34 protein-coding genes are annotated in these 41,540 nt (G+C 63.2%); 14 read left to right on the top strand and 20 right to left on the bottom strand.

Annotated elements, in window-relative coordinates; translation table 11 throughout:
• Positions 1-195: 195 nt before the first annotated feature.
• Positions 196-768 (top strand): hypothetical protein, encoded by a 573-nt coding sequence (locus tag RT551_RS13865; protein WP_313459679.1) that lies wholly within the window; start codon positions 196-198, stop codon positions 766-768.
• Complete coding sequence (locus tag RT551_RS13860) at positions 769-1,908, top strand: acyltransferase (protein WP_313459676.1); 1,140 nt, start codon at positions 769-771, stop codon at positions 1,906-1,908.
• 61 nt (positions 1,909-1,969) lie between these two features.
• Here RT551_RS13860 and cml read toward each other — a convergent pair whose 3' ends face one another.
• Entirely contained in the window at positions 1,970-3,166 is a 1,197-nt protein-coding gene (gene cml, locus RT551_RS13855) for a CmlA/FloR family chloramphenicol efflux MFS transporter (RefSeq protein ID WP_313459673.1), read from the bottom strand.
• A gap of 20 nt (positions 3,167-3,186) precedes the next feature.
• Positions 3,187-3,693 (bottom strand): hypothetical protein, encoded by a 507-nt coding sequence (locus RT551_RS13850; RefSeq protein ID WP_313459670.1) that lies wholly within the window; start codon positions 3,691-3,693, stop codon positions 3,187-3,189.
• Between the two features lie 390 nt (positions 3,694-4,083).
• On the opposite strand from RT551_RS13850, the gene RT551_RS13845 reads away from it, so the two are divergent.
• Entirely contained in the window at positions 4,084-4,524 is a 441-nt protein-coding gene (locus RT551_RS13845) for a hypothetical protein (protein ID WP_313459667.1), read from the top strand.
• 60 nt (positions 4,525-4,584) lie between these two features.
• Here RT551_RS13845 and RT551_RS13840 read toward each other — a convergent pair whose 3' ends face one another.
• Positions 4,585-6,165 carry an MASE1 domain-containing protein gene (locus RT551_RS13840; RefSeq protein ID WP_313459664.1) on the bottom strand — a complete coding sequence of 527 codons (1,581 nt, stop codon included), beginning with the start codon at positions 6,163-6,165 and terminating at the stop codon, positions 4,585-4,587.
• Between the two features lie 384 nt (positions 6,166-6,549).
• Here RT551_RS13840 and RT551_RS13835 point away from each other — a divergent pair, with 384 nt between their 5' ends.
• Positions 6,550-7,389: a PhzF family phenazine biosynthesis protein gene (locus tag RT551_RS13835; protein ID WP_313459661.1), complete on the top strand. Its 840-nt coding sequence runs from the start codon at positions 6,550-6,552 to the stop codon at positions 7,387-7,389.
• Positions 7,390-7,523: 134 nt separating this feature from the next.
• Here RT551_RS13835 and RT551_RS13830 read toward each other — a convergent pair whose 3' ends face one another.
• Both RT551_RS13830 and RT551_RS13825 read right to left on the bottom strand, forming a co-directional pair.
• Positions 7,524-11,324: a LamG-like jellyroll fold domain-containing protein gene (locus tag RT551_RS13830; protein ID WP_313459657.1), complete on the bottom strand. Its 3,801-nt coding sequence runs from the start codon at positions 11,322-11,324 to the stop codon at positions 7,524-7,526.
• A 181-nt stretch (positions 11,325-11,505) separates the two neighbouring features.
• Complete coding sequence (locus RT551_RS13825; protein ID WP_313459654.1) at positions 11,506-14,265, bottom strand: TonB-dependent receptor; 2,760 nt, start codon at positions 14,263-14,265, stop codon at positions 11,506-11,508.
• 265 nt (positions 14,266-14,530) lie between these two features.
• Here RT551_RS13825 and RT551_RS13820 point away from each other — a divergent pair, with 265 nt between their 5' ends.
• The 4 genes from RT551_RS13820 (at position 14,531) to RT551_RS13805 (ending at position 17,832) form a co-directional block, all read left to right on the top strand.
• A complete protein-coding gene (locus RT551_RS13820; protein ID WP_313459687.1) occupies positions 14,531-15,553 on the top strand; it encodes a sugar kinase in 1,023 nt (340 codons plus the stop codon).
• A complete protein-coding gene (gene eda / locus RT551_RS13815) occupies positions 15,540-16,178 on the top strand; it encodes a bifunctional 4-hydroxy-2-oxoglutarate aldolase/2-dehydro-3-deoxy-phosphogluconate aldolase (RefSeq protein ID WP_313459652.1) in 639 nt (212 codons plus the stop codon). The genes RT551_RS13820 and eda overlap by 14 nt, the downstream gene beginning before the upstream one ends.
• A gap of 170 nt (positions 16,179-16,348) precedes the next feature.
• Positions 16,349-17,377, top strand: coding sequence for an alcohol dehydrogenase AdhP (gene adhP, locus RT551_RS13810; protein ID WP_313459649.1), 1,029 nt, complete (start codon positions 16,349-16,351; stop codon positions 17,375-17,377).
• A gap of 68 nt (positions 17,378-17,445) precedes the next feature.
• The gene (locus RT551_RS13805; RefSeq protein ID WP_313459646.1) at positions 17,446-17,832 is read left to right on the top strand and encodes a hypothetical protein; all 387 of its coding nucleotides are present in this window, start codon (positions 17,446-17,448) and stop codon (positions 17,830-17,832) included.
• Positions 17,833-17,837: 5 nt separating this feature from the next.
• Here the strand turns inward: RT551_RS13805 and RT551_RS13800 are convergent, their stop codons facing one another.
• Positions 17,838-18,236 (bottom strand): hypothetical protein, encoded by a 399-nt coding sequence (locus RT551_RS13800; protein ID WP_313459644.1) that lies wholly within the window; start codon positions 18,234-18,236, stop codon positions 17,838-17,840.
• A gap of 146 nt (positions 18,237-18,382) precedes the next feature.
• Between RT551_RS13800 and RT551_RS13795 the strand changes: the two genes are divergently transcribed.
• On the top strand, positions 18,383-18,676 hold the full coding sequence (locus RT551_RS13795) for a hypothetical protein (RefSeq protein ID WP_313459690.1): 294 nt from the start codon (positions 18,383-18,385) through the stop codon (positions 18,674-18,676).
• Between the two features lie 50 nt (positions 18,677-18,726).
• Here RT551_RS13795 and RT551_RS13790 read toward each other — a convergent pair whose 3' ends face one another.
• Entirely contained in the window at positions 18,727-20,856 is a 2,130-nt protein-coding gene (locus RT551_RS13790; RefSeq protein ID WP_313459643.1) for a TonB-dependent receptor, read from the bottom strand.
• 174 nt (positions 20,857-21,030) lie between these two features.
• Between RT551_RS13790 and RT551_RS13785 the strand changes: the two genes are divergently transcribed.
• From RT551_RS13785 to RT551_RS13765, 5 genes are all read left to right on the top strand, one after another.
• Positions 21,031-22,233, top strand: coding sequence for an amino acid aminotransferase (locus tag RT551_RS13785; RefSeq protein WP_282298093.1), 1,203 nt, complete (start codon positions 21,031-21,033; stop codon positions 22,231-22,233).
• Positions 22,234-22,355: 122 nt separating this feature from the next.
• Positions 22,356-23,045 carry a 2'-5' RNA ligase family protein gene (locus tag RT551_RS13780; protein ID WP_313459640.1) on the top strand — a complete coding sequence of 230 codons (690 nt, stop codon included), beginning with the start codon at positions 22,356-22,358 and terminating at the stop codon, positions 23,043-23,045.
• A gap of 96 nt (positions 23,046-23,141) precedes the next feature.
• A complete protein-coding gene (locus RT551_RS13775; protein WP_313459637.1) occupies positions 23,142-24,152 on the top strand; it encodes a class 1 fructose-bisphosphatase in 1,011 nt (336 codons plus the stop codon).
• A 106-nt stretch (positions 24,153-24,258) separates the two neighbouring features.
• Positions 24,259-24,969, top strand: a complete 711-nt coding sequence (locus RT551_RS13770; RefSeq protein WP_313459635.1) for a 2OG-Fe(II) oxygenase — start codon at positions 24,259-24,261, stop codon at positions 24,967-24,969.
• Positions 24,970-25,445: 476 nt separating this feature from the next.
• Positions 25,446-25,736, top strand: a complete 291-nt coding sequence (locus RT551_RS13765) for a SymE family type I addiction module toxin (RefSeq protein WP_313459632.1) — start codon at positions 25,446-25,448, stop codon at positions 25,734-25,736.
• A gap of 511 nt (positions 25,737-26,247) precedes the next feature.
• On the opposite strand, the gene RT551_RS13760 is transcribed toward RT551_RS13765, so the two are convergent.
• The 13 genes from RT551_RS13760 to RT551_RS13700 all read right to left on the bottom strand — a co-directional run bounded on the left by RT551_RS13760 (position 26,248) and on the right by RT551_RS13700 (position 41,529).
• Positions 26,248-28,467, bottom strand: coding sequence for an RHS repeat-associated core domain-containing protein (locus tag RT551_RS13760; RefSeq protein WP_313459630.1), 2,220 nt, complete (start codon positions 28,465-28,467; stop codon positions 26,248-26,250).
• A 46-nt stretch (positions 28,468-28,513) separates the two neighbouring features.
• A complete protein-coding gene (locus RT551_RS13755; RefSeq protein ID WP_313459627.1) occupies positions 28,514-31,711 on the bottom strand; it encodes a DUF6531 domain-containing protein in 3,198 nt (1,065 codons plus the stop codon).
• A gap of 263 nt (positions 31,712-31,974) precedes the next feature.
• Positions 31,975-33,066 (bottom strand): PA0069 family radical SAM protein, encoded by a 1,092-nt coding sequence (locus RT551_RS13750; RefSeq protein ID WP_313459625.1) that lies wholly within the window; start codon positions 33,064-33,066, stop codon positions 31,975-31,977.
• Between the two features lie 231 nt (positions 33,067-33,297).
• Complete coding sequence (locus RT551_RS13745) at positions 33,298-34,041, bottom strand: pyridoxine 5'-phosphate synthase (RefSeq protein WP_313459624.1); 744 nt, start codon at positions 34,039-34,041, stop codon at positions 33,298-33,300.
• Positions 34,038-34,304 carry a hypothetical protein gene (locus RT551_RS13740; RefSeq protein WP_313459622.1) on the bottom strand — a complete coding sequence of 89 codons (267 nt, stop codon included), beginning with the start codon at positions 34,302-34,304 and terminating at the stop codon, positions 34,038-34,040. The genes RT551_RS13745 and RT551_RS13740 overlap by 4 nt, the downstream gene beginning before the upstream one ends.
• Positions 34,305-34,370: 66 nt before the next feature.
• The gene (gene cls, locus RT551_RS13735) at positions 34,371-35,840 is read right to left on the bottom strand and encodes a cardiolipin synthase (protein ID WP_313459620.1); all 1,470 of its coding nucleotides are present in this window, start codon (positions 35,838-35,840) and stop codon (positions 34,371-34,373) included.
• Positions 35,841-35,946: 106 nt separating this feature from the next.
• Entirely contained in the window at positions 35,947-36,360 is a 414-nt protein-coding gene (locus tag RT551_RS13730; RefSeq protein ID WP_313459618.1) for a biopolymer transporter ExbD, read from the bottom strand.
• Between the two features lie 3 nt (positions 36,361-36,363).
• A complete protein-coding gene (locus tag RT551_RS13725; RefSeq protein WP_313459616.1) occupies positions 36,364-36,789 on the bottom strand; it encodes a biopolymer transporter ExbD in 426 nt (141 codons plus the stop codon).
• A 57-nt stretch (positions 36,790-36,846) separates the two neighbouring features.
• The gene (gene exbB / locus RT551_RS13720; RefSeq protein ID WP_282296447.1) at positions 36,847-37,608 is read right to left on the bottom strand and encodes a TonB-system energizer ExbB; all 762 of its coding nucleotides are present in this window, start codon (positions 37,606-37,608) and stop codon (positions 36,847-36,849) included.
• 86 nt (positions 37,609-37,694) lie between these two features.
• Entirely contained in the window at positions 37,695-38,252 is a 558-nt protein-coding gene (locus tag RT551_RS13715; RefSeq protein WP_313459684.1) for an energy transducer TonB, read from the bottom strand.
• A 255-nt stretch (positions 38,253-38,507) separates the two neighbouring features.
• The gene (locus RT551_RS13710; protein WP_313459614.1) at positions 38,508-39,716 is read right to left on the bottom strand and encodes a hypothetical protein; all 1,209 of its coding nucleotides are present in this window, start codon (positions 39,714-39,716) and stop codon (positions 38,508-38,510) included.
• 132 nt (positions 39,717-39,848) lie between these two features.
• Positions 39,849-40,655, bottom strand: a complete 807-nt coding sequence (locus RT551_RS13705) for a M48 family metallopeptidase (protein WP_311193170.1) — start codon at positions 40,653-40,655, stop codon at positions 39,849-39,851.
• 70 nt (positions 40,656-40,725) lie between these two features.
• Positions 40,726-41,529, bottom strand: coding sequence for a CPBP family intramembrane glutamic endopeptidase (locus RT551_RS13700; protein ID WP_313459681.1), 804 nt, complete (start codon positions 41,527-41,529; stop codon positions 40,726-40,728).
• Between the last annotated feature and the right edge of the window lie 11 nt (positions 41,530-41,540).

Below are 41,540 nucleotides of genomic sequence, written 5' to 3'. Positions count from 1 at the left end.
AAATTGGACAGGTGTCCAAGTTCTGGGGGTCACCTCAAGGGCGTGGCTCTACGTCCGAAAATGCTGTCAGAGTTCCTGAGACTTCTGCGCGGATTTCTCTGATTTTAGAAAACTACAACAATCTTCAGCGCCACCGCCCACCTTCACACCTAGGATGCGCCAGCGGGTAAATGACTCGCCCACCAAGGAAGATCTGTGAAGTACAAAGGCATAGCGTCAGCCTGTTTTGCAATCGCATTCAGCACCATCACTCTCGCTTCAACCTCTGCATCCGAACGCGTCCCCTCCGCGGAACCCACTGCAAATGAAGGACATGCGCGTACGTCGGCAGACTTCTCCACGCTTTCTCTCCCCAACGGGGTAAACCTCCGCGAGATATTCCGCCACTACAACGGTAAGCGCGAAAGGCATGCCACCCTCTACTTCTTCCCTCAATTCTGGAACGAGTGGGGCTGGCGCACAGAAGGATCCATGGGGTTCATATCCTCGACTCCCTTTGAGCACTCACGGCCGCTCTACGCGTGCCAGCTGAACGGAATCAGGGATGCGTTCTTTACATCCCTGGATTCGGGATGCGAGGGCCAGTTCCTCAGCTCGTTCGGGATGATCGGCTACATCAGCGGCGTACCGCTCCCGAATACCCGGCCCCTGTACCGTTGCTACTACAACTTCAAGGGTCGCACCAGCCACTTCGACACTTTCGATGCAAAGTGCGAGAACGTCCCGCGGTCTTCGCTTGACAGCGTCCTCGGCTACGTCTTCCTCTGAATGTTGGATCGCAAATCGCCGGCCCTCCAGGCCGGCACCTCCACGCGCTTCGACTCGCTGCAAGTGCTTCGCGGTATCGCTGCGCTCGCGGTACTGATCTTCCATCTTCGCGCCGTCGAGTCGAAGTACATTCCAGGCGAAGCACTACTGGGAACTGTAGCGGCCCACGCAGACGCCGGGGTCGATCTGTTCTTCGTTATCTCGGGGTTCGTAATGGCTCATGTGGGCAGAGGCCGCTTCTCTGGTTTCCGCGCCGCAGGCTTGTTCCTCATGAAGCGGGCATGGCGCGTGCTGCCGCTGTACTGGCTGTTTACGACACTCACCATCATCATGATGATGACGTTTCCAGCCATCGTGAACAGCTCCTACCCTGATCAGAGCGTCATCAAGTCATACCTGCTGATTCCGCATACACAGCTGCCTGTACTGGCCGTCGGGTGGACGCTGATCCATGAGGCTTACTTCTACGTTGTCTTTGCAATCGCAATAGCCATCATTGCGGAACGCGCGCTTACCGTCTGCCTGATCGGCTGGGCAGCCGTCATTGCCTATGCGCACCTCGACGGGTCCCAGGAGATGACACCTCTTCGTCAACTGCTCATCAGCCCGCTAACGTTCGAGTTCATTGTTGGCGTGCTTGCCGGACTGCATTGGCGAAAGCTTCCTCGACAACTGGCTTCCGCCATGATTGTCGCCGGCATTGCGCTCTACCTGACCGGTGCCGTCGGCTTCGCCGACGCATCAATCTCGGCACCGGACCCGTGGCTCCGCACCGCGACCTTTGGGACGGCCAGCGTGCTTCTGGTGCTTGGATGGGTCATGCGCGAGTCCCGAGGTGAGAGGAGTGCCCCTTCTGTGCTTGTCGCCCTGGGCAACTCCTCGTACTCACTCTATCTGTCACACGTCTTCGTGATCTCGGCCGTAGGCAGGCTCTGGGCGGCTGTTATACCGGGACAGTCCTGGGGTCATCACTTTCTGTTTGTGCTTGTTGCGACTGCGTCTGCCTGCATCGCGGGACACGTCATCCACCGATGCTTTGAGCTGCCGCTACTGAACCTCGCCCACCGCAGCGCCTGGCGTCGAGGTAGGGTCGGTCGAAAGACGACCGCCGTCAGCGATGCAGCACCCGGTAACGCATGACCACGGAACGAAATGGCGCTCTTCGCGCGCATTGAGGGGCGTAGCCACGCAGGGCGTGGCTCTACGTCCGGGGTTGCCGTGACAACCACCAGAGCCCGGCCACATTCACGCCACACATCACGCCGCAGAACCCGACCAACGCCCAGGGTGTTCCTACGCCAAACACCACCGTGGCCAATGTCCCGAAGCCACTAACCACCACGCCCTGGATGGCGTAATACAGCGCAACTGCCGTCCCGGCCTTGTCATCGAAGGATGCCAAGGCCCCGCTTGCAGACACTGACACCACCAACACAATGCCAGTGGCGATGATCCACATTGGCATGATAAACGCCACGAAGCCCGGCTTGCCCTGGTCAGTGCACAGCGCCAGGATCATCGCGCCCAATGCCATGAGGACGGTCCCCGTGGCGAAGCATCGCCGCGTACCCCAGGCTACCACCCACCTACGCGAGCTCCGAGCTGCCACGATCATCACTACCGCCACAGTTGCAAATGCCAAGCTGAATGCCATCTGCGAATAGCCAGCAACGCCCATCAACACTCGCGGGGAGATCGAGAAGAACACGAAGAATGCGCCCATCGCAGAGCTGAAGCCGAGCGTGTAGACCCAGAACGATCCACTTGAGAGCATCGACCGGAAGCCGGAACGGCTCGTCCTTTCAACCTCCGGCAAGGTTTCATGCCATCTGAAAAGCGCATGTAGGAAAGCTACGGCTGCCAGCGCGCCCAAGGCGATGAAGATGGACCTCCAACCCCATACATCGGAGAGCAATGCGCCGAGCATCGGACCAAGTGCTGGAACAATCGCCAGCATTGAGCTCAGCAGCCCATACACTGTCGCGCTCTCCGGTCGCCCTCCGAACACGTCCCTGACCGTGGCGAAGGTCGCCACGAGCGCTGCGGATGCGCCGACAGCCTGGATCGCCCTCAGGGCGAGAAACGCTTCGCCATCGCTGGTCATGGCCAGCGAGAACGATGCCACTGCATAGGCGGCCGATCCGCCCAGGACCACGGGCCTTCTTCCGATCCGATCTGACAATGGGCCGAATACCAGCTGGCCGAGACCCAGGATCAACAAATACGCGCTCAATGTCAGCTGGACCACAAATGCTGATGTGCCTAGTGCCTCCGGCATCTGCGGGATCACGGGGAGATAGACATCCATTGCAAGTGACGCAAGGAAGTCAAACGGGGCCATCAGCAGCAGGGCTACTGAGACGCTTTGGGACCAGACACGTCCTTGTGGTTGTTGCATGACTTGCTCGCGACAGTCGCTTACAGCGCGCGAGGCACGATGATACCTGGGAGCTCAGGGTCCATAGAGAACAGAAACCGGCGTTCGTGAAGACCTGCTGTCCGATCTGTCGCATCGACAAAACCGTAGACCTTGATCACCCCATGATCCAGGAAGGGGTGCGCCCAGGTGTCATCAAATGCGGAGCCCCTCTGCACCGAACCCATGCATATGCTCAGGCCGCAGGATAGGCTGTGGACCGTCATGTCCTCACCCAAAGCCTGCAGCATGACGGTGCGGACATGTCGCGTCGTGTCCTGCGCCTCCAGGTTGCGGATTCCCCCCTCATCAAGGGCCTGCACTGCGCTTGAGAATGCGTCGCGCGACTGCAAAAACTGCTCTACCTCATCGGCCTCGATGCCACCCTGCCCGATGTACTTCACTTCTGCTTTCAGGTAGCCGTTTTCCATCGAATCAGAAGGTGACGGACCATGAACGGGTGAATGAGGTGTTACGGCGCGCATCACCTTCGGCTGTGCGCGATGCACGGTGATGCTTTCCTCGCCGGCCTGCGCGGCCGGGGCCTCGCTTGGTGCATCTCTAGCGGCTGGGCTTCGCGGGTCCTGAGAGGAACATGCCGGTTGGAGGGCGACAGTCATTATTGCGAGGGCGAGCATCGGGCTTCTGTTGGTCACGGAACTTCGTAAAGGGTTGGCAGCGGTCGATTAGCCTCGCACTTCGTATGGCAGTTGCATCTCATACGATTCTTAATTTTTCCTGGCGCGAATCATATCTTCTCCACAAGCTGTGCCGGATTCGGTTCGACCTCGCATGCATAGACGACCGGACCATCTCAGATTTTCATCAATGCCTGGGTGGCTCGCCTCTACTAGCATGGGACGACCTTCGCCACAGATTCCCCGATCTTGGAGACTAGATTGAAAAAACTTCAACACATCTGCGCAATCGCAGCACTGTCGTCCTTCGCACCCTCTGCGCTCGCCCAAAAAGGAACCGACAATCACGGCATTGAGCGCCAAGCCTACGAGTTCAGTGCATACGACGACTGTACAGATCTAAGCCTGGACGCCCACTGGACTGTCCATAGCCTCCTCAACCATGGAGCAGCTGGTATCCAGATTAGCGACGCCTCGGGCCAGGTCAAGCTGACCGTAGGCATCGATGAAGGGGGAGTATGGGCAGTTCCAGCAGCCAATCTGGATGGAAGCATATCGCTCCCCAGTGCGACGCGGTCCGTCCCGCAAGATGCGATTGTATCGGTGGTCTATTTCGATGAGGAGATCACGGTTTCGCGGTTTGAAAGTGCTGATCAGGTCATCTGGTACGTTCAACTAACCGAGTCCTCCGATCGGCGCTAGCGATGAGTATTGCGTAGCGGCTGCGAATCAGCGACGCCGAGCCCGGCGTCGCTTCTTCTTTCACATCAGTCGTGTGTCGTCCAAATCGTGTGCGAAGGGGTCGGTGTTGAGATCATGCTCGATTGATGTGCGAGTGGTCGCCCGCTCCATCAGGACGATTCGCACCTTTCCATTCCTGCAACTGATGCTCCCCCTATATGCAAGGGTTCTTCCGGTCAATCGTGCCATCAACCTGACAGTTGTGACCTGACTTAGTTGCTGGGTTACATCCGCAGCAGACGCCAGCACCAGTATTCCCTGATAGCCTGAGATTCGCCCACAGCGAGCCTTCACAATGATCTTGCCCTTCTCACCAGACAGAAGCAGAGATACGGCTTCGGTCAGAAGTCGATAAGCCGCCAACTGTAAGCCGACCGTCAGCTTGCACGGGTCCCCAGACAATCGCGGAGGGAGCACACGTTCAGTTCTGCTCCACTCATTGGCGATTCCGCTTATCTGTAGGGTCAAGTACAGCCCAACGTGTTCAAGTGCCGTGGGATATACCATGCTCGTTTCCTCCCGGAATGCTCGAGAGTTCGCAACCGCGATTCGCATTAGATCATCGGCTAGCCCATGGTGACCCTTCTCATTCAACCAGTGCGCTATTTCGCTTAGGGAATGATCAATTCCATCTCCGACCTTCTTCATGCTTATCACCCGCCTCCTCAGCTCCATCTCGGCTGAGACATGTGCGGTTTTGGCATGTGCGATGGCCAATCTTTCCCTGCGTGAACCGGCCCTATGCTGGTGATAGTAGTAGGTGATGCTGGATCCCATGCAGAGCATAGCGGTTCCGGCAACCGCCAGGATCTGCTGCGTGACGAAGACTGATTGGTCAAATGTCCAAGGTGGAGAAGTCACGCCCATCAGCAGGTTGAGTATGGGTACGGCAATCGCGGCGCCCCTCCACCCATGCATGCAAGTCAATGCAATGGCGGGAAGTGCCATTGATATCTGCAGGAGTGAGATCAGCAGATCCTGGGTCTTTGGGATCGCCAGCGATCCCACTCCAAGCAGGAGCATTGCGGCAATTGTGGTCGTCGACGAGCGCGTGTACCGGGACACTTCGATATTGGACTCGCTCCGCCGCTTCCAGAGAAGCACGAGCGGTACAACCGTGAGCATGCCCACGTAGTCTCCGACGACGAACTGCAGAATCTGCGTCAGCGGCGCGTCAGGCGTCGGAACCGGCCAAAGCACGTTCGCCAGAGATACGTTCAGTGCGGTCACGGTGATCGCGGACAGGGCGCATGCAGACAGGGCCCATGCTTCACCGCCAGTGCGCATCCTCCTGCGATGCCAGTGTACGATCATGGCCACTGAGGGCATGAGCGTGATCGAGCCAAGGACTACCCACGTCAACCCATACTTTTCGATCATGGGTATCCGCATGTAGGCAAAGTAGGTGTACTCGCCGATCAGAAGGTAGACCCATAGACGCCGTGGAAGCAGCAGGAGTGCTGCCACTCGGATCCCTGCAGGCAGATAGAACTGGTCCAATGATATCTGCCGCGCCGACCAGCTCAGGACTGCGTACAGCATTGCGATTGCGATGCCTTTGGCTATCTTCTCCCATCGATTCCCTTCCCACCACCACGTCATGCAGACCTCCGCTTGGTCGTGTCGGTTATGGTCACTTCGACACGGATGCTTTTGGGACGCGGACAGTAGTCGTGGGTATTTGCTGATTCAACGGCTGAGATGCATTTTCAGAATCTGATGAATCTGCGGTATATGGTTGCTTTTTCTGGCGTTACGTTGAGCGTCAGCGCTGGTGACGCTTTGGTCTGAGGGCGGGCGTTTTCAGTGTCCAGGGAGCAGCGTGGATGCGTGCTTGTTCCGACGACGGGCGGAAGTGAGAGCGTGTCGTGATTCGCCGGGGATGCGCGGCGGGTCGGCTACGGTCAGGGCCAGTGCAGCCACCCAGGGGGTGGCTCTACGGCTGTTTGCTGCGCATGATGCGTTTTCCCACATGCGGATTCCTATATGAGCGTCCACCCCTTCCGTCAGGTCAACGTCTTCAGTACCGATCCGCTGCTCGGCAACCCGCTGGCCGTGGTCCACGACGCCGCTGAACTCAGCGACGCCCGCATGGCTGCCTTCGCCAACTGGACCAACCTGAGCGAGACCACGTTCCTGCTGCCGCCGAGCGACCCGCGTGCGGATTACCGGGTGCGTATCTTCACCACGATGGGGGAACTGCCGTTTGCCGGCCACCCCACGCTGGGAAGCTGCTACGCCTGGCTGGCGCAGGGTGGGGTTCCGCAGGGCGCGGAGATCATCCAGGAGTGTGCAATCGGGCTGGTCCGTATTCGCCAGGGCGCAGAAGGGCTGGCCTTCGTCGCCCCGCCGCTGCTGCGTGAGGAGCCGCTGGAGGCGGATGTGCGCGAGCGCGTGCGTGCTGGGCTGGGTGTCGCCGCTGAGGACGTGGTGGACGCGCAGTGGGTGGTAAACGGGCCGAAGTGGCTGGCGCTGCGGTTGCGGAGTCGCGAGGCGGTGCTGGCGATCAAGCCGGATTATCCGGCGCTGGAAGGGTTGATGGTGGAGGTGTTTGCGGCGTGTGACGCTGCTGATGGGGTGGAGTCGCAGTTTGAGTCGCGGGCGTTCATTGCCGGGGAGGCTGCACCGGAGGATCCGGTGACGGGGAGTCTGAATGCCGGGATTGCGCGGTGGTTGCTGCGCGATGGGTTGGCACCGGAGCGGTATGTGATCAGCCAGGGGACGGCGTTGGGGCGTGCCGGGCGGGTGCGGGTGGAGGTGGTGGGGGAGGATCTTTGGGTGGGTGGGGAATGCGTTACGTGTATTGAGGGGAGTGTGAGGTTTTGATTCGGTGATGCGCGACGACGCGCATGGCGCGTCAACGCAGGAAACGCAGAGCCGGGCTTGCCCGGCTGAACCACCGCGATGTCGGAAAGAAGCCGGGCAAGCCCGGCTCTACGAGTATGGTTTTTCGGTCGGGGTTAGTTGGTTGGAAGACCGACGGTGTTGTTGAGGCGGGTGACTTCGGGTGCGTCTCCGTCCAGCATCACGCGCACCCGCAGCCCTTCGCGGCTTCCGGCCGGTAGCGGCAGCCCGACGGTTGTCGTCCGCGGCACCAGATCACTCGGCGCTTCCATCGCCGGCACCTCGGTGCGCGCGATCTCCCGCCCGTTCCGGTCTTCCAGCACGGCTACACCCACCGGCGTACCCACGTGGCCCAGGCTGTGCACGGTCACGTGCACCTGCTTGCCGTCCACACGCACGTCGCCGCGCCCGACCCCGAGATCCGGCCGCAGCTCCACCGGCGTCCCCGCCTGCACCAGCTCGAACTCAAACACCTGGGTCTGGCCCGGCGCAAACCGCAGCGGCATCGACGCACTGCGTTCCAGCACCACATCCTGCGTGCTCGCCTTGCCGTCGATCACCCCATCACCATCGCGGTCCACACCGCTACGCACGCGCCAGGTACCGGCGGTGACATTCCACGTGGTCATCTGGGCGTCGGCCGCGCGCTTGCCCAGGTTATGCGCGGTGACGGTAAAGCGCTCGGTGTTCGGTGCGTGCACCAACAACCCGACCTGCTCTGCCGCCTCGGGCTGGGTGAAGCGCCAGCTGACGGTGTGGCCGGGCCAGCTCTGGTTGCGACGCAGGGCGATGCCGCCGAGGCGGGCACGCTGCAGGAACTCGCTGTTGGCTTCCACACGGTCAGACCACCAGTGGCCCTCGGTGTTCATGTACTCGCGCTGGGCCTTGGCCTGGATGCCATCGGCGTGCAGTTCCTCCAGGTACTTCTTGTCGCCGGTGGCCTGCCACGCCATCACGCTGGCAAAGCCGGTCTTGCCCGCATCCGCCTCCGCGATGAGCGCGGGATTCCAGTCCGCGCCACGCCCCAGCACCTCCACGAAGTTCTCGCCCAGGTTGGACAACGAACCCGGGCCGCCACGCGCCACGCGGTAGTCCAGCGCCTTCAGATACTTGTCGTCACCGGTGAAGCGCCACGCGGCCCAGAAGGTGTGCATGGTGTCGCCGCCGCCGGAGCCGCTGTTGAGCTCGCCACCACGCGTCTTGCCGGTCGCCCAGTTGATCTCGTTGGGTAACGCCCAGCGGCCTTTGTCGTCCGTATAGGCGTGAGCGAGGTAACCGTCCGCCAGACCCACCACCAGTTTGTGGCCGGTGGGATCCGCGTTGTACTGCCCCATCAGGAAGGCGGGGTGCAGGGCGGGGAAGGAGTACGGCTTCTGCCACTGCCAGTTCGGTTCGCGATACACCTTGTTGCCGCCGAACCAGTTGCTGGAGAACAACAGGTGGCCCTGCGGGTTGGGCAGGATGATGCGCTCGTTGAAGGCCTTCACCGTTTCCATCAGGCGCTCGACGGTCAACGGGTCGCCCCAGTTGAGGTACAGCATCGCGCTGTTGGCGTTGATGCCTTCTTCGTAGCTGTGCAGCTCGTCGGTTTCGATGGTGCTCAGCCCATTGCTGAACATGCCATTGCGGTACACCGCGTCACTCAGCGCGGTGAGCGAAGCGTTGAGACGGTCCGGTTCCACGCCCATCAGGGCCAGGCCGGGCCATTGCTGGGTGAGGTCGGTGTCGTCAGAGATGCCGCCGCCGAAGTCGCCGTAGGCGATCTGCCGATTGTCGATCCACCAGTCGACGAAGCGCCGCACATACTTGAGGTCTTCGGTCTGACGGAACGCCCACAACGGCGCGCCCTTTGGCGCTTCGGGCTGTTTGAACGGCGGTTTGCCCTGGCTGTTGTAGCTGATGTAGTTCCAGTACAACCGGCCCAGCTCATGGTCCGGGTCCACCCGCAGCAGGTCGCTCAGGTCGGCGTACACGCGTGCATACAGGCGCTGGCGCTTGGAGGTGGTGTGTTCCTCGACCAGGAAGCCCCAGTTGTCACGCACCTGGTTGAAACGGTCGGCGGTATGTTCGCGCTTGGCTTCAGCGCGGTCCTTGAACACCAGGCGGATCTCGGCACCATCCAGCGAACTCGCGTTGAAGCCGGGCGCACCGGAGGCCACGCTCAGCCACAGGCTGTCGGCGGTGAGGATGCGGTCGCGCAGGTCCAGCCAGAGCGTGCGCTTCTCGCCGGGTTTGACCGAGACGCTGACATCGATCATGTCGCGCGCCGGCCAGATCGGATCCTTGATCCGGATGTTGAGCGGAATCACACCATCGCGCGTCGCCGGCAGGTTCAGCGCGGGAATATCGATGGCCACGCCATCGAGACCGTCGTACATGTTTTCCCAGCTGTGCGCCCAGCTGCGGATCAGCGGCTGCGCGGCCGGGGCATCGCCCACGCCGGAAGGAATCAGCACGTGCACGATCGGCAGCGGCTGCGCCGGCAGGGTGTCGGCCGCGCGACGACGCGAACCGGCCCCCTTCGGCAGCGCCATCACCGTGCTGCGTTCGGCAGCGGGGTGGCGGCCGTCGATGTACTCGCGCAGGGCAGTGATGTTGAGGTAATCGGGCAGGGCCTGGCTGTCGATCAGGTAGCGCTGCTTGACCGTGCCTTCCGGCTCGGCGGCGTCACTCACGTTGTACGCCCAGATCTCCTGGATCGGGGTTTCCTGCTCGGTATTGCGGAAGTGCAGCACGCCGCCGCGCTGCGCGGGAATGTCATCCACGCTGCGCACCACGCCCTGCGGGCGCTGCAGCAGGGCGGTGGCCGGCTGGCCGTCGACGGAATGGCTAAGCGAACCGAACGCAGCACCACGCACTTCCACGCGGTTCACGGTTTCATTCTCAGGCAGGGTCAGGTCGAGCTGCTGCCCACCTTCGACATAGGTGTTCCAGTCCGGCAGCTGGAAGTAATCATTGCGCCCGGGCAGGCGCGAGCGGTTGTACACACCCGGCCACGTGGTCTCGGCAATGCCATCGGTGGCCTTCCACATCCACTGCTTGTGGTCCTTGGTGTCGGCGAACTCGACCTTGCGGATGGAAGTGGTTGGGGCAGTCAGCACCGGCGGCAGCGCCCGGTCCCAGCCGAAACGGTGGTTCCAGGCGCGCTGGGCATCAGCCACGGCGACTGCGGAGGTCGGCGCACGATTGGCAGCCAATGCGGCCGTCCCGGCCGGATCCAGCAGGCGGTCATAGACGCGGATCTCGTCGAAGTCGCTGCCGCGCAGGAAGTTGTAGCGGCTCTGCACCTGGTAAGGGGCCATCACACGGCCGGCGAGGCCGAGCTGGTCGAGCGCGGCATCGTAGTCGGCGGTGGTTTCAGCGCGCGCGACTTCCTTGCCGTCCACATACAGCCGCACACCGTGGTCTTCGTCCCAGCCAAATGCAATGTGCTGCCAGCGGTCAGCGGCGGGCAGGGCGTCCAGCTTGAACGAAACACGGGTACGGGCCAGGTTGGCGTCGGTCACGAAGGCATCGAAGCCGTGGCCGTTCCAGTCGATGCGCAGCCAGGCCATGTCCCAGCTGCTGTGGTCGGCGTAGCCGACGCGGAAGATCACGAACGGCGCTTCGCCGACGGCATAGCGGGGTCGCCAGTAGAAACCGAGGGTGCCGCGCTGGGCCTGGATGTTGCCCGGCGCATTCCACGACAGCACACCATCATCGGCCCACTGGATGGCACGACCGTGCGCGCCGTCGGCCACGGTGGTGACCTTGTCGACAAAATTGGGAATCGCATCGCCCTGTGCGGCGTCGGCCTCAAGGCCGTGTTCGGCCGAGACATGGAACAGCAGCTGCGGCGTGTTCTGCGCGGCGGCAGTCCCGGCGCTGGTGAGCAGCAGAGCCAGCAGGCTGGCGGACAATGCGGAGCGTTGCAGCATGTGACCTTCCTTTCCACAGCGAGAACGTACGGCGCAACACGCCATCCTCGTCAGCAGAACGGTGCGGTCGGCCACGGCCGCGGTGTCAGCGCAGGGCCGTCAGAAACTAGCAAAGGGAAAACGGGGCGGCATCTTGCGCCGCAACAGCGGCGTGGTTGCCCACGCCGCTGCCTTCGTGCGGTCAGAACTTGTAGCGCACGCCGAGCATGTACTGACGCCCGGTTTCGGTGTACTGCAGCGGCAGCTCACCGGTGGCCGGCGAGTACACCCACTCGTCCGAAGCCTCGTTGGTCAGGTTCATGCCTTCCAGGCTCAGCTCCAGCTTGTCGGTGATCGCATAGCGGATCGACGCGTCGATGAAGGTGGTCCCGGTCATGCCGTGGTAGCCGTCCAGGTTGAAGCCGTTTTCGGTACCGGTGACCTGGGTCAGGTAATCGTCGCGGTTGGTGGCCGAAACACGGCCCGACCACACCTTGCCTTCATAGAACAGGGTGGCGTTCCACGAGTTGCGCGACAGACCGGTGAGGTCGGCCTTCAGCACCGGCTGGCCGGTGGAGTTGATGTACTGGATCTGCGAATCCACCCAGGTGTAGTTCAACTGCACGCCCAGGTTCGACCAGTTGCCCGGCAGGAAGGTGAACGGCTGGGTGTAGTTCACTTCCACGCCCTTCAGCTCGCCACCCGGGGTGTTGACCGGCTTGGTGTAGGTGAAGTCGCTGTCCGGGGTGGCACCGGTGCCGATCAGCAGTTCGGCCGGCAGGCCGCTGTCGCTGAAGGGGCGGGTTTCGCGGGTGGTCTGGATGAAGGTGTCGATGTCCTTGTAGAACAGACCGACGCCGGCCATCGCGCCTTCGGCGAAGTACCACTCGAAGCCCAGGTCCACATTGGTGGCGCGGATCGGATCCAGGTTCGGGTTACCGGTGGAGATGGTGCGTGCACCACCGGCCACGGCCACGGTCGACCCCGGGGTCAGGCTGCCCAGGCCCGGGCGGCTCATCACCTTGGCTGCGCCGAGGCGGATCAGGAAGTCCGGGGTGATTTCCGCCACCAGGTTGAACGACGGCAGGGTGTCGTCGTACTCACGCTCCACGGTGGTGGAGACCGTGGTGGTGGACAGCGTCGACAGACCAGTGGAGCTCTGCTTGGTCTTGACGTAGCGGACACCGAAGTTACCCGAGAACGGGATGCTGCCCAGATCGGTCGAGAACTCGCCCATCAGGTAGCCGCCGCGGTCCTTCTCTTCCACGCTGCGCACGTTGTTGGCGCGCGGGGCGACGGCGAAGGTGCCGCTGTTGCTGTAGATGTCGAAGTAGTCGGCAATCGCATCCAGATTCGGCACCACCCACTGGTCCGGGTTGCCGTTGATGCCCTTCAGGCTGGCCGGCTGGGTCATGTCGACCGGCACGATCTTGGTGCCGTTGGCGAAGTTCGGCACGGCCAGTTCGCTGGCGCGGCGCAGCTCGGTGGTTTCGAAGGTGTAGTCCTTGGCCAGGATGCCGCCCTTCAGGCGGAAGCCGGGGCTGATGTTCCAGTTGAAGTCGATCTGGCCGGTGTCGAAGTCGTTGTCCACGTACTGCGGACGCAGACGGATTTCCGCCAGCTCCCAACCGGCCGGGTCGGTCGGGTTGATGCCGTAGTTCAGGATCGGGAAGCGGTTGTTGCCGCGATAGTCGTAGCTGTAATTGTCGACGTCATACTTGTCCATGATGATCGTGGTCTGGATCGGGTTCTCGTGCTTGGAGCGCGAGATGCCGACCTTGCCGGACAAGGTGAAGTCGTCGCCGAAGCGGTGCTGGCCGTTCAAGGCGATCTGCTTGAATTCGGTGCTCCACTCGTCGTGGCGGTTTTCGGTGCGGATGTCGACGTTGTCGAATTCACCGTAGACCAGCGAATTGTTCTCGATCACGCCGTTCTTGACGATGGTGGCCGGCTTGCCCACCAGGCGCGGCGTGGTGCTGGTGCCGCGGCTGAAGGAGATGGCTTCGATGTAGTTCTCGTCGCGCTCGGCGTCGATCTTCGAGTACAGCGCGTCCAGCGAGATCTCGGTGGCGTCGGTCGGCTTCCACTGCAGGGTGCCGGTGACGCCCAGGCGCTTCTGCTCGTGTTCCATCTGCACGTAGCGCGGGAAGCGCGGGTGATAGACGTCGGCACTGCGCGCGGCGGTGAACGGCGAGCTGGCGCTGAAGTTGCCGTTGCTGGGGCCATTGGCCCAGCGGCCGGTGTTGGAGCCTTCTTCCAGCGCCTGGCGCTCGGAGTAGGCCACCGACAGCAGCGCGCCGAAGGTGTCATCGGCCCAGGTGTTGGAGATCAGGGCGGCCACGCGCGGATCGGCCTTCTCGGCCATGGCGTTGTAGCTGGCCTGGCCGCTGGCGGCGAAGGTGAAGCCGTCATAGTCGAACGGGCGGGCGGTACGCAGGTCCACGGTGGCACCCAGCGAGCCTTCTTCCACGTCGGCCGAGGCGGTCTTGCGCACGATCAGCTGCGAGAACAGGTCCGAGGCGAACACGTTGAAATCGAAGCCGCGACCGCGGTTGGTGCCGCCGCTCTGGTCGCCGGCACCCACGGTGGTGAGCGCTTCCATGCCGTTGATGCGCACGCGGGTGAAGTCCGGGCCCAGGCCGCGCACGGAGATGTTGCGGCCTTCGCCGGCTTCACGGGTGATGACCACGCCGGGCACGCGCTGCAGCGACTCGGCCAGGTTCAGATCGGGGAACTTGCCGATGTCTTCGGCGACGATGGCGTCGACCACACCGGACTCACTGCGCTTGATGTCCAGCGCCTTCTCCACGCTGGCGCGGTAGCCGGTGACGGTGACGGTGTCCAGTTCCGTGGCGGCGGTGCCGGTCTGCTCCTGGGCCAGCGCGGTGCCACCGAGCGCCAGGCCGATCGAAAGTGCGAGCAAGGTAACCGGTGTCTTTTTCTGATTGATTCGGTATTGCATGTTTTCCCTCTCCCAAGGTGCTACATGAAACAGCAATCCGGCGACGTGTCAGTGCAATGACACCGCTGGTCAGGGCGGACGTTAACAGCACGTGGAGGACAGGGCATCTTGCACCGCAACAGATTTGCAATGTCCCGCAGACGCTTGCGGGACAATGGTTCCGACTTTGCCCCCGGGTAGACGGGGCGGCCCGGCCCGCTAGAATGACACCGCTAGCCAAACTGTCTTGGCGCTGTCGCCCGGTCAGTTCCACAACAAGGGATCCATCGCCATGAGTCGTGTTGTCTGTTTTGGAGAGTTGCTGCTGCGCATGAGCGCCCCCGGCCGTGAACTGCTGCTGCAGACGGCGCAGCTGACGGTACACCCCGGTGGGGCCGAGGCCAACGTGGGCGTGTCGCTGGCCCAGTTCGGCCACGACGTTTCCATGGTCAGCACGCTGCCGGCCAACCCGCTGGGCCAGTTCGTGGCCGGCGAACTGCGCCGCCACCGCGTGGACACCACCCACGTGCAGACCCGCCCCGGTCGCATGGGCCTGTACTTCCTCACCACCGGTGCGGTGCAGCGTGCCAGCGAAGTGGTGTACGACCGCGTGGACTCGGCGTTCTCGCTGGGCAGCGCGGCCGACTACGACTGGAACACGCTGCTGGACGGCGTGGAATGGCTGCACCTTTCCGGGGTCAGCCCGGCGTTGAATCCGGCGATGGCCGAGGCCACCCTGGCCGCCGCGCAGGCGGCCTGCGCGCGCGGGGTAAAGGTGTCGTTCGACGGCAACTTCCGCCCATCGCTGTGGGCGCGCTGGGAAGGCGACGCACCGCGCATCCTGCGCGAGCTTTTCGCCTGCGCGCACGTGGCCTTTGCCGATTACCGCGACATCGGCGTGGTGCTCGGTGGCGAGTTCCCGCAGGCTGATATCGGCGAACGCGTGGACGCCGCTGCAGCGCAGGCGTTTGCCGCGTTCCCGCGCCTGCAGTGGATGGCCTGCACGCAGCGCACGCCGCACAGCGTGGACCACCACTCGCTGGGCGCGATGCTGATCGGTCGCGACGGCACCCGGGCAGTGGCGGCCGCGCGCGAGATGGTCGGCATTGTCGACCGCATTGGCGGTGGCGATGCCTTCGCCGCCGGCATCCTGCATGGCATGATGCGCGACTTCGACCCGCAGGCCATTGTGCGCTTCGGTCTGGCTGCGGCCATTCTCAAGCACTCGATCCCGGGCGACTTCAACCTGGTCAGCGAAGCTGACGTGATGGCCCTGACGGGCGAGGAGCGATTTGATGTCCGGCGCTGATCCGCGCGTACGCGCAGTGTTGAAACTGGCCCCGGTGATTCCGGTGTTCACCCCGGAAAACGTGGACGACGCAGTAGCCGTGGCGCAGGCACTGTTCAACGGCGGGCTGCCGGTGATTGAAGTCACCCTGCGCACGCCGGCGGCGATGGATGCGATCAAGGCGATGGTGGAAGCGGTGCCGGATGCCGTGGTCGGCGCAGGCACGGTGTTGACCGCCGCGCAGATGGAACAGGTGAAGAAGGTCGGCGGTCGCTTCGCGGTGTCGCCGGGTGCGACCGACCGTCTTTACGCGGCTGCGCGCGATACCGACCTGCCGTTCCTGCCGGGCGTGGCCACCTCGTCGGAGCTGATGCAGGGCCTGGAGCAGGGTTTGGATACGTTCAAATTCTTCCCGGCGGTGCAGGCCGGTGGCGTGGGCATGCTGAGCGCCTGGAACGGGCCGTTCGGCGATGTGCGTTTCTGCCCCACCGGCGGGATCAGCGCGCAGACCGCGCGCGATTTCCTGCATCTGCCGAACGTGTTGTGCGTGGGCGGTTCGTGGTTGACCACGCGGGCACTGCTGCAGGCGCGTGATTGGGCGGGGATTGAAGCGTTGGCCCGGGAATCGGCCGCTCTAGTCGGTTGATTCCCGTAGTGCCACGCCATGCGTGGCAACCGCGCAACGCGCGGCGCAGGCGTTCATGACCCCGGAACCAAAAGCAGCCACGCAGGGCGTGGCTCTACGGGTTGATCGGGATCAAAGCGGTATAACGCGGTGCGGCGCAGGCTGTAACTCCCCCCTGTGGAGTTGCAGCCATGAACAAGACGATGAAGGCGGCGGTGGTCCGCGAATTCGGCAAGCCCCTGGTGATTGAAGAGGTCACCGTGCCGCGCCCCGGTCCGGGCGACATCCTGGTCAAGATCGAGGCCTGCGGTGTCTGCCACACCGACCTGCACGCCGCCGAAGGCGACTGGCCGGTGAAGCCGAACCCGCCGTTCATTCCCGGCCATGAAGGCGTTGGCCACGTGGTCGCCGTCGGCCAGGGCGTGACCCACATCAAGGAGGGCGACCGCGTCGGCATTCCGTGGCTGTACTCGGCCTGCGGTCACTGCGAGCACTGCCTGGGTGGCTGGGAAACGCTGTGCGAGGCCCAGCAGAACAGCGGTTACTCGGTGAACGGTGGCTTCGCCGAGTACGCACTGGCCAACGCGGACTACGTCGGCCTGCTGCCCAAGGGCATCGGCTTCATCGAAGTGGCCCCGATCCTGTGCGCCGGCGTCACCGTCTACAAGGGCCTGAAGGTCACCGATACCAAGCCCGGCGAATGGGTGGTGATTTCCGGTGTCGGCGGTCTCGGCCATATGGCCGTGCAGTACGCCAAGGCGATGGGGCTGAACGTGGCGGCGGTGGATATCGACGATGACAAGCTGGCGCTGGCACAGCGCCTCGGTGCCACCGTGACGGTCAACGCGCGCAACACCGACCCGGCCGCGTTCCTGAAGAAGGAGATCGGCGGCGCGCATGGCGCGTTGGTCACCGCAGTGTCGCCGAAGGCATTCGAGCAGGCGCTCGGCATGGTGCGGCGTGGCGGCACGGTGTCGCTCAACGGCCTGCCGCCGGGCCAGTTCCCGCTGGATATCTTCGGCATGGTGCTCAACGGCATCACCGTGCGCGGCTCGATCGTCGGCACCCGCCTGGACCTGCAGGAGTCGCTGGAGTTCGCCGAGCAGGGCAAGGTCGCCGCCACCGTCACCAGTGATTCGCTGGAGAACATCAACGACATCTTCGCGCGCATGCACGCCGGCAAGATCGAAGGCCGCGTGGTGCTGGACATGCGCCTCTGAACGGCAGGGCGGGTGGGTGCGGGCGCGAGCGGCGATAATGGGGAGGATCCCGCTGCCGCAGACTGCACATGCCCGCTCTGTCTCCCCTGAAAACCCTGGCCCTGTCCGTGCTGTGCGTAGTGGTGGCGCTGTTCGTGCTGGGCATGGTCAGCGGCGCGGGCGGCTGGGTCGCGCCCTGGGTCGGCCTGGGGCAGGGCGAGGGTCGCTTGGCCTGGGACCTGGGCTGGACGATTCTGGGCGGCTTTGCCGCCTGCGCGTTCGCCAGCCGCTACGCGCCCACCTGGCCGTGGCTGCACGGCGGCATCGTGTGGGCGATGATCGTCGGGGCCTCGGCGTTTGCCGCCTGGGACCTGGGCAATGACTTCCCGTTCTGGTTCGTGGCCGTGCTGCTGGCCTCCCTGCCGGTGCAGGGGCTGGGCATCTGGTTCGGCGCGAAGTTCCGCCCGAAGCGCTGAGGCGCTTACTGCAGCAGGCCGTGCACCGCCGTGGGCGGCATGTGGTCCAGCGCCAGCCAGGCGTCTTCCACCACCGCCCGTGCCTGCGGCCAGCCCAGCCGCGAGGCACCACGCATCTGTTCCCACTGCTCGGCCAGTTCGCCGTCGGTGTCGCCGTCGTCGCCACGCGGCCAGTCGGCGCGGTGGGTGGTCAGGGCGAAGGCGTAGGCTGGGTACAGATCTTCCCAGCGCCGGCGTGAGGCACTGCGGCGGCGCTCGAAGTCGCTGCGCATGTACTGCACATAGTCCTGTGCCACCGCCTGGGGTTCTTCAGCGCGCGTCTGGCGGCGGTTGCGCCGGGTCGGTTCGGGCAGCCGATAGGCGTTGAACACGGCGGGCGCGATGCGGCGGTCGGGGCGGGGCATGACACGTCTCCGGCAGCAGGCAGGGTGGGCAGGAATAATCCTGTGGCCGTTAGCCAGCTGTGACAGATCCGTTCAGAGCACTTCTATTCGCGACTGCTTCACTGCTACAGGCGTGTAGTGGGAGCCCCCTCAGCGGAGCCACGCCCATGCCACGCGATCCTTTGCGCGAAGCCCATCCGCCGGTTCCCGGTGAACAGCGCGGCAAGCACGACCTCTACGACGAGGAAGACCGCGGTGCCGGCATGTCGCCCTCGCACACGCCCGAGCATCTGCGCACCGGCGTGGATGCGGTTCATGGGGAGCCTGACGAACAGCGCGACGACCCCGGGCACAAGGAGCAACAGGACAAGGCCAACGACAACCAGGATGAGGCGCTGGAGGAGACCTTCCCGGCTAGCGATCCCACCTCACCGTTCGTGCCGGCCAAGGTTCCGAAATGACCCGGACCACGCGGTAGCGCACGACCGTTGGTCGTGCGCCGACCTGTGGGTCACAACCACGACCACTGCAACCCTACGCTGTACCGCCGATCCGGCCCCGGCTCGAAATACCGCTGATTCCCGTCGTTCACGATCACCGACCCCACATAGCGCTGGTCCAGCACGTTATCCACCCGCGCAAACGCCCTCAGCGTCCCCTGGGTCAGCCGGACGTTCCGCGCCGCCTCCAGGTTCAACAACGCGTACCCAGCCGCCGTATCACTGGCCCGGTCATTCACCACGGTATCGCTGGACGCCACCACCTCCCCGGCCCACTGCCACTCCCCGCGGCGGAAATCCAGCCGCGCGAACGCCTGCTGCTTCGGCACCCCCGGCAGGCGCGAACCGGCCGCCACCACGGTGTCCGGCACCGCGCAGCCGCTGTTGGCGCAGGTGGCGTACGGCTCGCGCACGGTGGCCTCGATGTACGTGTACGCCAGAGTCAGGTCCAGCTGCGCGGCCAGCGGTTGCTGCAGGCTGGCCTCCACACCCTGGCGACGCGTGCGGCCGATGTTGCGGTAGGTGCTGCGGCCATTGGTGTTGCTGGCCACGGCCAGTTCGTCGTCGGTGTCGGCGCGGAACACCGCCGCCTCGAAGGCCGCGCCACCGGCCCCGCGCCATTTGGTGCCCAGCTCCAGATTGCGGCTGCGTGCCGGGTCGAGGTTCAACGCCAGCCCGGCACCGCCGTCGTTGCGGTAGCCCAGTTCGTTGAAAGTAGGCGTTTCAAAGCCGCGCCCAGCCGAGGCGTACACCCGCCAGGCGTCGCTGGCATGGAACACCACGCCGCCCACCGGCGTGGTCGCGCTGTAGTCGCGAGAGCCGCTGTCGTCGGGGTTGCGCGCGGTGATGTAATCATCGTTGGAGCGGAAGCGCACCGTGCTGTGGCGCAGACCCAGCAGCGCCGACCAGCGCGGGGCCCATTGCCAGTTGACCTGGGCGAACTGGTCCACATTCCGCACGCGGTCGCGCTGGTCGCGGCGCAGTGCCCCTCGGACGCCCAGATCGCTGCCTACGAAATTCTCGTAACCTCGGCGATCCTGCGTCTGCTGGTCGGCATTGGCTCCGATCACCGCTTCCAGCGGCCGGCCCAGCCAGTCGCCCTGCCAGGCCCAGCGCAGGTCCAGCCCGCCGTAACCGCCGTCCAGATCGATCACCCCGCCGGCATGCAGCGGATTGGCCTGCGGGCCCGGCGGAATGGCGAGGTACTGCTCCACCTGGCGCTGACCGGCATAGCCCATCGCCCGCCAGGTCTGCGCGCCCTCGGTGCGGGTGAAGACCAGGCCGGCCTGGCCCTGGCGCACCGATTTGCGGGTGTTGTACTGGGTGGCCACCGCCGTGGCCTGACGCGGGTTGTCGTTGACCTGCGCGCGGGTCAGGCCCAGCGGGTCCTGTGCGTCCGGGGCATCGAGATAGTTCAGCACCAGATCCAACTGGCCGCCGCCTACATCCACGCCCAGCCGGCCGTTGAAGGATTCGCGCCTCGCCCGGCTGTGCTCGCGCCAGCCGGCGGTTTCAAAGTGGTTGGCGGCAAGGTTGTAGCGCAGCGGTCCCTGCTGTCCGCGCAGCTGCGCGCCGGCGCTCAGGGTGGCGTCGCTGCCGGCGGCCACGCGCGCCCGCCACGGGTCGCCCGCCGCGCCGTCGGCGCTCCACACCTGCACTACGCCACCGGAAGAGTTGCCGTACAGCGCCGAAAACGGCCCGCGCAGCACCTCGATGCGCTGTGCCGACAGCAGGCTGGCGTGGGACAGCTGGCCCTGGCCGTCCGGCATGGTCGCCGGTACCCCATCCACCAGCACCCGCACCCCGCGCACCCCGAAGGTGGAGCGTGCGCCGAAGCCACGGATGGAGAGCTGGGTGTCCTGGGCCAGGTTCTGGCGGTCACGCGCCAGCAGGCCCGGCACGCCGTTCAGCGCTTCGCTGACCTGGGCCAGGGTGCCGATGACCTCGTCATCCAGCTGCACGGTGCTGATCGACGCCGGCAGGTCCACGTCGGCCACCCGTTGGCCGCGCGCGGCCTGGACCTGCACGGTCGGCAGGCGCTCGATGCCGGGGGCCTCGGTGGCCTGGGCCAGGGCGGTGGCCGGCAACGCGCCGGCGACGATGAACGATGAATGGCGCAACAGGGGGATAAAGCGACGCATGCGGGGGCAGGGTCTCCGGTGGGGGGAAGGCCGTCTGTCAGCGTACGGCATGGAAGGTGACGAGAGCCGCCGCGCCCATGCCACGGCTTTGTTACGATGGCGCTGTTTCGGCCCATGCTGCCGTAACACCGAGCGCGAAACCTCCCCCATCCGTCATTTCGAATGAGTACCGCCGTGTCCTTCTTTGCAAACGTGGAACTGGTCCCGGGCGACCCGATCCTGGGCCTGACCGAGGCATACAACGCCGACAGCCGTTCGACCAAGGTCAACCTGGGCGTGGGCATCTATTACGACGAGAGCGGCCGCATTCCGCTGCTGCGCGCCGTAAAGCAGATTGAACAGCAGCTGGCCAACGAGGCCAAACCGCGCGGCTACCTGCCGATCGACGGGCTGCCGGCCTACACCCAGGCCACCCGCGAACTGGTGTTCGGCAAAGATTCGCCGCTGCTGGCCGCCGGCCGCGTGGCCACCTCGCAGACCATCGGCGGCAGCGGTGCGCTGCGCGTGGGCGCGGACCTGCTGCACAAGCTGCTTCCGCATTCCACCATCGCCATCAGCAACCCCAGCTGGGAAAACCACCGCGCCGTGTTCGGTGCCGCTGGCTTTGAAGTGGTGGAATACACCTACTTCGACGCCGCCACCCACGGCGTGGACTTCGCCGGCATGCTGGCCGACCTGGAAAAGCTGCAGCCGGGCACCGTGGTGCTGCTGCACGCGTGCTGCCACAACCCGACCGGTGCCGACCTCACCGTCGAGCAGTGGAAGCAGGTCGCGCAGCTGCTGAAGGACCGCCAGCTGTTCCCGTTCATCGACATGGCCTACCAGGGCTTCGACAAGGGCATCTTCGAAGACGGCGCCGCCGTGCGCATCATCGCCGAAGCCGGCATCGACAGCTTCGTGGTCGCCAACTCGTACTCCAAGTCGTTCTCGCTGTATGGCGAGCGCGTGGGTGCGCTGTCGGTGGTGGCTCCAGACGCAACCGCCGCCAAGGCTGTGCAGTCGCAGGTGAAGCGCATCATCCGCACCATCTACTCCAGCCCGTCGAACCACGGCGCGGCGTTGGTGGCCGGTGTGCTGACCAGCCCCGAGCTGCGCCAGATGTGGGAGCAGGAACTGACCGAGATGCGCGAGCGCATCCACGCCCTGCGTCATGGCCTGGTGCAGAACCTGGTCGCCGCCGGTGCACCGGAGTTCGCCTTCATCAACGACCAGGCCGGCATGTTCTCGTACTCCGGCCTGACCCGCCCGCAGGTGGACCGCCTGCGTGACGAGTTCGGCATCTACGCCGTCGGCACCGGCCGCATCTGCGTGGCCGCGCTGAACCAGGGCAACCTGGAGTATGTGGCCAAGGCTGTGGCAACGGTCGCCAAGGGCTGATCGACCACGGTAGCACCCGACCGTTGGTCGGGTGACAAACAACAACGGCCGCCCTGTGCGGCCGTTGTCTTAAGCGCCTTCCAGCGCAAAGGCCGCGCAGACGCTTTCCCTATAATGGCCGCATGCACCTGCCTGCCTCGATTCTGCTCGCCGCCCTGCCTGTGGCTGTCCACGCCCAGCCGTCGGAGAGCTACAACATCTACGCCATTCCGTCCCAGCCTGTGGTCGAGGCCGTCGCCAAGGTGAGCGACACCCTCGCCGAGGCGGGCATGACCAGCTTCCATCGGCAGGGACACGCGGTGCACGCCACGCTGTACCTCACCCGCTATCCGACCAGCGCCGAAAGCGCGTTGAAGGCCGCCGTGGCGCGTGTTGCACGCTGTCAGGCCCCGTTTGCCATGCAGGTCAACGGCATCGAGGTCACCCCATCGAACTGGGTGTTCCTGCATGTGGAACCCAGCCCGACCCTGCAGCGCTTGGCCGACACGGTAACGCTGGCTGCCGAGCCGCTGCGCGACCACAACGTACAGGCCCCCGCGTGGATGGCGGCATATCCGGACAAGCTGCCCGCATTCCAGCGCTACGGCTCGCCCAATGTGTTCATGCAGTACCAGCCGCACCTGAGCCTGTTGGCCGACGAGAAGAGCCCCAAGCTCGCCGCGTTCGTCGCCGCTGCTCAGGCGCATCCGCTGCAGGCCAGCGGCGAGGTCACCGGCATCGGCATTGGCGTTACCGATGCCAACGGCCAGATCGTGCGCACGCTGGCCGAGTATCCACTGCAGGCTGCGGGCAAGGACTGCGTCACACCCTAAGACGCGCGCGTGTAACCGTTTACCGCGTTCTCAACTACACCTGAGTCCTTTTTTGCGGCGACAATACGGCCCCCGAATGTCTTTGGCAGTCATTTCATGTCCCGTACGTCGCTCACCCGGTACCTGATCGAAGAACAGCATGCCGGCCGTATCAACGCCGACCTGCGCCAGCTCATCGCCGTTGTCGGCCGCGCCTGCACCAGCATCTCCATCGCCGTGAGCAAGGGCGCACTGGGCGGCGTGCTCGGTGACGCCGGCACCGGCAACGTGCAGGGCGAAGCGCAGAAGAAGCTGGACGTGATCAGCAACGAGATCCTGCTCGAAGCCAACGCCTGGGGTGGCCACCTGGCCGCCTGCGCCTCGGAAGAAATGGACCACTGCCAGCCGGTGCCGGACACCTACCCGCGCGGCGACTTCCTGCTGCTGTTCGATCCCCTCGATGGCAGCTCCAACATCGACGTGAACGTGTCCGTCGGCACCATCTTCTCGGTGCTGCGCTGCCCGCCGGGCACCGAGCAGCCGAATGATGAGAGCTTCCTGCAGCCGGGCACCGCGCAGATCGCCGCCGGTTACTGCATCTACGGGCCCAGCACCCAGATGGTGCTGACCACCGGCCACGGCACCCACGCCTTCACCCTGGACCGCGAGAAGGGCGAGTTCGTGCTGACCACGCCGAACATGCAGATTCCGGCGGACACGCAGGAGTTCGCCATCAACATGTCGAACCAGCGCCACTGGGAAGCCCCGATGCAGGGCTATGTGCAGGACTTGCTGGCCGGCAAGGAAGGCGCACGCGGCAAGAACTTCAACATGCGCTGGATCGCCAGCATGGTCGCCGACGTGCACCGCATCCTGACCCGCGGCGGCATCTTCATCTACCCGTGGGACAAGAAGGACCCGAGCAAGGCCGGCAAGCTGCGCCTGATGTATGAGGCCAACCCGATGGGCCTGCTGGTGGAACAGGCCGGCGGTGCCGCCACCACCGGCCGCGAGCGCATTCTGGACATCCAGCCCGACCACCTGCACCAGCGCGTTCCGGTGTTCCTCGGCTCGAAGAACGAAGTGGCCGAAGCCACCCGTTACCACCGTGAGCACGATGCCGCGTAGGGACACGCCATGCGTGTCCTTGGGAACGTCATCCCACGCATGACACTGGGGTGACATCCGGCCTCGCACCCGGCACCATCGGGGGCGAACGCTCACGGACCGACTCATGACCGCCGAAACGCCGCGCGATTTCATTGAAGTAATCCACAACGCCATCCCCGCCGAGGCGTGCGCCGCCATTCTGGCGCAGATGCGTGCCAGCGCCCAGCTGCAGCCCGGTGAAGTAGGCAGTGGCGTATTCCCGGAACTCAAGCACAGCAAGGACCTGCGCATCAGCGGCCGCGCCGAATGGCAGCAGGTGGAAATGCTGCTGCAGCAGGCCGTATTCAAAGGCGTATTGAGTTATCTACGCCGTTATCCACAGGCGTTGATCTCGCCGCTGATGTTGCAGGTTCAAGACACCGACGGCAGTGCACGTCGACTTTCTGCCGATGACTTCCCCGGCATGGAAGACGCCCAGCTTTCCGAACTGGCCCGTACGTGCCTGCGCCCCGGTGCCATCAATCTGCAATGGTATGCGGCGGGTGAGGGGGGTTATCCGTACTGGCACTGCGAACTGTATCCCCGCGACCCGGCCGGCGAGACCCTGCACCGGCATCTGTTGTGGACGCTGTACCTCAACGACGACTTCCAGGCCGGGGAGACCGAGTTCCTGTTTCAGGAGCGGAAGATCGCGCCGCGTACCGGCAGCCTGTTGATTGCACCGACCGCGTTTACGCATACACATCGCGGGAACCGGCCGGAGGGTGGGGATAAGTTCATTGCGACCAGCTGGATTCTGTTCCAGAGCGCGCAGCGCCTTTACGGCGGAACGTGATCTCCTGACCGCTGGGTGATGCCGGTAGGTATCGACCGTTGGTCGATACCCAACCCACACCGTTCGCACCACCAATCGCCCGCGACGCACGATTGGCTCTTCGCGACAATTCGAGTTTGTCTGCGCCATACGCGTCACGCCGCTAACTGGATGCCCAAACCGCGCACCAGATCACGCTAATTCGCCGCACAACCGAAATTTCTGGCTCAATCCCGACACGCCGCCCTCGCCGGCATCCTGTCGTAAAAATCCCATCAAAACAAATCGCTTTGCGCGCCAATGCAGCGCCCGCATCGTGGCGTCGCGGAGCTCAAAACTCCCGAAAAGGCAAAATGTAGAAGGTCCCACGTCGGGAGGGTGGCTAATACAACACCCTCATGTGGGAATACGCCCGCCGTCCGCCTTTTCACGGTTTTGACCTCCCGACTTCCCCTCGCCTTTCAGGCGAGGGTGTTCCTTCCAGCCGGAGTCATCTCATGCATCAGCAATTCGATCAGCCGCAGGAAGCAGTAACCAGCACCGCCGCCCCGCGTCCGAGCACGCGGCACTTTCCCAACGTCCATTCCGTCCCAACGGACCTGCAGGAACAGGAAGCGGCAACGCCTTCCATCTACCTGCGCGGCCCCTGGCTACGTCGCCTCGGATTTGAACCCGGCGAACAGATCCGCGCCGATTGCATCCCGGGCGAAATCACCATCACCCTCGCCACGCCGTCCCCCAGCTCAGACCACGCCATCGTACGCTTCAGTGAGGTAGGCGGAAGCTAAGCCGTCAAGCAATAGCGGAACCGGGAGCGCCGGCCGTTGGCCGGCGTCAGCAAAGCAGCATCATGCGTAGCGGAGAGTTCGCCGAACCAGTAGTTCTGTTGTTGCGACTGATTTCAAAGGGTTACCGCTATCTGTCTAGCATCGGAACCGATGGGTTGCCCAGCGAGCGATCATCCGATGCTGGATCTCGAACTGGTAACGGTAGGTTGTCTCGCGTGGAAGCGTTAGTGTGTTCAAGATCCAAACCCGTCTAAATACTGATCAGCATTTTGCGTGTATCTACAAAGAACAATACGCCCACCATCCGTCTGCACCTACCTCTTTCGGATTAATCGGATAAGCGGTCCGAAAGATAGCAGAAAGGTAAATATTCCAAATGCAACAAGCACGTACTGATTGATGCCCTCAAAAGTTCCTTCCGCCAACCGAACGTATAGGTTTAGCGCCACGCCTCCCGAGATTGCCCAAAGCAGAATGAGGTTGAACCATAAAATAGATCTTTTCATAAATCCTACTTGCATTTACAGAAGTCGTCTTGTGCCTGCTTGATGCCCTTGCCTAGCTCATGAGCGTCGTCTAGGGTGCCCCTCATCTTATACGCATTCCGGAAGCCCTTCAGGGCTCCTGAGTACGTCATCACCTTACTAGCCGCAAGTCCGACATCCGCCCCGAATGGGCCAAGAGCTTCTCCTCCGACCATCTCGAAGAAGGCTTGCTCCTTCTTTCGCCCGAATGCCTCCATCAACGAGAATGCCCCATCGTAAAGTGAAGCGTATCCAACGACCGCGACTGCTAGGGCGGGAGCCACGGCAACCTGATTTTCGTCTCCGGAGAAAGCAGCTATCGCCGCCGTGGCAACACCTCCCGTTATCATCGGTAAGCTCTTAGCGATATCAGCCGATGCAAAGGCTGCCCCTATCCAATCTGTCCCATTTGAAGGACAGTCAGCTAGCCCCAACGGATCCGTCCGATTTAGTGGATTTCCACTTGCGTAAGCGTAAGTATTCGTACCAGCGCTTAGGCCGATCGGATCGCTCTGGAGGTATCTTCCGATGCTTGCGTCATACTCGCGATATCCATTCTGCCAGATTCCAGTTTCGACATCGTAATACTGGCCTGGAAAGCCAATATTGAGTCCACCGATGTCATCTTGTTGGACGCTTCTCCCGTAGGCGTAATTGTAAGCTCTCCACACAGTGTTCTGATTCGCATCGGTAACCAGTTCCGGGCGTCCCAAGTGATCATTATGGGTGAATCTCAGCTGTCCTTCGCGCAACAGTCCAACCAACTCACCCTCAAACCAAAGATAGTTCGTCCACTGAGCATCCATATGCTCCGCCATAAGGTTGTTCTGGCCTGCGTAGTAGTATCGGCTAATGCTTGCATTGACCTTGGCCACTCGCTGTCCCTGAGCATTGAGCACGTAATCCGTCACCAGACCATTCACACTGCTCTGGCTCATGCGATTGAACGCGTTGTACGTATACGTTTGTGTGCGCGAGCCGCTGACGTCGCTGATCCGGTTGCCGTTCGCATCATACTGGTACTGGACTACCTGATTCGGCAGCACGTGGCTGGTGGCCCGGTTGCTTGCCAGATCGATCGTGTACTGCTGTGCTTGGGCACCGGTCTGATAGCTATACAGGTTTCCACCGCCGTCGAACGATAGTGTATTCATCGCACCGAACCGATTGAGTGTGTTCAGGCGACCTAGCGCGTCGTAACCTATGTTCTGGGACATGTCCGGATTGACCGCGTCGGCGATCATGGTGATCTCATTGTCCGGGCTGAACTGGTAGTCCCAGTAACTGATCGCCGATCCATCCTGGCGTCGCACTGACATCGCCGTCGCACGATCATCCAGATCGCGGTTGTAGCCTCGCCATAGTCCATTGCCATAGCCGACCACACCACGCGAGCCTGTGGCAGTACGACTTACGTGAGTGACCACCGGTCGCGTGACACCATTGATGGTGGCGCTCATGCTGTAGAGGTGTCCGCTTGCGGCGTAGCCGTATGCAACGCTGGCACCATCCGGGTAGGTAATGCCACCCAACCTGCCGATGCTGTCGTATGCATAGCGCGTGCTACTGTCGGTGACACCATCAGTGGCTTCGATCCAGTCCCTTCTGGTGGTCAGCTGACCCGCCGGGTTGTAATCGAAGTGGCTGGTGGTACCCGGCGCGCTTACTGCACATAGGCGGCCCACGCCGCCCGAGCATGTGTCGTAGCCAAACGTGTGCTGTTGGCCATCTGCACTGATGGTCGTAACCCGCCCGATCCCGTCGTAGGCGAAGTTCGTTACTCCGCCGTCGTTTCGGGTTGTCTGGGTCTGTAGCCCGCTTGAATCGAACTGGTTCAGCGTTGCGCCAGTGTCCGGGCTTGTCTGTTTCCACAGTTGGCCGAACCCGTCGTACTCGTAGTTGGTCGTGAGGCCGCGGGGGTCAACCACCTGCGTAACCTGGTCACCAATGTTGTAGGCAAAGGTCGTCTGTCCGCCGATGGCATCGGTCTGCTTGAGCAAGCGGCCGCGCGCGTCGTACTCCAGATGCGTCACCCGATTCTGCGAATCAGTGATTTGAGTAACGCGGCCTTCTGCATCGTAGGCATAGCGTACGTTCTGCCCGTTGTTGCCCTTGACCGCGATCTGGCGGCCAAGTTCGTCGTACTCGTAGCTCACGCTGAAGGTGACAGCATTGAGCGCGATGAGGGTGAGAGTGAGCGCGGCCATCAGTTATTCCCTTCCTGGGTGATAGGTGTGTTCTTCACAGATGCGCTCACCACGGTTCCTCGCAGTAGGGCTTGTTGGGCGGGCAGTACCAGTCGGCGTTTTCTACGGTTACAAAGGTGGTTTTTGTGGCTCCCCAAGCACCGAGGCGATCACCGATCCTCGCTGCGTAGGTGAAGGTTCCCACTCCCGTTCCCGCATGGAATGGCGCGACGCTCCACTGGAAGGTGGCGACCTGGCCCGGAGCGACAGACCCCGTCATCGGTATGAATTCGCTGGGACCATTCACCCCCCATTGGAGATATGTGTAGCCGTCCCAAATGTAGTTTCCGGTGTTCCGGAACTGCGCTGTCAGCGTCGTTTCATCACCGTTGAAGATGCGACTCGGGTTCGGAGCGAATCCGACCAGCTCTGCGCCCGCGATCAATGCGGGAATGGTGAAGGCACCGGATCGATTTATCAGAAGGTTTGCTTGGCCGGAGGGTGATATTCCGTGGACGTAAAGCGCCTTACCTCCGTGTGCCTGGCGGATATCGATAGTCAGTGGGACCGAGAACCAATACGCACCTTGACCCTGGCAGGCGGCTTTTACGTCTTCGTTGGGGACGAGAACGCCTGTCGCTGCGCCGATGTAGGTGCCTGCACCAGCGGCTCCACCTGCGTACACGTGAACGGTTGTTGGTGAATTGACGCCCACTGAGCACGCCCACCCTTGGACAGCAAAGTTCCAGTTGTCATTTGAGACGGTCGCCACATCACCGATGATCGTGGCTGTGGGAATGGTGAACGCGCCCAGGTTTCCTAGGGCTTGGTTGTAAGTGCCCCCACGGGGTGAAATGCCGTAGACCTGCAGTGCCTTACCGCCAAGCTGCTGCCGCTGGGTCAGGCTGATTGGCAGCTGGAACCTATAGGCTGAGCCGTTTGCCTGGCACGCGGCGGCGACCTGCGGCTCGCTCGCTAGATTCGCAGTGACCGTGCCGAGATGGATGCCTCCTTCGGCATACCCTTGAACCTGGATGGACGCGTTGGATCCCGTCGAGCATGCCCAGCCTTTTGCGTACCAGTTCCATTGCGCGTCGTGCTCGATGGATTCGACGATGCCGGAGATTGCGCTGTCGACCGGGTAGTCGGTGAGCGACACTTCGGTTCGGGTAACGTTCGAGGCGGCGTCGTAGCTATGCTGCGTCCAAGCATAGTTCCCGTTTCCGAAGGGACGGGTTTCTGCGATCAGGCGCCACGCAGCGTCGTATTGATACCGTGTGGTGATGCCGTCTGGGGAGGTGGTGGTGGCTACGTTGCCGGCTCCGTCGTAGGTGAGCGACGTGGTGGCCCAGCCCGTTCCGGCAGGCTGCTTCTGCGAAGTTAGTCGTCCGCGTGCATCGCGGTTTAGTTCGGTGACATCTCCGTTTGGTCCGGTGACTCGTCCCGGCTCGCCCAGGCCGGTGTAGTTTGAATATGTGGTGGTCTGGCCAAGGCCATTGGTGACACTGGTCATATCGCCCAGCGTGTTGAAGGTGTACGTAACGTTGTCCTGGGACAGCGGCCCGTCGACCGTCATGGAAGCTTTCAGACCGTTGGCGTGATAGGTGTAGGTGTAGTTGGTTGTTCTTGCCTGACCAGGAACGCCTTTACTTGAGAGATTGCGCACTGTGATCGACGCAATGTTTCCTCGTGCCTCGTAAGTGTATGAGATCTCGCTGTGGCCGAGGATGGTTTCCTTGAGCTGACGATTGGCAGCGGTGTCCCACTCGTATGTGGTGGTCCGCTCTGCGCCGGTGCCGACTGCTTCAACCTTCTTCAGCAGGAAGCCTTGCGGGCTGTAGTCGAAGTCAGTCAGGTTGTCGGCGAAGTCGCCGACGATGTCAGGATAGCCATTGGCATCATAAGTGCGCTCTTTGTAGCTCGCCGCGCAGCGCGGCGACGCATCACCGGTGATGGAGACCTGCAGTCCGTCTTCATATGCGTACGTGGTCTTTCGACCGAGCGGATTGGTCTCGGTGACCGACATCTTTGTGGTATGGGGCTTCGTCACGGCGGTCGACGCCGTGCTGGCTTGCGCACCAGCCATCCGCGATTGATTGTTAACTTCGGTGGGATAGCAGAGCTTTCCACCTACTCGGTAGTCGCACCATCCTGATCCCTCAAGTCCACGCAGTCCGCCCGGGCGAACTGGCGCGGGTGCCGGAACCACCGGCTCGGTTTCCTGGATGTTGTAGTTGAATGTGTGTCTTTCTACTGATCCCGCATGCTCACTGAGAGTGGCTCGCTGATTTTCGTCGTAGGCAAAGTACGAGTAGCGAACTCCGTTGAAGGACTTGCCGGTCAGTCCGCCCGGGTAACGCGCGTCCTCGTAGTGGTAGCTGACCGTGGTAGTCGGTGAGCCCGGGAGGATGGCGCTTGCCAGTCGGCTTCTGCTGAAGTCAAATGCGTTTGGCGTGTATGTGTAGCGATAGATGTTCCCCGCCGGGTCGGTCACTTGGACCAGTTGATCGTCGTTCCAGGCAAACTGGACGCTGCGGCCGGAAGAATGAGTGACGCTCTGCAGGTAGCCCGCTGCGTAGGCGAAGAGCCAAGCAACGCCTTGCTCGTTCTGCAGACGGGTGATGTATCCCTCGGCGTCATAGATCTCGATGCCTCGGTTTTCGTTGTAGAGCGTGAAGCTGCCGTCAGCATTGCGAATCATATAGGCGACGGCCTGGGCTTTGTCTTCGTTCCAGCGGTTTCCGCTGGAGTCGGCAATGAGCTTGATTCTTCGCCCGTCCGGACGCTGTAGCCAAGCAAGACCTTCGCTGTTGGAGAACGACAGCGAGAAGTCAAAGTTGGTCATCCAGTGGTTGCCGAAGAGCCCGGTGGCACTCCAGTGATGGTTGTAAGTACGGCGAAGAAACAAGCCAAACTCGCCTCTCGCGGCGAAGTCGAGCTCCGCCTCCACTTTGTTGCCCGTGTACAGAACTACGGGATTGCCTTTTGAGTTGTTACAGTCGTCCTTGTGGTCTGTGGTGTCCTGTTCCTTGGCGGTTGTATTGGGCGCTGCGCCACCACCACCATTGTCTCGAGGACCGTAGCCGCCAAAGAGAGAGTCGAAGTAGTTGTATTGGAGATAGATTTCCTCCTTCGGCCGGGTCTCTGTGACCTGGACGGTGTCCATGTTGGTGGGCTCTGCTGCGCCGCTCGGCATCGCGATAAATGCCAACTGGGTAACGGCCAGTGCCAGAGCGGTCGACGTACGTGTCTTGAGGAGCGTCATGCTCGTCTTCTTCCCAATGTCATCTGGAGGTTGTGAATGCTTCATGAAGCATTCATTTCACCCGAGTGTAACAATTGGGTCGCGTTTGGCAAGCGCTCGCCTGGCCAGAATTGATCAGTTCAGAAGGAAGTGCGGAGGGCGTCACACCGAATCGGGGACGAGATGCCGCGTTTGGCGGTCGCGCCGTTCTTGCGTCATGCCGACACAGAGCGCTGTGATGCCATCGGCGGTCGACTGTCGTGCGACCCTACCGCGGCCCTCCGTTAGAAGAGGGATCCTTGGGGCGAGTCTTCCTTGGGCGGTAGTGGCCGCAAAAACCTGCCGCAGTCCAGCTTCGGCCAGTGGCTGTGCTGGCCGTCAAAGCCCAACCGCTTGCGTGCCAGCTTGAATCGGTTCGACAGCAAATCTGCATATACGCCTTCGCCACGCATGCGGGTGCCGAACTCGCTGGTGTAGTCCTTGCCACCGCGCAGTTGGTTGATCGTACTCATCACGTGTGCAGCTCGATCCGGGTGATGCGTGTCCAACCAATCGCGGAACAGCGGTGCTACTTCCAACGGCAGGCGCAGAAGTACATAACCCGCGCTGCTGGCACCGGCGTCACGTGAGGCTTCCAGCACGGCCTCCAGTTCTGAGTCGTTGATCCAGGGAATTACCGGAGCCACCATTACGCCTACCGGGATGCCAGCGTCATGGAGGCGACGCATCGCGCGCAATCGTGCGTGCGGCGCAGATGCACGCGGCTCCAGCTTCGCGGAGAGATGCGGGTCGAGCGAAGTCACCGAGAAATGCACGCTTACCAGCTTCTGTTCGGCCAGCGGCGCAAGCAGATCGATATCTCGCTCCACCAGCGCATTCTTGGTGATGAGCGAGAACGGGTGCTGAGTTTCCAGCATCACCTCGATTAGCTGCCGGGTGAGCTTGAGCTTGCGTTCGATCGGCTGGTAAGCGTCGGTGTTGATGCCTAATGCAATCGGCTGCGGCACGTAACCGGGGCGCGAGAATTCCTTGCGTAATAGCTGCGGCGCGTTGGTCTTGGCGAACAGCTTGGTTTCGAAGTCCAGGCCGGGGGAGAGGTTGAGGTAGGCGTGGCTAGGGCGGGCGAAGCAGTACGAGCAGCCGTGTTCGCAACCACGGTAGGGGTTTACCGATTGGCTGAAGCCGACATCGGGGGATTTGTTGCGGCTGATGATGCTGCGCGCGGTTTCGGCGCGCACTTCGGTACGCAGGCGCGGGGCGGCGAATTCTTCGCCTTCTTCGGTGTCCCAGCCGTCGTCCACGGCTTCGCTGGTGGTGACCTCGAAGCGGCCGGCCAGGTGGGTGGTGGAGCCTCGGCCCTTGATTGCGATTCCCATGGTTAGAGCCTAGCCGCGGGGTGTCTCGCGGGTTGAGATCGGGACGTGGGATCGTTGTTGGCGGCGGGGATTGGCATGGTTAGTAGTATTACTAACCACAGGGTGTTTTGGTAGTGAAAGTGTTGTGAATAGGGGGTTTTGGGCGGTTTGTGTGGAATTGGCGCCCAGGGTTATCCACAGGTGGTTGCGAAGAGCAGCCGGGCAAGCCCGGCTCTACGGGGGGCAGCCCGATTAGAGGAGGGCGAGGTAGCCCTTTACCGTGGCGTCGAGGCCGTTGTAGAGGGCTTCGCCGATGAGGGCGTGGCCGATGGAGACTTCCAGTACATCGGGCACGGCCTGCAGAAAGTCGCGGAGGTTTTCCTGCGACAGGTCGTGGCCGGCGTTTACACCCAGCCCAGCGGCTTGGGCACGGCGAGCGGCGTCGGCGAACAGCGCCAGCTGCACGGTGGCATCGCCGGCTGCGTGCGCCTCGGCATAGGGCCCGGTATACAGCTCCACGCGGTCGGCGCCGAGGGCAGCGGCTTGCGCGATATCGGGGTTGCCGGCGTCCACGAACAGGCTCACCCGGCAGCCGTACGACTTCAGCGCGGCAATCAGCGGGCGCAGGCGCTCACCATCGCGGCCGAAGTCAAACCCATGGTCGGAGGTGAGCTGGCCGTCGTCATCGGGCACCAGGGTGGCCTGGGCAGGACGGGTCTGCTCGCACAGGGGCAGCAGGCCGGGGTAGCCCTCGCGCGGCGGCGCGAAGGGGTTGCCCTCGATGTTGAATTCCACGCCGCGGGCGCGGGTCAGGGTGCTCAGCGCGAACACGTCCTCAGCCCGGATGTGCCGTCGGTCCGGGCGCGGGTGCACGGTGATGCCGTGTGCGCCGGCGTCCAGGCAGGCGGTTGCAGCCTGCACTACGTCCGGGTCGGTGCCGCCGCGCGAATTGCGCAGGACGGCGATCTTGTTCACGTTGACGCTGAGGTAAGTCATAGGCTCGGGGGCAGGTCGTCCGGGTCGCGCTCGGCGTCGCGGCGGGCCTGGGCCTGCTCGCGCAGCCGGCGCAGCTCGATGGGGTCAATGGCGGTGGCGATATCCCGCTGCACCTCGCCGAAGGTGGCCACGTAGCGGCCGCGGATCCAGGCGAGCAGGAACAGCAGCGCGCCGCCCAGCCACAGCATCATCATGCCGGTGGATGGGGTCTTGATGGCGAAGGCGAAACAGCCCAGCGAAAGCAGCAGGAACAGCCAGTACATTGTCATTCTCCCCGTTGACCCGCGCAGTGTAGCGCCGGGGCGGGGCGGGGTTCCACGTGGTACCGGTTACAACAGGGGCGAGGCCAACCGGGCGAACGCCTCGGGCACGCGGTGCAGCCACAGCGAGCGCTTGCGCTCGTTCTGGACCTGGGCGGCGGCTGCGAACTCGGCGGCCAGGATGGCCTCCAGTTTGGCCACGGTGCCGGCGTCAGTGATCATCATCGACAACTCGAAATTGAGCCGGAAGCTGCGGTGGTCGAAGTTGGCGCTGCCGACAATGCAGACGTCGTCGTCGGCAATGAAGGCCTTGGTGTGCAGCATGCGCGGGCCGTATTCGTAGATCTTCACCCCGGCCTGCAGAAGTTCGTCGAAGTACGAGCGCGCGGCCTGGGTGACGAACCAGGAATCGCTCATCTTCGGCACCAACAGGCGCACGTCCAGGCCGCCGAGCGCGGCCGAAGTCAGTGCCATGCGCGCGGCTTCGCCGGGCACGAAGTAGGGCGTGACCAGCCAGACCCGTTCCTTCGCTTCGTGGATGGCGGCGACCTGCAGTCGATGGATCGCTTCCCAGGCTGAGTCAGGACCGGATACTAGTACCTGGGTGTCGATGCTGCCGTCCTTGCGCTGGGGCACGTCGTTCGGCCAGAGGTGCGCCATTTCCAGCTGTTGCGGAGGCTGCCCGGTGGCGTACATCCAGTCTTCGGCGAACACCAGCTGCAGGCTGCGCACGACGTGACCTTCCAGGCGCATGTGCAGGTCGCGGTAGGCGTCGGGACGTTGGGTCTCGTCTTCCTCGTCAGTGATGTTGATGCCACCGGTGAAAGCAGTGCGCCCATCAATCACCACCAGCTTGCGGTGGGTGCGCATGTTCAACCACGGCCGTTTGAAGGGCTTCAGCAGCTGGCGTGGATGGAACCAGGCAACTTCGCCGCCTGCATCCAGCAGGGGTGCCAGGAACGATTTGCGGATGGTCGAGGAACCCACAGCATCCAGCAACAAACGCACACGCACGCCGTTGCGCGCGCGCTCAACAAGCGCATCGCGCAGCGAGCTACCCGCGTGGTCGGGGTTGAAGATGTAGTACTCCAGGTGCACGTGATCGCGCGCCTGACCAATCGCGGCAATCAACGCGGCGTAAGTCGCTGCACCATCAACCAGCCACTCGACTTCAGTCGCCGAACTGGGCGCCAACCCCGTAGTGGACTGCGCAATTTTTACCAGCTCGGTGCAGTCCGCATCGGGCGGACACACGCTGCTGTAATGCTCCATGCCCGAGCGCGCACGACCACGACGCAGGCGCTGCCGCTTCACCTTCTGCGGGCCCAGGACGTAATAGATGAGCAGCCCGATGTAAGGCAGCGCGGCCAGCGAAAGAATCCAGCTCAGCGTGGCCACCGGCTCGCGCTTCTGGAGCATGATCCAGCCGATCAGCCACAGCAGATACACCACATAGGCGGCGATCATCATCGGCCGCAAATGGGGAATGGCATCAAGCCAGTGCAGCCAGTCGGCGAGGGCAGGGTAGGTGGCAAGCATGCGCGGATCATAGCCGGACAAGGGTGTCCGGCGCTTGCTCGCCCAAAAAAAACGCCCCTGTTTCCAGGGGCGTTTTCCAGTCGCGTCATGACTTGGGTCTTGCGTATTACTGCTGCTGGAACCCGATCTTCTTCATCTGCGCGTTCTTCGCGGCGGCCAGAATCTTGGCCATCACGTCGTACTCCGAGTCCGGGCTGGCGTCGATGCGCAGCTCAGGCTGGTTGGTCGGATCACGCTGCACTTCCTGCTCCATGCGCTGCTGGAGTTCGCCCACTGCCACGGGGCTGTTGTTCCAGAACACCTGGTTGCTGGCGTCCACGCGCAGCTCGATCGGCGGCGGCGGTTCAACCAGCTGCGGCGGTGGGTTCAGCACGCGCTGCGGCAGGTCCACGGCGATCGGGTACGTCATGATCGGCGCGGTCACGATGAAGATGATCAGCAGCACCAGCATCACGTCCACGAGGGGCGTGACGTTGATGTCTGCCATGGGGCCCTTGCCACCACCAGTACTGAATGCCATGGCTTACTGCCCCTTCTCTTTGGTGGCCACGAAGCCCACGTCCAGCATGCCCTGTTCCTGCGCGATCTTCGTCATCTCGTTGATGACGCGCATCTTGGTGGTGCGGTCACCACGCAGGTTCAGCGGCGGCTGCGGGGTCTGCTGGGCGGCGGTCGCCAAGCGGGACTCGAGGGTCCCCTTGTCGATTTCCTCGTCGTTCCAGTAGATCGAACCGTCTTCCTTGACTGCCAGGGTGATCGGGCCCTTGCGGTCGTTGGTGTCGTCCGGCTTGGTGACCAGGTTGGCCTCCGGCAGATCCACCTTGACCTTGTGGGACATCAGGGGCGCCGTGATGATGAAGATGATCAGCAGCACCAGCATGACGTCCACGAGGGGCGTCACGTTGATGTCGGCCATGGGGCCGCCGCTGTTACCACTACTGAAAGCCATAACGGGCTCCGTCTAGATCGTGTTGACTACATTCTTCCCGGGTACAGCGCGTCGCAATTAGCGGACGCGCGAACCGGTGGCGAAGAAGTCGTGCAGGTCGTGAGCGAACGTATCGAACTTGCTGATCGTGGCGCTGTTGATCTTGCTGAAGAAGTTGAAGGCGAACACGGCCGGGATTGCGACGAACAGACCGATGGCGGTCATGATCAGCGCTTCACCCACCGGGCCGGCAACGGCGTCGATCGAGGCGGAACCGGTGGCACCGATCTTGATCAGCGCGCCGTAGATGCCCCACACGGTACCCAGCAGACCGACGAACGGAGCGGTTGCACCGACGGTGGCCAGCAGGGTCATGCCCGACTGCAGCTTGTTGCTTTCGCGGGTCACGGCCTGACGCAGGGCGCGGTCGACGAACTCCGAACGGCTCAGGTTTTCACCCAGGCCACCGGTGGCGCCGCCTTCAGCGCGCTGGTGGTGAGCAGCAGCCTGGGCTGCGTCCAGAGCGATCTTCGAGAACGGCTCGGAAGCCGGCTGTTCTTCCATCGCACGGATGGCGTCCTGCGCGTTCGGGGTGTCCCAGAACTGGCTGACGACGCGGTCAGCTGCGCTCTTCAGACGGGTGGCGCGGAAGATGTTGATGACGGTCCAGTACCAGGACATGGCCGACATGATCACCAGGGTCAGAAGCACGACCCAGGAGACGGCGAAGTCACCCGGCTTGGTGGTCATTTCGTGGATCAGATGCTCGAAGCCCATCTGCGACAGGGCATTGGACGGGTTGCCCCCGGCAGCAGCGGCGATGAAAAGTTCCTGCAGCATGACGCTTACCTTTGTTGTGTGTGGTGATGAATGGTGGTGCTAAAGAAGAGCTGGCAAGGCGGTGGCCGGCGGGCCACCGGCCGCTGTCAGTTCAGCGCAAAGTTGACCGGGACGCGAACGCGACCTGCGACCTTCTTGCCGCCCGACTCCGCTGCACGGAAGCTCCACTTGCGTGCAGCATCCATCGCGGCGCGGTCGAGGTCACGATTACGGCTGGACTTTTCGACCGTGACATTGGTGACGTTGCCGTTGGCATCGACATCAATGATCAGGATGACTTCACCCTGGATACCTGCGCGGAATGCGGCCGGCGGGTAACGCGGGGGATTCATGTTCTTGGACGAGATATCGACGCTGGCCTCGATGGAGCTGGGCGGCTGCGGCGGGCTCGGCGGCGACGGCGGCGTCACGATGTCGTTCGGACGCGGTTCCGGCACGTCCACCACAGGAGCCTGCGGCGGCGGCGGCACCGGCGACGGCTTCGGCGGCGACAGGTTCTTCACCGGCGGCGGCGGCGTTTCAGTCGGCGGCGGCGGCGGCGGCGGCGGCGGGGGCGGCGGCGGTGCGTCCACCAGGGTCACCATCACGTTGCGCTCCTTCTCGGCAGCAGCCTTGGGGGCCACGGCGGGAATGAGCAGCATCATGAAAGCGGCGAGATGCAGTGCAATTACAAAAGCGATACCCACGATGCGCGGCCAGCTGAGGCCGGTGTCATCGCTTTGTTCGTACCTGTGAACGACAAGTTGTTCCGTCATGCGCCAAGAGCTCATTAGTGGGGCCGGGTACCTGGGGCAGGTAGCCCATGATCAGCGGTGCATGACACCGCAGGAACCTCCAAGCTTATACCAATCCTGAGCGCCTGCGCATTAACACGACAGGCGTTCAGGCGTTATTCCTACTTACTTCAGGTTGATGATTTTCTTGGCATCCGCCTGGTTCTTCACACCCTTCGCCAGCGCCTGCTGGGCGGCCGCCTTGGCCTCCGAAGTGCGACCTTCAGCATGCAAAACGCGTGCCAGATTCAAGTAGGTTTCACCGTCCTTGGAGAGCGGGGCGGCCTTCTGCCACGCTTCAATTGCCTTCCCCGTCTGTGCCGGCTCGGAGTAGTAGTACGCCTGGGCCAGGGCCAGCTGGGCCTGGTAGTCGTCCGGCTTGAGGATGCCCTTGGACTGGCCGTCAGTGATGACCTTGATGACGTCCTGTTCCTTGCCTTCGGTGTTGGCGTAGATCGAGTAGAGCTGCTTGTACTCGCGCTCGTCGGTGAGCTTGCCGGAGGCGTACAGCTTGGTCATGACGTCGGCCGCCTTGCCCATCTGGTCCGCCTGCATGTACATGCTGGCCAGGTTCATCTGGGCCTTCTTGTCGTCCGGGTTGCGTGCGGCAATGGCTTCGGCCTGTGCGACCGCCTCACCGGTCTGGCCGGCTTCGGACATGGCCGCCATCAGCAGCTGGTTCCAGTTGTCCTTCGGCTCGGTGGCACCGGCAATGGCCTGCTTCAGCACCGGGATCGCTTCCTGGTAACGCTCCAGCTGGTACAGGGCCTGACCCTTGATGATCAGTTCTTCCGGCTTGGCCGACTTGGTTTCAGCGAAGTACTTGTCCAGGGTGGCCAGGCCGGCTTCGGTCTGGTCTTCCTGGATCTGCAGCTGGGCCTTCATCAGCAGCGACTGGTAGTGGCCGTTGTTGTCCAGGCCGTTGAACTCCAGCACCTGGTCGAGGTACTTGATGGCCGCAGCGCTGTCGTCCTGGTTGTAGGCCGCCTGCGCAGCCAGCTGTGCGGCCAGCGACTTGTCGTAGTTGTTGGCGGCACTGTTGGCCAGGATCGCGTTGGCCGCAGTGAGCGTTTCCGGGAACTTCTGATCGTTGTAGCTGTCGATCATCTTCTGAAGGTCCTTGCCCAGCTTCGGCGAGGACTTGGCGGCCGGTTCCTCACGCGTGGCGTTCGGGAACATCACTTCGGCCTTGGCAGTGTTCTTGCTGCCGCGACGATCGCTGTTGCTGCGGTCGGCGCTGCGGGACTGGGCCACGGCGTCGGTAACCACCACGCCGCCCAGGGCGGTCGCGATGAGGACGGTAAGCACGGCTTGCTTGTGGTTGCTGAAGATCATCATTCACCTCGATCAAACCGCCGCGGCGGCATCAAAACGGACTGTCAGAAAAATCTGAGCCGCCAAACGTATCAGAAACTGTTGTCGTGAAAAACCGTTTCCGATGCTGCAGCACAACATCCTTTGGTCGTACTAGCCACAGCGCGGTTTGCGACCGGCGGCTTGAGCCTGCTGGAACACCCCGTTCAGGGCCGGTGCATCGCGTTGCAGCTCGCGAATCCGGTTGGCCGGGTCGGGGTGGGTGGACAGCCACTGCGGCGAGCGCGAGCCACCGGCGGCCATCATGTTCTGCCATAGATTGACCGCTTGCGCCGGGTCGAACCCGGCCTCGGCCATCAACCGCTGCCCGACCACGTCGGCTTCGCTTTCCTGGGTGCGCGACCCGGGCAGCAGGAACGCGGCCTGGGCACCGGCACCGCCGAGTTGGTTCACCGTGCTGGCAGCTCCGTCACCGTAAGCGGCGCCGGCCAGCGCACCGAGCACGGCCAAACCGGTCTGCGCACCCATCTGGCGGGTCAGGCGCTCTTCGTGGTGGCGCGAAATGACGTGGCCGATTTCGTGCCCGATCACCGCCGCCAGCTGGTCCTGGTTCTTGGCCACGCTGAGGATGCCGGTGTTCACGCCGACTTTGCCGCCGGGCAGGGCGAAGGCGTTGGGTTCGTTGTTGACGAACACTGCAGCTTCCCACCGTACGCCACGGTATTGAGCGGGCAGCTGCGCGACGAGCGCATTGACTACGCACTGCACGTAAGCGTTCTGCTTGCCGTCGGTGCTGATCTTTTCCTTCTGCTTGGTTTCGGCGAAGGCCTGCGCACCCAGCTGGTCCAGTTCGGCCTGTGAAACACCGCCCACCATCTGCCGCCGCCCGGTGGGCGAGGTGGTGGTGGCGCAGGCGCTCACCAGCAGGGTGATGGCCAACCCAAGCAGCAGCGGTTTCATGGTGCGGGTTCCCGTGTTCATGTGTGCAGTGTTGCGCCGTGGAACGTAAATTTTTGTCAAACCCGGCAATTCAGTGCAAGCCAAGGAACACCAGCGCCGCCAGGGCGATGGCGTTGTTCAAGGCGTGTGCGGCAATCGGTGCCCACAAGGTGCCGGTGCGCTGATACAGCCAGGCGAACGCCGCGCCCATGCCGCCATACACCAGCCAGAGCTGGGCGATTTCCAGCGGACCGTTGGCGCTGGTGCCGGGAATTTCGTGGATCAGGGCGAAAGCGAAGCTGCTCAGCACCAGGCCCAGCCAGGGACGACCGGCCTGCCACAGGCGCCCGAACAGCACGCGGCGGAACAGCAGTTCCTCGTACGCAGGGGCGAGCACGATGGCAAACAGGGCCAGGAACCACGGGAAGTGTTGCAGCGCCTGTTCCATCAGGGCCAGGTTGCTGGGCACCGGCTCACTGCCGGCCAGCTTGGCCAGCCAGGAAATCAAATTGCTGCCAATCACCACACAGGTGGCCACCAGCAGAGTCCAACCCCAGGTGGAGGCGCGGCGCGCGGCCTGCCACGAACGTTCGCGTTCACCGGCGTCGGCACGGCGGCGCAGGAAGTACAGCACCAGCGCGGCACCGCCGGTGGCGAACAGGGCCATCAGGATCTGCGCCAGCGCACCGGGTTGACCCAGCTGCTGCATGGCGGTTGCGGCGGCGTCCGGGCCGCTTTCCTGCACCACCTCGACCGCGCGGAACATGCCCCAGAGCAGGCCGCTGAGCATGCTCAGCGCCAGCAGGGTGGCAATGGCGATACCGAGGTCGATGAAGAAGCCCGCGACCGGCGAGCCGGGCTTGCGCGGCGGGGTCCGGGGCGGCGTGCCCGGCAGGGCGGGCGGCG

It is taken from the genome of Stenotrophomonas sp. (assembly GCF_032103445.1).
In the GTDB taxonomy this organism is placed as follows: Bacteria; Pseudomonadota; Gammaproteobacteria; order Xanthomonadales; family Xanthomonadaceae; genus Stenotrophomonas.
This window is presented reverse-complemented; position numbering and strand designations above follow the sequence as displayed.

Excerpts from the sequence above, each read along its gene's own strand:
- RT551_RS13750 (WP_313459625.1), bottom strand. The coding sequence starts at position 33,066 with ATGGGAATCGCAATCAAGGGCCGAGGCTCCACCACCCACCTGGCCGGC.
- adhP (WP_313459649.1), top strand. The coding sequence starts at position 16,349 with ATGAACAAGACGATGAAGGCGGCGGTGGTCCGCGAATTCGGCAAGCCC.
- RT551_RS13765 (WP_313459632.1), top strand. The coding sequence starts at position 25,446 with ATGCATCAGCAATTCGATCAGCCGCAGGAAGCAGTAACCAGCACCGCC.
- RT551_RS13705 (WP_311193170.1), bottom strand. The coding sequence starts at position 40,655 with ATGAAACCGCTGCTGCTTGGGTTGGCCATCACCCTGCTGGTGAGCGCC.
- RT551_RS13825 (WP_313459654.1), bottom strand. The coding sequence starts at position 14,265 with ATGCAATACCGAATCAATCAGAAAAAGACACCGGTTACCTTGCTCGCA.
- RT551_RS13760 (WP_313459630.1), bottom strand. The coding sequence starts at position 28,467 with ATGGCCGCGCTCACTCTCACCCTCATCGCGCTCAATGCTGTCACCTTC.
- RT551_RS13780 (WP_313459640.1), top strand. The coding sequence starts at position 22,356 with ATGCACCTGCCTGCCTCGATTCTGCTCGCCGCCCTGCCTGTGGCTGTC.
- RT551_RS13790 (WP_313459643.1), bottom strand. The coding sequence starts at position 20,856 with ATGCGTCGCTTTATCCCCCTGTTGCGCCATTCATCGTTCATCGTCGCC.
- RT551_RS13715 (WP_313459684.1), bottom strand. The coding sequence starts at position 38,252 with ATGATGCTGCTCATTCCCGCCGTGGCCCCCAAGGCTGCTGCCGAGAAG.
- exbB (WP_282296447.1), bottom strand. The coding sequence starts at position 37,608 with ATGCTGCAGGAACTTTTCATCGCCGCTGCTGCCGGGGGCAACCCGTCC.
- RT551_RS13775 (WP_313459637.1), top strand. The coding sequence starts at position 23,142 with ATGTCCCGTACGTCGCTCACCCGGTACCTGATCGAAGAACAGCATGCC.
- RT551_RS13730 (WP_313459618.1), bottom strand. The coding sequence starts at position 36,360 with ATGGCATTCAGTACTGGTGGTGGCAAGGGCCCCATGGCAGACATCAAC.
- RT551_RS13755 (WP_313459627.1), bottom strand. The coding sequence starts at position 31,711 with ATGACGCTCCTCAAGACACGTACGTCGACCGCTCTGGCACTGGCCGTT.
- RT551_RS13795 (WP_313459690.1), top strand. The coding sequence starts at position 18,383 with ATGCCACGCGATCCTTTGCGCGAAGCCCATCCGCCGGTTCCCGGTGAA.
- eda (WP_313459652.1), top strand. The coding sequence starts at position 15,540 with ATGTCCGGCGCTGATCCGCGCGTACGCGCAGTGTTGAAACTGGCCCCG.
- RT551_RS13725 (WP_313459616.1), bottom strand. The coding sequence starts at position 36,789 with ATGGCTTTCAGTAGTGGTAACAGCGGCGGCCCCATGGCCGACATCAAC.
- RT551_RS13770 (WP_313459635.1), top strand. The coding sequence starts at position 24,259 with ATGACCGCCGAAACGCCGCGCGATTTCATTGAAGTAATCCACAACGCC.
- RT551_RS13800 (WP_313459644.1), bottom strand. The coding sequence starts at position 18,236 with ATGCCCCGCCCCGACCGCCGCATCGCGCCCGCCGTGTTCAACGCCTAT.
- RT551_RS13835 (WP_313459661.1), top strand. The coding sequence starts at position 6,550 with ATGAGCGTCCACCCCTTCCGTCAGGTCAACGTCTTCAGTACCGATCCG.
- RT551_RS13840 (WP_313459664.1), bottom strand. The coding sequence starts at position 6,165 with ATGACGTGGTGGTGGGAAGGGAATCGATGGGAGAAGATAGCCAAAGGC.
- RT551_RS13805 (WP_313459646.1), top strand. The coding sequence starts at position 17,446 with ATGCCCGCTCTGTCTCCCCTGAAAACCCTGGCCCTGTCCGTGCTGTGC.
- RT551_RS13830 (WP_313459657.1), bottom strand. The coding sequence starts at position 11,324 with ATGCTGCAACGCTCCGCATTGTCCGCCAGCCTGCTGGCTCTGCTGCTC.
- RT551_RS13710 (WP_313459614.1), bottom strand. The coding sequence starts at position 39,716 with ATGATCTTCAGCAACCACAAGCAAGCCGTGCTTACCGTCCTCATCGCG.
- RT551_RS13860 (WP_313459676.1), top strand. The coding sequence starts at position 769 with ATGTTGGATCGCAAATCGCCGGCCCTCCAGGCCGGCACCTCCACGCGC.
- cls (WP_313459620.1), bottom strand. The coding sequence starts at position 35,840 with ATGCTTGCCACCTACCCTGCCCTCGCCGACTGGCTGCACTGGCTTGAT.
- RT551_RS13740 (WP_313459622.1), bottom strand. The coding sequence starts at position 34,304 with ATGTACTGGCTGTTCCTGCTGCTTTCGCTGGGCTGTTTCGCCTTCGCC.
- cml (WP_313459673.1), bottom strand. The coding sequence starts at position 3,166 with ATGCAACAACCACAAGGACGTGTCTGGTCCCAAAGCGTCTCAGTAGCC.
- RT551_RS13745 (WP_313459624.1), bottom strand. The coding sequence starts at position 34,041 with ATGACTTACCTCAGCGTCAACGTGAACAAGATCGCCGTCCTGCGCAAT.